Source organism: Clostridium sp. DJ247 (assembly GCF_014231265.1).
The window spans coordinates 1-57,671 of the sequence record NZ_JABAIW010000016.1 but is presented as its reverse complement, the minus strand read 5'-3'; the positions used below and the strand labels follow the sequence as shown (position 1 = coordinate 57,671).

Below are 57,671 nucleotides of genomic sequence, written 5' to 3'. Positions count from 1 at the left end.
AATCATAGGTTGACTTTTAGCTATGGTTTCTTCATAAAATTTCAGACCACAGGGCATCCTTCCTGAACATACTACAAATTTAATTCCAGATTTTACAGCCTTATGTATCATACTTAAATTATAATCTGATATATATTTGTCATCATTTAGCAGCGTTCCATCCATATCAACTGCCATAATTTTATATTTCAAATCTACTTACCTCCAAATTTATTTTATCCGATGACTACCCGCTCTAACACTCCCATCTTTATAGGAAACTCCTCTTCAGAGGAGTACTCACAGAGTAAGCGACCATATCAAAATCACAGATTTTGTATGTCTGCTTAACCGATTCGCACAAAATCACAGATTTTGGCTGTATGCTGGATTAGTTCATCAATGCGCTTCTTAACTTTATTCTAATAAAACTTATATGCGTTCAAATACTTTGAATTATACACTAAAATCTATATGTTATATGTATAAGTATCATACTTAATTGTACTAAAAATCTAATTATTTTCATAATTTAATTTAGAACAATTTATGTTAGGGTGGTGACATTGAAAAAAGTAGTACTTTTTTCCTGTACATTATTTATTATAACTATCTTATTAGTAGGTTGCAATTATAACCTTAATAATATTAGTTTCAAAAAAACTAAACCTAATAATTTTTATTACACAAATATTTTAGCTAAAAACTTTACTTTAGAAACTTCTTATAAGGGAACTATCCTAGATAGTAACTTTTATAAAGAAAAGGAATTAACTAAAGAAAATATGGATATTATAAAAGCTATGTTAAAAGCTCTAAATAAAAGTAATTTTATATTAAAACCTAAAGACCTACCTAGTAAACCTTCCTATAAAATGGTTTTAACCTTCAAAAAGGATAAGTTAGTAATCAATGTTTATAACGAAAAATACTTAACTATTTACCCTTGGGATGGAGATTATCCTATGGACTACATAGATATGACTAATATACCAGCTTCGTTAAATTTATATAGTTTAAGTAAATATATTTTTAATTAGCTAAATTTCAAGTTTAGAAACTTATTAAAAAGGACCTTAAAGGTCCTTTTTAATATCCCAATTCCTTACCAACAATTATTACTTTTATTCTGTCTTTGTTGCCTTGTTTTCTTATAAGCACATAGTCGTTACATATTCTATCTTCGCTGCTGCATTCCATGCAATGTCCCGCTTTTGTACATGGAGTATTCTTATTCAAACGTTTTGCATTAGCTGGAGCTGCATATTCCCTATTACGTTTTATAGCTTCATCTAAATCTCTTACAATTTTATTTACGCCAACTATTACTATTACCTTATCTGGACCATAGATCATTGCTGCTACTCTATTTCCGTTTCCATCTACATTATACAACTCACCATTCTCAGTTACTGCATTACTGCTAACCACATAAGCATCTGCAAAAAAAGTTTTTCTATAAATATTTTTCATGTCTTCTGGAGTCAAGTTTTCTTCATATCTATCTAGAAAATTGTATTTTCCATTTCTCAAAAAATCTATTACACCAGTTTCGAAAAGTGTCATAGATCCTCCTACAGATACTGTATCTCCTTCTTTTATAAATTGTGCTGCTTTTTCAAGTACAGCATTTTCATCTTCTACATAGCAAGCTTCCATATTGTTTTTCTTTAGATTTTCAATGACTTTTTTAACCTTCTGTTCTACTACCCATTTAATATTGCTATCCATTATTATTCCCCCTGTTTTTTATTCTATAATTTAGTATAAAAAAAACAGGAACATTTTTCAACTTGTCTATTTTAGATATTTGTTAAAATTATAAAAAACCTTACATTTATTTTACAACTATAGGTACGGAACTTTTAAATTTAACTTATACGTAGGAATATGCTGCCAAAACTGTAGGCACATTTAAAAACTTTTAATCAGTCTTAGTGAAGTGTTTTTGAAAATCTTAGAAGCTTTGATATGGTTGAAAGCCTGAATAGCTTTCAACCATATCAAAGCTTCTTTTAAATCTATTATGAAACTACTCTTCCTATGGTCAGAGTAGTGCTCACAGAGTAAGCGACCATATCAGAATCACAGATTTTGTATGTCTGCTTAACCGATTCGCACAAAATCACAAATTTTGGCTCTCTGCTTAAACACGAACTTTAGACTGATTAAGAGTTTTTAACGTGCCGAAGTTTGGCAGCATATTCGGTCGTATAAGTTAAATTTCAGGCGTGGTTATCTATATATACTAATTAGAATATAAACAAAAGGATGCCTTGTTAGCATCCCTTAACTACATTTTTTGGACATTTATTGCTTGTAATCCTTTTGGAGTTTCAACTGTATCATACATAACTTGCTGTCCTTCACTTAAGTCTTTTCTTTTTCCTTCCTCTTTTATAGCAGAGTAATGCACAAATACATCATTACCGTTATCTCCAGATATAAAACCAAATCCTTTTTCATCATTAAACCATTTCACTACACCGGTTAGCATAAGTATACTACCTCCTAATATGTTGTTTAAGTCATTTATAAAAGTCAACTATTCAAATATTTCATTATATGAAAATTAATCTTTAATTCAACATGACTTACTATTATTATGTGTATTTTTATATTTATAATGCATGAATCTTACATAAGGAAAGAAACAGCTATTATTATGTATATACTCATCTAGAATACTTATAGGTATAAAAACTAAAAAATATTTTCAAAACCTCATTACTGCACCTCTATTAGTAAATAATAGGACTATTAAATCTAAAGACTATTTTATAATATATGACTAAGTTATATTTTATAAAAATTACTAAACTAATATAAGTAATTTATATTTATTCTTACATTGTAAATGTGTTAGTGTTATAGTAAAATTTTATATATTAATTTATATATAGAAAACTAGGCTCGAAGTGTAAGTTAAATTTAGGGCACGATGATCTTTAACATACAAATCAGGAGGATTTCAAATGCAAGAGGAACATACTAGAGTGAATGAGTTAGCCTGGAATCAAATGGCATATGAGGCATGGGTTTACCGTTTTGGCTCTCCTAGCGAAGCTTCTCAAAAAATAATGTCAGATCCTACTTCTAAACTTGGATTACTAAGTCAGTATTTAACTGATGTGAAAAACAAAAAGATAGCTAATCTGCTTGGATCTCATGGTACAAAAGCAGTATCTTTAGCTTTAATGGGAGCAGATGTTACTGTAATAGATTTTTCTTATGAAAATTCTAGATATGCATTAGATTTAGCTAGAGAATGTGGTGTTGAAATTAATTACATAGTCTCTGATGTACTTAAGATTCCAGCGGAAAATATAACTGGAGACTATGATATAGTTTTTTGTGAATTAGGTATACTTCATTATTTTATAGATTTAAATCCATTTTTTAATATAGCTTCTAGGTTACTTCGTAAGGGTGGAATTTTTATTGTAGAAGATTTTCATCCTATTTCAACAAAACTTATAACGAGTAAAGGTAAAAAACATAAAGTTACTGGGGATTATTTTAGTAAAGATATTGAAGAAACTGAGGTTGCATATATGAAATTTGTACCTGGTTTTGAAAATCTTACGGATGAAGAAAAATCATCCTTTCAGAAAGCTTATTTAAGGAAATGGACTATGGGTGAAATTATAACTTCTATTGCTAATAATAGTTTATACATAAAAACATTAGAGGAAACTGAAGGCCCTAAACCTGAAGATAAAGGAATACCTAAACTTTTTACAATAGTGTCAGAAAAACTATAGATACTAAACCTAGAAACTTGACTTAACCACCGGGGTATATTACCAGTTCTTAGGCACCATAAATACTTTTTTATGAGTCTAAAGCTTGGATTGTGGAAAAACCTAAGAACTTTGATAAACTCGTTTCACTCAAACATATCTAAAGTTCTAAGGTTTTTCCACAATCCGTCGCTAAGACTCATTAAAAAAGTATTTAAATATGCCGTCAGAACTGGCAATATACCCCTATACATAAGTAAGTCTTAGAAGTTGGGTATCTATAGAGGAAATTGCATAATTCAAAATTTATATTTTACACGACTGCACATTGGTGGTTAAACTCAATATAAACTACCACATAAAGTATTAGCACTTTTTAAAATAATAAATATGAAATTTCCTCTATAGGTAACCACAGTAAAAATTTAACTTATGCGTAGGAATATGCTGACAAAACTGAAGCACATTTAAAAACTTTTTTGTCAGTCTTAGTGAAGTGTTTTTAGAAAATCTTAGAGCCTTATATATGTTTGAGCATAGCGAGTTTATATAAGGTTCTTAGATTTTCAAAAACACGAACTTTAGACTGATTAAAAGTTTTTAACGTGCTGAAGTTTGTCAGCATATTCTGGAGCATAAGTTAAATTTCGGGCATGGTTATCTATATTGCTATACACTAGTTATGTTATCAGTACTCTCTTCCTGAGCCTTTGCTGATACTGGTATTCCCGTTGACACTATAGCTCCAGTTGGACATTTAGCTATACATGTAGGATCACTACATTTTTCACTACATATATGAGTATCAACTATTGCCAAGTTATTCTCAACTTTGATAGCCTCAAAGGAACAATTTTTACTGCAGATACCACAGCCAATACATGCAGCCTTACATAACTTTCGTGCTATAGCTCCTTTATCCTTAGAGTTGCAGTTAACCTCTACCATTGTGTTAACTGGAATAATTTTGATTACCTTTTTAGGACAAACCGTTTCACACTTACCACAACCTGTACATTTTTCTTTGTCTACTATAGGTATGCCATCCTTTCCTATAGACATTGCTTCAAAGGGACAATTATTAACACAGGTTCCTAATCCTAGACAACCATATTTACATGATTTAGGTCCTGATTGTAATAAATTAGCAGCAACACAATCTTGTACACCCACATAATTATAATCCTTTGATGCATTTGCTACTGTTCCTTTACATGCTATATAAGCAAATCTAGTTTCTATCTCTGGTGCAATTTTTCCTGTTAACTCTGCTACTGTATTAGCTACGGGTTTCTTCCCAGGAATACAAAGATTTGGAGGAACATCGGCATTCATAACTACTGCCTCAGCGTAAGCCTGACAGCCAGCATATCCACAAGCACCACACTGTCCCTTTGGAAGCACATCCTCCACCATGTGTATTAAAGGGTTAACTTCAACAGCAAACTTTTTATTTGCATAGGCCAATATAAGTCCAAATATAAGACCTACAGCTGTCATAACCACCAAAACCATTATTGCAATATTTAAAACTCCACTATTCATAATTATTCCCCAGCTCCTTTCTATAAAGCAATCATGCCTGAAAAACCAAGGAATGATAAAGCCAGCATACCTGCTAAAATAAACGCAATACCAAGGCCCTCAAGTGGTTTAGGCACATCGGCTAGTCTTAATTTCTCTCTTAAGCTTGCCATTAAAATTATTGCTAAAGCAAATCCCATACCTGATCCTACTGCATGAACTACACTTTTTGTAAATGAAAAATTTGATTCAACATTTAAAAGTGGAACACCAAGCACAACGCAGTTTGTTGCAATTAGCAATAGATATATTCCCCACATATTATATAAAGCAGGAGCCTGCTTTTTTATAACCATTTCTAAAAGTTGTACAAAACTAGCTATTAATAGCACGAATACTACAGTTGTCAGGAATGTCAAGTGGAAAGGTGCAAGTACAAAATGATAAACGAGCCATGCTAGCATTGTACTTAGCGTCATAACAGAGCTTACCGCCATTCCCATACCAATTGAAGCATTTAAGTTTTTGGAAACTCCAAAAAAAATACATAATCCAAGAAATCTAGTTAAAACAAAGTTATTTACTACAACAGCACTTATAAAAAGAGTTAAATATTCTTTCATTATAATTCACCTCTTTGGACTTTAATTTTTTCTCTGTGCTGATTATATATTTTAAAAGCACCAACCAGATATCCAATTAATATAAAAGCACCAGGAGGTAAAATCATAATTAATGCTGGATTATACCATACTCCAAGCAATTTAATACCAAATATAGATCCTGCTCCAAATAGCTCACGTATTACACCAATTAATAATAAAGCTAGTGAAAAACCTGTTCCCATTCCTAATCCATCCAAAAATGATGGTACTACAGAATTTTTTGATGCAAATACTTCAGCACGAGCTAATATAATAGCAAAAACCACTATTAGTGCCAAATAAATACCTAATGCCTTATATAGTATAGGTGCAAAAGCCTGTAATATTAATTGAACTAATGTAACAATAGTAGCTATAGAAGTTATATAAACCGGCACACGAACCTTAGGGTTAACAAATTTTCTTGTTAACGACACTACTGTATTATTAGCAGTTATAACAAACATCACAGAAAGCCCCATAGTTAGAGCATTTACGGCTGTGCTGGTTACCGCCAACGCAGGACAGAGGCTTAAAGCAAGTACGAATATAGGATTTTCTTCAATTATGCCTTTTTTGTATATATTCCATAATTCCTTCATACTATTTACCTCCTGTAAATTTAGAAACTTCTTCTACAGCTTCTTTAATACCTTTAGTAACTGCTCTTGAAGAAATAGTAGCTCCAGTCATAGCTTGAATATTTTTAGTATTAGATGGGTCTTTAGTAACTATGAGCTCATCAAAGTTCTTCCCTTTAAACTGTCCTTTAAAGGGTTCATCTTGTGCATTACTTCCAAGCCCCGGGGTCTCATTATGAGATACTATATCAAAATTAATAACTTTCCCGTGGGTTGAAACTGCTACAAGGATTTTAATAGCCCCTCCATAGCCCTTACTTTCTGCAGGTACTACATAAGCAATGGTTTTTCCACCCTTTTCAGCAGCATACCAATCTTTTTTATCTTCTATAGGCCTAAAATTTTCAGCATCTTTAACTAATGCTTTCATGGAATTATTTTTAAGAATAGCTGCTTTCTGCAGGGCAATGGGTTCAGTTATAAAGTATGTTACAGCAATAATTACACCTGATATAAAACATGCAGCTGTCAAATTCATTGCAATCTGAAAAATACTATACTCTTTATTAACATGATTTATAGACATTTCATTACCTCCTTGAACCAAATTTAATTGGAGGACATAAACGATCAATAAGAGGTGTAACACTGTTCATTAGCAGAATAGCGTAACAAACACCTTCTGGATAGCCACCTTTAAGTCTAATTAAACTTGTAAGCACTCCTGCACCAATAGCAAAAATAATTTGCCCTTTACGGGTAATTGGTATTGTAACCATATCTGTAGCCATAAAGAAAGCCCCAATTATTAGACCACCAGCCATCATATGAAAAATCGGGTCTCCCGTAAATAAACCTAATGGACCAAATATCCATGTTAAGATTCCTACGGTTCCAATCATTAAAACTGGTACTTGCCAATTCACATAACCTTTATAAATTAAAAATATCCCACCAAGAACAAGTAAAATAGTAGAAGTCTCACCAATACTTCCATTACGAGTTCCAATAAATAATGCCTTGTACAGGTTAACATTACCACCAAAGATTTCGATTAATTTAGAATATCCTTGCTGCTTCAATATATTTAACGGTGTAGCGGAAGTTACAGTATCAACAACAGTGGTCATATTACTCCAGGTAGTCATAGCCACTGGCCAGGAAACCATTAGAGCAGCTCTTCCTATATGCGCTGGATTAAATATGTTGTATCCTAGCCCACCCATAGAATGCTTAGCAATTACGATTGCTATAAATGATCCAACAGCCGCCATATAAGGTGGTATTGTTGGTGGTAAACACATAGATAATATTAAACCTGTTAAAAATGCACTTCCATCACTGATAGTTATTGGCTTCCCTCTAAATCTTTGTATTAAATATTCAAAACCAACAGCAGATATTACTCCTACAGCAATTACTATTAATGCTTTTATACCAAAATTATATACACCAAAAATGGCTGCTGGCGCCAAAGCTATGTTAACACTCCACATAATTTTTGCAATAGATTCTTCTGATCGAATATGTGGTGATGCAGAGACAGTTAAAAGATTTTCAGTTATTTTTGTTTCAGCCATATATAAATCATCTCCTATTTTTTTAATGTAAGTGCTGCATTTTGAGCCTTGCAATATCTTACATATTGAACAATATTACGTTTTGCTGGACACCCGTAAACACAACTTCCACATTCCACACAATCTAAAAGATTATAATCTTCTTTTGCCTCTTCAAATAAATTGCGCTGACCAAGAATACTCAGCATACTTGGATTTAATCCCATAGGACACGCATCTATACAACGTCCACACCTAATACAGGGTTCTTCCTTCCCATAGTTAATATCTTCTTTACTCAAAGCTAAAATTCCTGATACGCCTTTGATTACAGGAACATCTAAACTACACTGAGCAAATCCCATCATAGGACCACCCATTATAATTTTTTCTGGAGTCTTTGAGAAACCACCACAAAAATTAATTGCATCACTAAATGTAGTCCCAATTCTAAGTAAAAGATTTTTAGGCTCTTTAATAGCTCCTCCACTAATTGTAGTTACTCTTTCTATAAGAGGAATTCCTTTTGTCACTGCATCATTTATAGCTATAACTGTACCTACATTTTGAACAACCACGCCTACATCCATAGGTAATCCACCAGAAGGTACTTCACGATTAAGTAACATCTTTATAAGCATTTTTTCAGCACCTTGTGGATACTTAGTTGGAAGTTCAACAACCTCTACTCCTGTTTCTTTAAAAACTTTCTTCATTAAAGCTGCGGCTTCTGGTTTGTTATCTTCTATACCTACAAATCCTTTGTTAACTCCAAGTATTTTCATGGCCATGTTAACTCCAGTAACAATACGCTCAGAGTATTCAAGCATCATTCTATAATCAGCAGTTAAGTATGGTTCACATTCTGCTGCATTTAATATAAATGCATCTATATTTTTTTCTGTTGATGGAGAAAGTTTTACATGAGTAGGAAAGGTAGCTCCACCCATACCAACTATACCTGCATTCCTAACAATTGTTTTTAACTCATCACTACTTAATTTGTTCCACTGACGGTCCGTTATAAATTCACTTTCCCATTGGTCTAATCCATCATTTTCAATTACTATTGATAAGCATTTACCAAATACAGGATGTGGATAATCACATACATCAACTACTTTGCCTGACAAAGAAGCATGGACATTACTAGAGACAAAAGCATCACTTTTGGCAATCACTTGTCCTTTTTTTACTGTATCTCCTTTTTTTACTGTTGGTTTACAGGGTACCCCAATATGTTGTCTTACTGGAATAATTACTCTGCTAGGGAGATCTGGTACTTCAATGGATTTATTACAAGTATAGGTCTTATAATCCATTGGGTGCACTCCCCCACGAAAGCTCTTGGACATTTTTAACACCTCTCTTTTTATAATTTTATATATCTATAAAGTAATAAAACTTAAGTAAACAAGTTATTGTAATCGTTTAGGATATTATACGTATTATGATTGGCTTTATTTTTTCATTCTTACCAGTATTCTTATCAAAGACTTTTATATAAATAACAGATATTATGAAAGCTACTATTCCACCACCAATTTGATATGTTATTTTTGATTGATGGATTTTTTCTGATAACAAAGTTCCAATAACACACCCTACTAGTATGGAGATAAGCGGCAATATATAAACGATAAATGCGGCTTTTAGCATATTAGTTTCTCGGATTTCTAATACAACTCTTTGTCCTGGTTTAGCTCTAATTTTATTCTGAACTTCTAAAACTGCTGCGTTATCACCTGGACAGGCACCACAATTTTTGCATTCTCCGTGCCTGTTTACTTTTACTTTTGCAATGTTACCAGATACTTCTATTACTACACCCTCCGCTTCTTTTTTCATATCCATCCTCCTACATACTTAATTATTACGTGTATACAAATAAAGAGTATTCATTCTGTTACAAACTTTATGATATAAATCGATAATATATGCTATAGCTTATTAGAATTTTTTATGTATATGTGTTGTAGTTTTGTATTCTATTACTTGCATAGAAGCTTAATTTATTTGAACATGCAAAAAAAGAAAATTTATTTTTCTATAAATAAATTTTCTTTTTTCCTGTAATTTTTTCTATTTATATTTAATTCATTTCATAAAAAACCATTTGTTTAATTTTTTTACTTTAAAATCATTTGCTGCCTGTAAGCTACTGCTGTAAATTAATTGTTCATCAGCATATATATTTAATGTCCCCACTTTATCGCCTTTGTTAACTGGATATTTTACCTGTTCTGGTTTTACAATCTTCACTGTATATTCCGATCCTTTTCTCACCGGAAGAATTACATCTTCTCCATGTACTAACTTTATGCTTCCTTTTTCTAAATTTATGTTACCTGCTTCTTCATTTTTTGAAAACATTTTTTTAAATTCATAATTTTCATTTACAAAATCATATATTTTTTTAGTTTCTTTCCATCGAGGAGTACAATTTAAAACTACCACTATAACATCGTTACCTTGTACATTTGCTGATGTAACTAAGCATTTTCCAGCCTTACCTGTATATCCAGTCTTTACCCCATTTGCTTCTGGAACTTGCCAAAGTATCTTATTTATATTATGATAGCTTCTAGTAAAGTCGAAATCCTTACCATCTACATCCTTAGTACTTACAATTTCATTAAATACTACATTTTCTTTAGCTTTAGCAGTAACTAAAGCTAAATCGTAGGCTGTAGAATAATGTTCATCGCTATCAAGACCATGGGGAGACTGAAAATGTGTATTAACGACTCCAATCTCACTGGCAAATTCATTCATAAGCTTTGCAAACTCCTCTACATTTCCACTAATTCCTTCTGCAATTGCTATTGCTGCATCATTTCCTGACCTAAGCATTAAACCATATAATAACTCTTTTAGTGTTATCTGTTCTCCCTTCTTATAACCTACAGTTGATCCTCTTATATTTGCTGCTTTCTCAGATATTTCTATTTTTTTATCCAGATTACCATATTTAAGAACAACTAATGTAGTCATAATTTTTGTAGTACTAGCCATAGGTACTAAGTCATATGCACTTTTTTCATACATAACTACTTTAGACTTGCTATCCATAGCAATTGCACATCTAGCATCCACATATATATTTCTATTAGTGCTGCTAGGGTTGTTTAATCTTAAAGCATTTGTTTTATAAGGAATAAATAAAGTTATAATAAAAATAGTTAACACCATCAAGGTTATTTTTTTGATTCTTTTCTTCATTCATATTCCTCCTATATTTAGCTATAGAATATAAGCAAATATATTAAATTTTCTACATCTACTTAATCACTGTGTATGGCACCCTATATATATTATTTCTTTAAATAACTAAATTAATCTTTAAATTTTTTCCATAAAGTTATATAAATCCATTATATGGTTATAATTAATAATGTATATAACGCCGGAGGATTAAAAATGTTTTTTACTTTAGTTTTTTTAATCTTATTATTTATAGTGTTATTCTTTCCAATCCCTATAAAAATAAGTATTAAGTATTTAGATAGAAAATTAGACATACGTGTTTATAAAATAAATATAGATAAAATTTTATTAAAGACAAGATTAAAAGTTAAACGTAGAGTTGAATATAAAGAAGATCAAAGGCCTATACTTCTAAACACCTTAAAAATTTTATTAAAATCTTTAAGAGATATTAAGTATAAGTTAAATTTAAGGGTTACATTAAATTTAATTTATGGATTAGAAGATGCAGCGTATACTGCCCTTATATATGGGATTCTTTGTTCTTTTTGTCCTATATTTTTACAGCTTCTTAGCTTGGTATTTAACCTTAAAGATCCTCATTTAAATATACATCCAGAATATAATAAGAATACTTTACGGCTCGAAATTAATAGTATAATTTATACCAGTTTAGCTAAAATTATTTATATATCTGTTATAGTATATAAAAATTTGCATAAAAACAGAAAGATAAATCTTGCTAATACATAAGTTAAAGGAGGAATTTTAAATGGATAGTCATCCTATAGAAAATTTATTAAAAGGTACTATGGAAAATCTAAAGGATATGATAGATGTTAACACCATAGTTGGAGATGCGGTGGAATCCAAAGATGGCTCCCTGATTATTCCTATATCAAGAGTATCCTTCGGATTTGTATCTGGTGGAAGTGAATTTGACTGTAAAACAGCTTCTTCATCTGATAGTTATCCTTTTGGAGGCGGCTCTGGTGCAGGAATTGCTGTAAAACCGGTAGCATTTCTTATAATAAAAAATGACTCTATAAGGCTTCTGTCTCTAGATCAACAGAATACTTATGATAAACTAGTAGATTCTATTCCTCAGGTTATGGATTTTATCAAAAACATGGTTTCATCAAAACATACGGATTGTCCAAATCAAACTGAACCCATTGAACCTACTAACGGTTGTTAACAAAGAGTGGAGACTGTGCTCCATTCTTTGTTATATTAATCTCCAAAATTTTCTTTATTTATATCTAAATCACTAGCAAAGATGCTTAAACTCGGTATCTGGTCAATATTTTGTAACCCAAAATACTTTAAAAATTCTTCAGTAGTTCCATATAATATCGGTCTTCCAGGCACATCTAATCTTCCTGATTCTTTAATTAATCCTTTTTCTACAAGACTGGATATAGCTCTATCACTTTTTACTCCCCTTATTTCATCAATATCTATTCTAGTTATAGGTTGTTTATATGCTATTATTGCTAAAGTTTCCAATGCAGCTTGAGAAAGAGACTGCCTTGAATTAATTCCTAGTAGCTTTTCTATATATGTACTATTTTCTGATTTAGTTACCAAACTATAAGTATTATTAATATCTATAATTTTTATGCCTCTGTTATCTTCATTATATAACTTTGCCATGTCTTTCATTAAATCTTTTGTGAAATTTATACTACATTCAATTATAGATGCAATTTGTTTAAGTTCCAGTGGTTCTCCAGACACAAATAATAATGATTCTATTATAGAAAAATATATATTTTTGCTAGATACTTGCTCTATTTCTACCTGATTGATATTCTCTTCCTTCATATTCACCTATCCTCTCCACAAAAATTTCTCTAAAGTTTTCTTCTTGAACTACAGTTATAACTTTTAATTTCATAAGCTCTAGCATAGCTAAAAATGTTACAACCACTTCTATTTTACTTGAACATTTATTTACTATACTTGAAAAAAGGACCTTATTTCCAATATAAATATTATTTTTTAAATATTCCATTTTATCTTCTATCTTAAACTTATCTACTGGTATTTCCCTATTTATTACACTTGAAGTATTTATTTTATTTCTATATATATCTATTATTTTATTGTATAATTCATATAAATGAAGCATAGTAACATTTTTAAGAAAATCTTTTACTTCCAGACTCTTTCTTTTATCTTCTATAATTTCTGGTTTTTTACTAAACATTCTGCCAAGCCCCTGTTCTCTCTCCTTAAAAAACTGTGCAGCAAGCTTAAATTGTTTATATTGCAATAACTTACCAATTAACTCTTTTGTTGGGTCATTTTCTCCTAAATTTTCAGCATTTTCATCTAATTTTGGCTTAGGAAGCAATAGTTTTGACTTTATTTCAATTAATGTAGCAGCAATAACTATAAATTCTGAAGTTATTTCTAAATCCATCTCTTCCATGGCACGTATATATTCCATGTATTGAGTTGTAACTTCATATATCCTTATATTGCATATATCCATCTTATTTTTCTTAATTAAATGTAGTAACAAGTCAAAAGGCCCCTCAAAATTCTCTATTTTTATATTTAAAGACATATGATACTCTCTCCTAAACTTCCTTGTAAATAGCTTTATTATTTATTGCTAATTATTTCCTTATTTTGTTAACGAATATATGTTTTATTAGCTTGTACATTTCTTAATTATCCATAGTACATATCCATAAGTCAATAACTTTATATTATTCTTGATCATAAATATAGGGTTCCTAGTTGGAAACTTAACTTACACGACCAAATATGCTGCCAAACTTCAGCACGTTAAAAACTTTTAATCAGTCTAAAGTTCGTGTTTAAGCAGAGATCCAAAATCTGTATTTTGATATGGTCCCTTACTCTGTGAGTACTACTCTGACCATAGGAAGAGTAGTTTCATAATAGATTTAAAAGAACCTTATATAAACTCGCTGTGCTCAAACATATATAAGGTTCTTAGTTTTTCTTAAACACTTCACTAGACTGATAAAAAAGTTTTTAAATGTGTCTTCAGTTTTAGCAACATATTCCTACGTATAAGTTAAATTTCTGGCAAGGTTATCTATATATCCCAAGCCTAAAACTTTAGATTCCTCTATCAAGAACTTTTATAAAGTTATTTTTTAAGTTATCAATAATTCCTGCTTTTTTTACGTCTCTATCACTGTAAAGTCCTACTTTTCCAGCTAATTCTCCATTTACGTAAACTTCGCAGTATCCTATTTCTTCATTTGCTTTGTATTCGCTCTTATTTTTATTTATAGAACATTTTTTTTCTATCTTACTATCTTTTCCTTTTTCCATTATAACATTTAAATCAGCCTTAGATTTTGCTATAAAAAATCTATCTCCTTTTTTATTTAAAAGAACCTTTTCTACTTCTGTATCTTTAGTTAAAACTTTTTTACTATCGTACTTTGAAAATCCGTAATTCATAAGCATGCTTGCATCTTTATTTCTAACTTTATAGGATGGTGACCCCATTATTACAGTTAACATTCTAACTCCATCTCTGGTTGCCGTAGCGGATATGCAATACTTTGCCTCATCTGTAAATCCTGTTTTTAATCCATCGCAACCTTTAAAAAATCTAACTAGTTTATTATGATTTACCAATCCAATAGGGCTTTTTCTACCTTCGGATATTGTCTCCATATATGTTCCCGTATACTTAAGTATTGTAGGATGTTTAAGTAATTCCCTTGACATTATAGCTATATCATAAGCTGTAGTTACATGCCCCTCTGCGTTTAGCCCTGTGCAATTTTTAAAAGTTGTATCTTTCATGCCTAGCTGCTGTGCTTTTTCATTCATAAGCTTTACGAAAGCTTCTTCGCTGCCTGCTAAGTACTCTGACATTGCCACAGCAGCGTCGTTTCCGGACGCTATACCTATACCCTTAATTAATTCTTCTACAGTTCTAACTTCTCCAGTATCTAAAAGCATAGAACTGCCACCCATTTTTTTTGAATTTTCACTTATAGTGACTTTATCAGCCATCTTTATTCTACCAGAATCTACTGCCTCCATAGTTAATAACATTGTCATTATTTTAGTAACTGATGCTGGTGCCAATTTTTCATGTGAACCTTTTTCAAATATTATTTTACCACTATTAGGTTCCATTAATAATGCAGATCTAGCGTCTACTGTTAACCCAGATTCACCAGTATTAGCCTCTACTTTAACAGGTGATAGAAAAATACTAATAGCAAAAAATACACTTAATACTAAGCTTGTTAGAGCTTTATTTTTTATTTTCATGTTACTTTCCTCCTTCCTTCTAATGTATTTTCTCCCGAATTTAATAATATTATCACAAAAATATTTAATTACACACAACATAAAAATACAGCATGCATGAGCTTAATGTTAACAAATGCATACTGTATTTTACATCTTATTATTTAATAATTACATTTTCCTTAAAACTTTCACCATATAGCTGATTATTTATATCTAGCAAATCTAATATAGTTTTACCTATATCACAGTAAGATGATCTAACTCCTATATTAGTTCCTTTTTTAATTTTACTCCCATACAAAAGAACTGGTATGTATTCTCTAGAATGGTCTGTGCTTTCGGTGGTTGGATCACAGCCATGATCCGCTGTAATAATTAACACATCATCATCTTCCATACTTGAAAGAAGTTCAGGAACTCTGTTATCAAAATCTACTAAGGCCTTTGCATAACCCTGTATATCGTTTCTATGACCATAATGCATATCAAAGTCTACTAGGTTAGTAAATATAAGTCCTGGTTTATTTTTCTTTATATATTCAAGAGTTTTATTTATTCCATCCATGTTGTCTTTTATATGAACTGCTTCAGTTATACCTTTTTTATTATATATATCTTCTATTTTACCAACAGCCATTACATTAAGATCATTTTCTTTTATATAATCAAGCATAGTTTTTTCAAATGGATCTAATGCAAAATCACGTCTATTAGCTGTTCTAGTAAACTGTCCATTTTCTCCAATAAAAGGTCTTGCAATAATCCTTCCAATTACTTTATCTCCTACAAACATTTCTCTTGCAATTTTACACATTTTATATAATTCATCTAGTGAAACTATATCTTCATGTGCTGCTATTTGAAAAACACTGTCAGCAGACGTATATACTATAGGATATCCGGTTTTTATATGTTCCGCACCTAATTCTTTTATTATCTCGGTTCCAGAAGCAACCTTATTTCCTATAATTCTTCTACCTATTTTTTCTTCAAACTCTTTTATAATATCAGTTGGGAATCCATTAGGATATGTATTTAGAGGTTCTTTCAGCACAATTCCTGCAATTTCCCAATGCCCTGTTACAGTATCTTTTCCTTTGGATAACTCCGCACATTTTCCAAAGGCTGCTGTTGGATTTTCTAACTTGTTAATATTTTTTATGTTTGGTATATATCCAAGTCCCATCTTCTCCATATTAGGCAATCTTATTCCACCTATTGCTTTAGATATGTTTCCTAAAGTATCACTTCCCACATCTCCAAAGTCTGCTGCATCTGGTAATTCTCCTACACCTACACTATCTAATACAATTAATATAACTCTTCTTACCATGTTTATCTCTCCTCTTTCACTTGGAAATTGTGCTTCATCTGTTATAGGGTTTCAAGCTGGAAACTTAATTTTAAGCTCTTGGATGTGAGTTTTTATAAACCTCAGCAATTTTATTTTTTCTAGAAATACTGGAATATATTTGTGTAGCAGATAAGTCCTTATGCCCTAAAAGCTCCTGAACTGATTTAATATCTGCTCCATTTTGCAGCAAGTGCACTGCAAAGGAATGTCTTAAAGTAAATGAGTTTATTGCTTTATCTATGCCAGCGTTATCTGCATAAAACTTAACTATCTTCCAAAAGCCTTGCCTTGACATTTGAACACCCTTTAAATTTAAAAAAAGTAAATCCAAATTATATAAGTTTATTTTAGGTCTTATTTTTATATAATCTTCAATACATTTTACCGCAAAGGATCCCATAGGTATTATTCTCTCTTGTTCTTTAGAGCCTTTACATTTTATATAAGCTAACTTCAAATTGACATTATATATAGTTAAAGATAACAGTTCCGATACTTTCATACCTGTAGCATACATAACCTCAAGCATAGCTTTATCTCTTATTCCCTTGTTCGTATCTATATCAGGTGCTTGCAGTAATTTATCAACTTCTTCTATGGTCAGTATTTTAGGAATATTGTGCTTAAGCTTTGGTATTTGATAACTAGTTATAGGATTTTCACTTACAATACCCTTTTCATAAAGATATTTATAAAAGTTTCTTAATGAAACTATGTTTCTTACAATGGAAGAAAGAGCTCTTCCATTTTTTTGTAAATACTGAACATAAGCCATAACAGAAACCATATCTATATCATTTAAACTCTCTTTTCTAGATTTAATAAAATCATAAAATCTAGTTATATCTCTAGTATAGGCATCTAATGTATTTTTACTTACACTTCTTTTTTCCAAATTCTCAATATATTTCAATAAAAAATCCTTCATAATTTTCTCCTAAATTTTCAAGGTTTATTGCTTTAAAAACTCATCAAAAACATCTATATAATAGTTTAGAAAGTTTAAGTTTTTATGAAATATATTATATACTAATATACTATTATCATAAATGTTAGGCTTATTAATAAAATTATATATAAAATAGTCTAAAAGCTTAGGCAGAATCATGCCCCAAAACATCATTACTGCAAAACACTTAAGGACAACAATAATAAACTCTGTAACTTCACTATTCATAGTCATATAATACCACTTCCTAAGCCAGCTATTATAAATTTTGCTATATTTGGTGTTACATAAGCTTCCACAAAAAAACCTATAAACATAATTACAGTTACTAATACAAAAGAAAGAGAGTAGGATGTGATTCTAACCCATATGTTAGACGTCCATTGTCTGTTTGTCCTATCTCTTAATATAGTTAAAGAAAATTCCATAGCTAAAACAGAAGCAAATATTATACAGGGAATATATATAATATTTTGCGGCAATACACCAAGCATAGAAAACCACATTCCTTTAATACCTAATGCATTTATTATAAAGCTTGTAGCAAATCCCATGGTAAAACCTTTGATTACATCAATTATAAGTATAACAGGAATTCCCACCATTGTAAGACCAAGAAACCAAACTATTAACAAAATAGGTATATTTACTTTAATAGTTTCTAACAGTATCAATTTATAGTTTACTCCTTCAGAATTAACTGTAGAACTAAAGTTTTTAAAGTAACTTAAGAGATCACTTTTTTCAAAGCTCCCCATATATCTAACACTATAAATTCCTAGTACTATACCAGTACAAACACATAAGAGACTTACAACATAGAGCCAAAAATTATTCTGTACATGCTTATTAATAATATTTAACATTTTGTTTTCTGACATATTTTATCCCCCTTTTGTTTAATCACCTTGTAATATTTATGATTAACAAAAGAGTTATATGACTAATCTTATATCATCATAAAAGCAGAAATTGTTTTAGCATCTATTATATCTCCATTTTTTATCAATTCTTTAACTTTATCCACTTTATATTCTTTAACATTTATAAATTCATCTTCATCGCCTAAGTTATCGTTACCCTTATACAATTCTTCTGCCTTATAAATATAAATGTATTCATCACAGAAACCTGGAGTTGTGACTATTTTCCCTAAATATTGAAAACTTGCTGCCTTATAACCTGTTTCTTCTTCCAGTTCTCTAATTCCACAAACTTCTATATCTTCACCTTTTTCAATTTTACCAGCTGGGAGCTCCAGTAAAATCCTTTCTACTGGTTTTCTGTATTGCTCTACTAGAAGCACAGTGTCTTTATCTTTAAAAGCTAAAACAGCAACACCACCTGAATGGTTAACAATTTCTCTACTTGATTCTTTTCCATTAGGTAATTGAACAGTATGCAGATTTACATCTATTATTTTACCTTTATATATACTTTGGCTTTTAATGGTTCTTTCAGTAAAATCCAACTTATTACACCTCCAATTGATATCCCAAATTAAATTTACATATATTATGCTGCCTTTATTTACAATAATTTTATCCTTTTACTAAACCGTTGTCAATTAAAGACATATTATAATTATATATAATTAAGCTTTATGATTTGTTGCCTCTATCTGATCATTAATTTTCTTTAAAAGTCTTTTATAATATCTTATTATCTCTTTTAATTCTTCTTCTTTATCTGTATCTTCTGCAACTCTTTCTCTAAGTTCATTAATTCTGCTGCGTATCAAATTTTGTATATTCATAATTTCTTCACTTTCAAATTCTATTTTCATTTTATCACCTTCCTTGTTAAAATATTATGTTATTTAGTAACTTTTTAGAATTTTAGATTACTTGTAACTTTAATTTATATCGGTATTAACTATTAAAATTTATATTCTAAGCACTTTATGATTTTTTAAGTATTCTATATATAAAGATATTCTTTTATTATGATTACTTATCCTTTATTTTTTATGTATTTTTTACTTTTTGATATTATAGTTTCAGAATAATTCTTCATTATAAGTTTTATCCATGATTACCCGCTCTAACATCCTCACCTTTATATAAAACCAATTAAATAAAAAATAATACACCTCCTTATTGTGATTTATAAATAAGAAGGTGTTATTAGATTAACTACTAAATATTAATTTGTTTATACTCTAAAATTTATTTAACAAGTTTTTATCCTGTGACTACCTACTCTGATACTCCCATATCTTTCAGAGTAATAGCAAAGAGTACCATCCCTAGATAACGATTTTTAAGTTTTAGGTAGACTAAAAACTCACTCTGAAGCTAAGCACTCTATTTATTATGATACTTTATTCTTTAATCTCAACTTATCAGCAACCATTGCTATAAATTCACTATTTGTAGGCTTGCCTTTATCATTATGTATTGTATATCCAAATATTTTATTTATAGTTTCTACCTGTCCTCTTGACCAAGCAACTTCTATAGCATGCCTTATTGCTCTTTCTACTCTACTTGCTGTAGTATTAAACTTCTTAGCTATTGAAGGATATAGCTCCTTTGTTACAGCTGAAAGAAGTTCCATGTTATTTACAACCATAGTTATTGCTTCTCTCAGATACATATATCCTTTTATATGAGCTGGGACTCCTATTTCATGTATAATATTTGTTATTTCTTGTTCTAAATTTGTTGGTTCACTTTTAGATAACTTTATTTCAGTAGTATCTATTAAGGAAATTGTTTTCTTTGTTTCGTCACCATTACCTATGGTATTATTAAACATTTGTCTTATTCTTTTTGTAAAAACATCCATATCAAATGGTTTAACCACATAATAATCTGCTCCAAGTCTAATAGCACTTTGAGTAATTTTATCTTGACCTACAGCTGAAAGAACTATTATTCTTGGCATTGGACTTATATTCATGCCATTTAATCTTTCTAAAACCCCTAGTCCGTCAAGATGAGGCATAATTATATCTAATACTACTAAGTCCGGTTTCTTTTCTTCAATAAGCTTTAAGGCTTCTAATCCATCTTTAGCAATACCAGTAACCACTATATCTCTCTGATTTAGTAGATAATCATTAAGAATATTACAAAACTCTTTATTATCATCTGCTATAATTACACTTATTTTTGATTCTTCCATATTACTTACTCCCCTTTATTATTATTAAATTCCCATATCTTAACAAATAATACATTCGACAAAAGAATTTTAATTCCTTCTTATAGATAAAACTTTTTATCAAATATAATAGAAGATAGCATCATATAATGCTATCTTCTATTATACAATAATTTACTTTTATTTTGCTATACTTTTATTTACATTTTAGTATACTTTTTATTCTTAATTACTATCTAGATTTATTTAGTTAATATATTAGCATCTTTAAGCATCCACTCTATATATATTCCATATCCAACATCCGGTTTATTTATTAGTACATGTGTTATTGCTCCTATTATTTTGTTATCTTGTATAATAGGACTCCCACTCATACCTTGAACGATACCTCCTGTTTTTTGTAAAAGTGCTGGATCCGTAATTCGCACAATCATACTTTTAGGACCAGGAGAATCTTGGGCTAGTAATCTCTCAATTTGTACGTCATAATATTTAGGCTCTTCACCATCTATTGTAGTTAGTATTTTAGCAGGACCTTGTTTTATTTCATTTCTTAGTGCAACTTTCATTGGCCTATTGTTCTTATTTACTAATTTAGTATTACTTCTTCCAAACACTCCACATTCTGTATTCCTATATATATTTCCTAATATTGAATCTTCATTAATAAATATTCCTTTTAATTCTCCTGGGCTTCCTTTAAGCCCTTTTTTTACGGATACAATTGATGATGATACTATTTCACCTGAGTTTATGCTTAAAATAGTCCCTGTATCAATATCTGTTATTGGGTGTCCTAGGGCTGCAAACATTTTACTCTTATCATCATAAAATGTAAGAGTTCCAACACCAGCAGTAGAATCTCTTATCCATAAACCTACTTTATAATTATTGTCATCTAAACTCCTTACAGGTTTTACAATTTTTTCATATTGCTGTCCTTTTCTTTCAATTAAAATCTTTAATTCTTTGCCTTCAGAATTATTTATTTGACTTTGGGTCTGTTCAGAATTTTTAATAAATATATTGTTAACTTTTACTATGTTATCTCCTATTTGTATACCAGCTAATGCTGCTGGGCTAGGTAACTTTCCCTTATCACTTTTAATATCTGATAAAGCTACTACCAAAACACCTTTTGTACTTAATTTTACTCCTATTGGTTGACCTCCAGGATATAAAACAGTATTATTACTTACAGCTTTTACAGATACAGATTTTACTGGTAAGATCCCCAATAGGTTAACACTTACCTTTCGATCTTTTTTATCTTTTTCATTTGTATTCTTTAAAATTTTATTATTCTTATCTTCTTGTAATTTTATAAAAGTGTTTGATTTTAGTGACTGACCTTCTCTTACAAATATTGTTGTAGGTATATTTTGTACTCTATAATAGGTAACTAAAGTTATCAACAGGATAGGAATTAATATCCAGCATAATTTTTTATTTAATTTTTTATCCATGCTTTTACCTCCTGTCTTCTTCATCTTTTCTATTTTTAAGTTACCCTTTTAAATATTTTATTATGCTATTATATACTTTCAATTAAAGTTAATGATTTGTTTTAAAAACTAAATTTATCTTATTAAATAAATTTTAAATAATAGTTTAATATATTTAATATCTAAATATTCTTTACTTACTTTAATAAAATATGAGTAAAAATTATTAAATTTTAGTTACATTTAAAATATTTTGTAAATTGTTACAATTTAATATTATGTATCTAGATTTTCAAAAACAGTTAAAAACCCTATTTAGTTAAGTAAGATTAATAACTAAATAGGGTTTTCTGTATTAAAATAATTATTTTTAAAAGTTAGATTTAAAATCCTATATCATTTTTGTCTTTTGGATAGCCTCTTAAAGTTATACTTTATTTTTTTGAGTTGGCCATATTAATAAGTTCTTTTGCATGTTCAAGGGTTAACTTAGTAACTTCAGAACCACCGATCATCCTTGCTATTTCGTATTCCTTTTCTTCTTTACTCATCCTACGGATTCTTGTATAGGTCTTTTCATCTATAACATCTTTTGAAACCCAATAGTGAGTATCAGATATGCAAGCAATTTGTGGAAGATGTGTTACACAGAATACTTGATGAGATTTAGATATTACATACATTTTTTCAGCTACACATTGAGCAATCCTTCCACTTATTCCAGTATCTATTTCATCAAAAATAACAGAAGGAATTTTATCTTTATCTACAAATACAGTTTTTAAAGCCAGCATAATTCTGGATAATTCTCCTCCCGACACTACCTTTTCAAGTGGTTTTAAAGGCTCACCAGGGTTAGTAGAAATATAATATTGTACTTTATCCATGCCGTTACTCATAAATTTATCTTCAATATCTACATTTATTTTAAAAACACTTTTTTGCAATCCAACAAAATCTAATTCCGCTTTTATTTTACTTTCTAATATTAATGCAACCTTACATCTTTCTGTATGAAGATTTTCTCCATGAATTTTTAGTTGCTCTTCCAACTTTACTTTCTCATATCTTAAATTCTCTATGATCTCAGCACTATTCTTTATTTCTTCATATTGTTTTTCTATTTTCTTTTTATATTGAAGAATTTCTTTTATTGAATTACCATATTTCTTCTTATACGAGTTTATCTGATATATTCTGCTATTTATATACTCCAATTCTTTTTCGTCATAATAAATACTTTCTTTCATGCTTCTAATTTGTTCTATACTATTTTCAATATTATAAAAAGCATCTTGAAGGCATTGAGAAATTTCTTTGGCTTTAGGTAAATTTTTCTCTAAAGATAAAATCTCTTTTATTACAGTTCCTAAGTTATCATAAATTGATACTGAATCCTCTTTTCCTGTGTATAACTGAATATAAGATGAATTTAATATTTTGTTGATCTTTTCAGCATTAGACAGCAGCTTATATTTTTCTTCTAATTCTTCCTCTTCATTTTCTTTTAAGTTGGCAGAATTTATTTCATCTATTTGGTATTTTAAAAAATCAACAAGTTTTTCTTGTTCTCCATCCTTGCCCACAAGCTCAGAAATTTTATTTTCAATTTCATTTAGCTTATAATAATTTTCTTTATATTCTTCCAAAAAATTTTTTATATTTTTTTCCCCATAATAATCAATATAAAAAATATGATTCTCAGCAGACAACAAATTTTGATTTTCATGTTGTCCATGAATATCTAGTAAAGTATTACTAATAGACTTAAGAGTAGATATTAGTACAGATTTTCCATTAATTTTTGCTATACTTTTTCCCGATTGAAAAGTTTCTCTGCTTATTATTATCAGCTCTTCTATATCAATATCAAATTCCTTCATAAAATCTAAGGTTTTTGGATTTTCTATAGTGAAAATAGCTTCTACAAAGGTTTTATTTTCTCCTGTTCTAATTAAATCCTTATTAAACTTTCCTCCTAATACATAGCTAATAGCATCTATAAGTATTGACTTACCTGCTCCAGTTTCGCCCGAAAGAACATTAAATCCTTTCTCAAAAGTTATTGTAAGACTTTCAATTAATGCAAAGTTTTTTATATTTAATTGAAGAAGCATATATTAAGCCTCCTATTGAGAAATCATCTTTTTCATTTTTTGTGTTATAGTTTGAGCTTTATCGTCATCTCTTGTAAGTACAAATATAGTATTGTCTCCAGCTATAGTTCCTGCTATTCCATCAAAATTTAGTGAATCGATTGCTTCTGCTGCTGCAGAAGCGGATCCAGATATAGTTTTTATAACTACAAAATTATTTACATTCTCTACTCCAATAACAGTTTGAGAAAAAATATTAACTAGCTTGTTTGATAAAAAACTTTCTGTATGCATTATAGTTGCATACTTATACTTTCCGCTGTCAGCTAAAACTTTTATTAACTTCAACTCTTTTATATCTCTTGATACTGTGGCTTGTGTAACATTCATACCACCTTTTCTTAATTCTTCGGCTAATTCCTCTTGTGTTTCTATATCTTTTGAATTTATTATTTCCAGTATTTTAGCGTGTCTGGTTACCTTCATATTCTTCACATTCCTTTGCCCTAAAAATAATTTTCTTCCTTAGAGTATTAAAATAATCGTTCTCTTCCAATTTTATCAATTTACATTTGTATGGAGATTTACATATATTTATAATTTTATTGTTATCTATTTCCATCCATCCTTGGCCATCAATAGATAAAAATACATTTTCACTACAGTTTTTCGTAGAAACATATATACTACTTTTGTTATCTAAAACAATAGTTCTAGCGGTAAGTGACTGTGAATACATAGGTGTTATACTTAAAGCATCTAACTTTGGATGTATCATAGGACCTCCGGCAGATAAATTATATGCAGTAGATCCTGTTGGAGTACAGACAATAACTCCATCTGCATTAAACATATTATAAAAATTTTTATCAACAAACACTTCATATTTTTGTATTCTTGACCAAATTCCTTTATTCAATACAACATCATTTAACCCATGATATACTTTAGTTTCACCTTTATCATCATAACTACACTGAATCATTGACCTTTCTTCAACAGTATAGTTACCATTAAACAAACTATTAATAGCCTTTTCTGCATTGATACTTTCTACCTGAGCTAAAAATCCTAAGTGTCCTAAATTAATTCCCAAAATTGGTATACTACATTTATATATTCTCTTTAAGGTATTTAATATAGTACCATCTCCACCTAGAACTATAATAGCATCTAGTTTTCCACTTTCTTTTTCATCTAAACCATTACCATCTTTATAAACCTTTATGTTAACACTATTATCTTTACTTTGTATAATTTCCAATATGTAGTTTAACATTTTACCATGGAAATCTTTTGTTGTATTTACATTTACACCTAAATTTTTCATAGCTCCTCCCCATTTAGCTGATGATGCGCTAAGTTAACTACATTTTCAACATTTTCACTACCAAATGTACTCTCAATATTTTCATTCTTAGTAAAGTATATTAAATATTCTATGTTTCCTTCTGGTCCTTTTATAGGTGAATAATCTATGTTTATAATCTTCAGATTATGTTCTTCGATAAAACCTACAATGCTTGTTATAACTTCTAAATGAGTTGATTTTTCTCTTACAACTCCTTTCTTACCTACTTTTTCACGTCCTGCTTCAAATTGTGGTTTTATTAATGCTAGTATTTCACCTTTGTCGTTTAGTAGGTTCAGAACGGAAGGAATAACTTTTTTTAAAGAAATAAAAGAAACATCTATACTGGCAAAATCACAATATTCACCTGTATTTTCTATAGTAACATATCTGATGTTTGTTCTTTCCATACAAACTACCCTAGGATCAACTCTAAGTTTCCACGCAAATTGTCCATATCCCACATCTATAGAAAATACCTTTCTAGCTCCATTCTGTAACATACAATCAGTAAATCCGCCTGTTGAAGCGCCTACATCCATGCACACTTTTTCTTTTAAATCTATGTTAAAGTTTTTAACTGCTTTATCTAATTTCAACCCTCCTCTGCTTACGAAGGGTAATTGTTCTCCTCTGAATTCAATGTTGGAGTTTTCTTTAACTTTTTCTCCACATTTGTCAAATCTTTGTCCGTCTATAAATATTTCACCAGCCATTATACTAGCTCTAGCTCTTTCTCTAGAGGAAAAAATTCCTTTCTTCACTAATAAAATGTCTAATCTTTCCTTTGCATCTGCCATGTAAGTTACCTCTATTCTAAACTAATTTTAATACACTTTTTGTTATTCCACCAACATCTAGTCCATACAACTTATATAATATGTCAGTTTTACCATGAGGAATAAATTCATCTCTAAATGCTAAATTTAAAACTTTTACCTTTTTATCTAGAGTGTTTAAATATTCTAGTATATATGAACCTAGCCCTCCACGCAACATATTATCTTCTATAGTTACAATATCAATGCCTTTTTCCACTAAATCCTTGAGTACTACTTTGTCTATAGGTTTAATAAAACACGCATTTATAACTTTAACATCTATTCCTTCTAGCTGAAGTTTCTCTCTTACTTGCAATGCATGCTGTACCATCTTTCCTTGTGCAATTAAAGCTATTCTCCCTTTATCATGTATTATTTCCCATTTGCCTAGCTCAAAATTCTGTAAGGAATTTAGTTTAATATTTTCATTATCTCCACCTCTTGGATACCTTATAGCAATAGGGTAACTTTGTTTAACGGCCCATCTAAGCATGACTTTAAGTTCATCAGTAGATTTGGGTGACATAACAGTCATGTTAGGAATATGAGTTAAGTATGATAAGTCAAATATCCCCTGATGGGTTTCCCCATCATCTCCAACTATACCTGCCCTATCAATAGCAAATATTACTGGAAGCTTCTGAATACACACATCATGCAAAATTTGGTCATAGGCTCTTTGAAGAAAAGTAGAATATACTGCAAAAATCGGCTTTAACCCTTCCTTCGACATACCTGCCGCTAAAGTTACTGCATGCTGTTCTGCTATTCCTACATCAAAAAACCTTTCTGGAAACTTTTCCGAAAATAATTTTAAACCCGTTCCATCTCTCATAGCCGCTGTTATTGCCACTATATTTTTATTTGTTTCAGCTATACTAATTAATTCATCGCCAAATGCCTTTGAATAAGTTTCACAAGAAGCAAAGCATACTTCTCCACTGTCACAGTGAAAGGGTCCTATACCATGAAATTTCCCAGGATTTTTTTCTGCAAAACCATATCCTTTTCCCTTTTTGGTTATAACATGAATAATAACTGGACCTTTAATATTTTTAGCTTTTGATAAAACTTCTGTTAACTCTTTTATATTATGTCCATCTATAGGTCCTAAATATTTTATACCCATGTCTTCAAAAAACATTCCTGGAACTATCATCTGTTTTATTCCATTTTTTATTTTTTCAAGGTATTTTGCAACACCGTTTCCTATATTAGGTATCTTTTTTAACGCCCATTCAACCTCTTCTTTAATCCTATTGTACTTAGGATCTACTCTTAACTTACTAAGGTAACTAGACAACCCTCCAACATTCTTACCTATTGACATTTGATTATCATTCAATATTATTATAACCTTAGTTTTTCTATATCCAGCATCATTAAGAGCTTCAAGAGCCATTCCTCCTGTTAACGCTCCATCACCAATTATAGATACCACTTCATGATTTTCTTCTTTCAAATCTCTAGCTTTAGCCATGCCTAAAGCTGCAGATATAGATGTGCTGCTATGTCCAGTTTCAAAAAAGTCATACGTACTTTCAGAACTTTTAGGAAATCCACTCATTCCACCAAACTGTCTCAAAGTATCAAATCTATCTTTTCTACCTGTAAGTATTTTATACACATATGCTTGATGTCCGACATCCCATATAATTTTATCTTTATCTAAATTAAATACATTAAATAAACCTAATGTGAGTTCTACTACTCCAAGATTTGAGGCAAGATGACCTCCTGTTTTAGAGACTTTATCTATTAAAAATTGTCTTATTTCCCATGCAAATTGTTCTTGCTCAGCAAAAGACATTTTATTTATATCACTAATTTCCTTATAATTTTCAAGTATATTAGACATTTTTATCTATCCTCTTTAAAAATAAATTATTTTAAAAAACCTTAGTCAATATATTATTCGTTTCAATTATTACTAAAATTCTCATTATAATGCTTTTATGTATTATAAATATAAAATATAACATATTATCTTTGGTAGTTGCACTTATAATAGTAACATTTATATATGAAAAAATCAAAGCAGCTTTACATTTACTCTCTTAACTTATAACATATAAAAAATACCATATTGGAGGAATCATAGATTTAATAATTGTGCTTACTGTAATTATGCTAAAAAGTTTTATTATATAAGCATAAAATAATCAATATAATAAAAGCTACTAATACTTTCATTCTTAGTAGCAAATTATAAAAATATAAACTTACAACCAAAACTTACTTTTGTCTATTTAAAAGATATAAAGTCATCTCTTTTAAATTAGCTGTATCTCCACTTACTTTTTCCAAAACTTCTACACATTCTCCAGTGAGAGAATTGCACATTTCCATACATTTATTTAACCCATAAACAGTTATAAAGGTAGTTTTATTGTTATCTAAATCACTCTTAGCTTTCTTTCCTAAAACTTCTGTACTCCCAACTATATCTAATATATCGTCTTTTACCTGAAATGCCAGTCCAAGCTTTTGTCCATAATAATCTAAATTCTTTAGATCATTTTCTTCTGCCTCACCTAAAATAGCTGCTGCAAGCACTGATGCTTTTATTAATGCTCCTGTTTTTTTGCTATGCATATAATAGAGCTGATCTATTGGAATCTTGGTATTTTCACTTAATATATCAACAACCTGCCCTCCAATCATTCCTTCTACTCCTGCACTTTCAAAAATTATACTGCAAGCCTTTAATGTACTGCTGTCATTATTGGATATGCAGTATTTTAAAACAATATTCATTGCTTCATTAAGAAGTCCATCTCCTGCTAGCACAGCTATAGCCTCTCCAAACACTTTATGATTCGTGGGCTTTCCTCTTCTTAAATCATCGTTGTCCATGCATGGCAAATCATCATGTATTAAAGAGTATGTGTGTATTATTTCTAGTGAAGCGGCTATAGGTAATACTTTTCTATAATCCTCTTTATATAGCATATATGTAAGCAAGAATAATAATGGTCTTATTCTTTTTCCACCTGCATTTAAACTATAACTCATAGCTTCATATACTTTTTTGTTATGAGATCCCTTATCCTTAAAATACTCTTCTAACCAGTTGTCAATTTCAGCTTTTAAACTTTCTATAGTAGTTTCTTTCTCAATATTCATTCCTATATATCTCCATTCATTTTAATACTAGTAATAAACATATATTAATTTTATGGATGCTTTATTCTACGTTAAAATTCTTTTCTCCTTCTGATGTAAGTATTTTTATCTTTCCCTCTGCATCATTAAGAATAGCATATAGTTTGTTACATAGCTTTATACCTTCTTCATATTTCTTCATGCTTTCTTCTAATGTAAGCTCTTTGCCGTCCATCAAACTTACTATTTCTTCAAGTTTATTCATCATACTTTCATATGATTCACTTTTTCTTGCCATAACCTCACTCCTTTAAAAAGTTAGTAATTAAAAATTACTAACTCTACTCTACTCAATAACTTCTACATTAACCTTAGCATCACCATCTGCTAATACTATTGTAGCATTTTTTAAATTTTTAAGTTTAGATATACTACTTATTACTTTTCTGTTATCATCTTTAATTATTGCATATCCTTTGTTTAATATATTTAAAGGATTATGGGCTAAGAGTAGTGCATTAACTTTACTAAGTTTATCTCTTTTTTTATCTATTTTGGCTACAATTTTAAATGTCAATATTTCTCTAAATCTATCAATATTTCTATATTCATTTACAATCTTTACAGCTGGATTGTTAGCTTCTAAGTTATTGTTTATTAGATCTAGCATATTTTTTTTATTTCTAATTATACTTTCTACATAAAAATTTATAGAATCTTTATAATTCAGTATTTTTCCTTTTAACTCTTCTAGGTTAAATACAGCAATTTCAGCTGCAGCTGATGGTGTAGGTGCTCTTCTGTCACTAACAAAATCCACTATAGTATAGTCAATTTCATGCCCAACTCCTGTAATAATTGGTTTTTTTGAATTATAAACAGCATAGGCTAATTTTTCATCATTAAAACACCAAAGTTCTTCTATGGAACCGCCACCTCTAGCTAATATTATAGTATCTATATCATCTATTGCATTCAAAGTTTCTATACCTTTAATTATATCTTTACTAGCGTTTATTCCTTGTACTAAAGCAGGGTATATAACAAGTTCAATACTTTTGTTTCTTCTTGTAGCTACATTAATTATGTCTCTTATAGCCGCCCCCGTAGGTGACGTTACTATGCCAACTTTTCTTGCATACTTAGGGATAAGTTTTTTGCGGTGATCATCGAACAATCCTTCATCATGAAGTTTGCTCTTAAGCTTTTCAAAAGCAGCATATAATTCACCTTTTCCTTCTGGTTCCATATGACTACAATAAAATTGATATGAACCTTCCTTTTCATAAACGGAAACTCTCCCTTTTAAAACAACCTTCATGCCATTTTCCGGAATAAAGTTTAATACCTTCGCAGCACTTCTAAACATAATACAATTTATTTTACTAAATTCATCTTTTAGCGAAAAGTATATATGTCCACTGCTATGCAGTTTAAAATTTGATATTTCCCCTACAACACTAGAATTTGATAATATAAAATCATTATCTATTATTTTTTTTATGTAGTTAGTTAACGCTGATACCGATAGAGTTTTTATATACATAGCTACCTTTACCTTTAATCAATTTTTAACATATTGCCAAGGACGCCGTTTATAAATGCTGCAGATTTATCTGCTGAATACTTTTTTGCCAATTCAATTGCTTCATTTATAGAAACATTTTTAGGAATATCTTCTTCGTATAGGAATTCATATGTACATATTCTTAATATTGTTATATCAATTTTTGATATTCTATTTATTTTCCAATTTAATAAGTACTTTTCAATTTCTTCATCTATAATTGTTTTATTTTTTTCTATTCCATTTAACACCCTTAAAACATATTCCATATCAATATCATTTAAGCTAATATTTTCAGGATCATTTTCACTATTTAAAGTTACTTCTGTTTCTTGAAGTTTTTGATTTTCAACTTCAATGTTTTCTTTAAGATTAAATATAACATCCTTTATTTCCTCTTTATTTATTGTCATTTGAAACAATAACTTCATAGCTAGTTCTCTTGATTTTCTTCTGTTCATCTTTTCCTCCTATTTGGGTAAGTATCCTTACACAATTAATTATTGTCAGTTTAGATATAATTATACTTAAACAAGTATACTAGTTCAAGTAAGCATCTGTAAATAGATATTCAGCCATACATTGAAGAAATACTAGATTTATTTCCAATAAAAAAACACCCTCTAAATTCAGAGGGTGAACTATGTCTATTCTTCTATTTCCTCAGCTATGCCATCTATTCTAGGAATCATAACATTCTGTACATGTATATTTACAGCTGAAACATTAAGTCCAGTCATTGATTCAACAGCCTTTTTAACATTTTCTTGCACTTCTAGGGCTACATCAGGTATTCTTACTCCATATTCAACTACTACATATAAATCTATAGCTGCGCTATTCTCTCCAACAGTTACTTTAACTCCCTTTGACAGGTTTTTCTTTCCACTAAGTATTTGAGTTATACCACCTACAAGACTAGCACTCATGCCAACTATTCCCTTTATCTCTGTTGTGGCAAGACCAGCAATTACCCCTACTACTTCATCGGATATTTTTACAATACCCATATCAATTTCATTTTCATTTTTTATATTCTCTTCCATTCTCGCACCCCCTAGATTTTGCATTATTTAAGAATAATCTCATGTATATTATACCAAATAGAATTTTTTTTTACAAACAAATAATCAATAAACATTTTATAAGAATTTCATTAACTTTTATTCATAAACTTTTATTCATATTATTACCAACAATTTCATTTTTATTCTATAGTTGTAACCATATTATATGAATTAAATTTTCACTCCGGCACCCTATATAAAAAATTGAGCTCACCAGTTATGTATATTTAATCACTGAGATGAGCTCTATATAATCAAATATGCTATTTTATTACTGTTTAACCGCTATTTCAACTTCTTGTATTTTAGCTATTCCCAGGACAACACTTTTTATCTCTCTTGTATCTTTATCAGTTAACTTGTCCTTTCCTTTTACAATTACTCTAGCTTTGTTATCTTCTATTGAACAAACTACATCTTCATAACCTTTGCTCTTAAGAGTTGTTTCTATTTTAGATTCATAATTAGTATTCATTGCAAGTTCAGTATACTTCTTTGCTGCTTCATCTCTGTTTTCCTTAGCCACATTCTTGTCATCAATTAACGTTTTTAGTGTTTGTAGGGTTTGAGCACTCTTTTGTTCACGAGTTAGCTTTGTTTCATCAAAAAATTGAGATTTGGAGCTTTTCTTTTCACTATTATTAAATGATACTGCACTGTTTCCACTATCTCCACCGTTAACATACAATGGACTATTCAATTTTGTTGCAAGTACCCCCGCACACACAATAAGTGCCAAAAGAGTAACAATGATTACAGCTTGTTTTTTATTCATTTTCTATTCCCCCTATCTACCTTTCTAAAAAATTATATGCTTGAAAAAATATTTATATACTACTTTTTCCTAGGATAAACGTTAACTTTATTTTCTGATATACCAAATAAATCTACTATAGCCTTTGATATTCTAAGTTCAGTTACCTTGTTCTCGGCACCCTCAGCTACTACACATATTCCTGATACCTTAGGCTTGTATGTTTTTACTATAAGAGGTTCTGACTTATCTCCATTATTGGTTATTACAACAGTACTACCATTATTTTTTTGTGTAGTATTTCTAGTTCCACCTTGGTTATCTTTTTCTTCAGCGGTATTAGTAGAATCATTTATGTTTACTGCGGGTACTTGCTCTTCCCCACTTTCAAAACTTATCATAACCTCTACCTTACCTACACCATCTATGTTTTCTAATGTATTTTTTAGTTTTTCTTCAACTGACCTCTCATAATCCTGAGATGATTTATCATTTACCTGTGACTGTTGTTCTGAGGACACATTACTAATATCCTTGTCAGTACTGCCTGTACCCAAGGTGCTGGAAGTTTTAAATAGACTCATTGTAACAACTACTAGTATTCCTACCAAAAGAAGTATAAGTAGGTTTGCAATATTTTTTTTATCCTTAGCATTTTTGTTGTTATTGTCTTTGATGAGTTTTTCCAATAACTTCTTAAAATCCATATTTTCCTCCTTTTTTTATCTTATTAGGTATCTGAAAAAAAATAACAAGTCAATTTTAACGAGGGAATTTTGCGTAAGACAAGGCGGCAGGTCCCGTCAATAGTTGAACTATTAACGGGTTCTGCCAACGCAGTATTACACAAAATTACCCGTTAAATTGGCTAGTTATTTTTTTGAAGATGCCTCAACCTAAATTTAAATTAATTTACTAATTTAATTCAGGTAAAGTTTTGCAAACAAATTCATTTATAATGTGTAACTTAAAATATAATAATTTTAAAGCTTATATACTTGGATTATATCTTTTGAAACTCTTAGCTCATCACTTAGATATTTTTTTATTGATATACTTTTTTCATCTTCCACATTGTTTTCAGTATTTACATATTCACTATTGAAACTAATTTGAACTTTTTGGATTTTTTCTATACTTCCATCTTTAACTCCAACTTTAATGTCATTTATAAGTAGTTTGTCATTTTTATTATCATAAGAAGCCTCAACTTGTACCTTATAATTACTTTCAGGATATTTTTCTTTAAGCTTCTTTTCACAACTTGTTTGTAAATTCAACTTAAATACCTCTAGAGTACTACTTATATTTTTTTCTTTATACTTTTGAAAATCATCTTGCAATTTCTTCTTATCTGAACTTGCTACCGCTGAATTTACGTAGGTACTTATATCGAAGTTTCTATCAAATATTTTAATTATTGGATTAATAAACACCGTAATTAATATTAGCCCTAACACAAATTTAGCATATTTTTTCATGCTGTTATCTGGGAGAATTATTTCTACAGCTGTTATGAAAAATATAGCTGTACAAATGCTTATTAGCCAATCCTTAAGTATTTGCAGCAATGTTTATCACCTTCTTTCCTATGTTTGTTCTCACGCCACTGGTGGCAAGCTTTACACTCCCATCATAACCTTTCCCGCTGAAGCTATTATTGCTATCATAATGAAAAACATAACTGAAACACATATAAGACATGCCATAACTAATATAAGAGAATCTCCTGCAGAGCTTATACAGTTAACCATTCTCCTATCGCTTATAGGTTCTATTAGAGCCGCAGTAAGTTTGTATAAGAAAGACATAACTAGCAATTTTATTATTGGAAAAAGTATTATAGCAATGAGTACTACAAGTCCTAAACTGCTCAATGCATTTTTCAATAAAATCGAATACCCTGCTACTGTAGATATGGCATCTGAAAGACTTTTTCCTACAATTGGTACAAAGTTATCAACTGCAAATTTTGCTGTTTTTGCTGTAACTTCATCTATAGTTTTAGCTGTAATACCCCTTATAGTTATAATACCTATAAATACAGTCATTATAACGCCTTGTCCCCACATTGCAACTTGACTTAAAAGCTTCGTAAGCTTATCTATCTTATATTCTTCAGATAGATTATTTACAAATTGAAGCACAAAAGTCATACATATTATAGGAATTATTACATCTATAAAAAGCTTTGCACTTATAGTTATAGCTCCTATAATAATGGGATCCATCACTGCAGCTTCAACAAAGCCTCCAACGCTAGCTATAAGCATTATAAGAATTGGCATTAGAGCAGTCATAAAATCAGTCATATCTTTAATAGTAGATCTAGCTAGGTCTACACCTATATAGAAACTCTTAGCCATTATTACTATTAATATAGAATAACAAGCAAAATATGCTATGTTAGATAAATTCTCACTACTAAATGCTTTTTGTAAGTTTGTTAGCAACGCACATATAAGTGAAATTACTACTAAAAGAGCTAGTAACTTTAATGAAGCAGCAACTTCTTTCATCATATATACAACCAACGCATTAGTCAGTTTTTTAGCAGATATTTTTCCATCTCCAGTTTTCATAAAGTCTTTTATGTAAGTTTTTACATCTATATCTTTCATTACTTCATATTTGGTTTTCATATTTGATATATAATCATAAAGCTGTTCTATCTGCTGACTTTCTGGCTTTTCTTTTGCATCAATAGAGGCACTATAACTTCCTGCAGCTTGTACCTTAAAAGATGTTAAGAATATCATAAGTAAAATAATTATAATTCTTTTCATATTAACACCTACATAATCTTTAGAATTGACTGAAGCACAGCCATTAATATTGGTATTGCTAATGCAAGAATAAGTATTTTGCCTGCAAACTCTACTTTTGCTCCAAGACTTCCTTGCCCAGCATCCCTACATATTTCACTACAAAATGATGCCAAGTAGGCGATTGCAAGTATTTTAAATACAGTTGTTAAATATACAAAGTCAATATTAGATTTTATAGCTAATTCTTGGATAAATTGCAGCACAGCTGTAATTTTACTTACCATAAATAAAAATATAATTGCACCTACAGCTATACTTATAGGGACAGTCAAATCATCTCTTCGTCCCTCAAAAATTAAAACAATAAATAAAGCTATGAATGCAAAGGCTACTATTTTTACTATTTCATCCATGAGATCCTCCTAAAGTTGAAACATAGTTCTCACTGTAGAAAATAGTTTTCCTACTAAGTTTATTACAAGCATCAATATCATAACTATTCCAGCCAAATTAGTTACAACAGCATATTCATCTTTTCCCATGCTTTTAAGTACCTTATCAAGAACAATAATAAGAATTGAAAGACCTGCAATTTTAAATATTAAGCTTATATCTAACATTTAAGTTCCCCCTTTTATAAACATTAGATTGTATGATTTATATTAAAACTATGACTAACATAGCCCCTAATGAAAATCCTAAGTATCTATACATTTTTACATTATTCTTCATTGAAAGCTCTGAATCCTTAATTTGTTTTTTTAGATTTTCCAAGGATAATGTAAATATTTTTTTTTGTCCCTCCAGATCAGATTCACCAAGATTTTTTGCAAGATCTAATATAACGTTAATATCTTCACCCTTAAGATTTAAAATACTCTGCTTATTACTAAATACTTTATAAAAAGCCTCATAAACAGTATCTACAACATTTGAACATAGTAAGGATGAAATTTCATCAAATACTAACTTTACAGGATGTACACTTTTTTCAGCTATGTTTGATATAGCCTTTGGCAATGGTGTGTGTGTGTATATAATTTCATTTTGAAGTTGATAAATGCATCTTTGAAATTCATTTAATTGTGCTGTTCTTTTTTTAAAGCTTTCACTATAGATAAAACCTATTCCAGTGGAGGCAAATAAAATTATAATACAGCCTAATACCCTTATCATGTTATCCCCTCCATACTATACTTTTGTTATTAAAATCATATATATACTCTACGGTGCCTACTCCCCTTCTATTACTCAAAATCACAGCTCTTTGAAATACTTTGTTATCTATAATATCTTTAAAAACTGGTCTATTAAATAAGTCTTCTACATCATATCCATGAATTGTAGTAATTAAGCCAACCCCTGAATTTAAGGCAGTTAAAATACTTTCAATGTCTTTGTTAGTTCCTATTTCATCACATACAATAACATCAGGAGACATACTTCTTATTGCCATGATTATACCTTCACTTTTAGGACAGCTATCTAAAATATCTGTTCTAAGACCTACATTAAGTTGTGGTATTCCATTAAAGCAAGCACCTATTTCACTTCTTTCATCAATTATACAAACTTTTCGGCCCTTAAAATCTGTATTTTCTATACCGTTAGAAATGTTTCTTGCTATGTCTCTAATTAAAGTTGTTTTTCCACATTTGGGGGGAGATATTATTATAGTATTCATTACCTCATTGTCTTTTAAAATATGTGTCATTATATCATCTGAACAGTTTAAAATTTCTTTACATATCCTAATATTAAGAGATGCAATATTTTTTATGGTCTTTATTTGATTTTTTTCTATAATACATCTTCCACATATTCCAACTCTATGCCCACCTTTAGTAGTTATATACCCTTGTCTTATTTCTTCTTCAAAAGCATAAATAGAATAATTACTTATTCTTTGAATTATAAATTTAAAATCATCAAATTCAGGTATATATTTATGAATAATTTCTTTGTTACCTATTTGAAACATTAGAGGCTTGTCTGCTCTTATCCTTATCTCTTGAAGCTTCTCTATGTTAGATACATGTTCAATTGCATCTTTAATGGTTTGTGGTAATATATTAAATATTTCTTTTGTATCTATCTTTCTCATCTCCTTTCTTTATATTAATCTGTATTTTTGTTTTACTAAAATTATTCCTAAAAAATAAATATTTATTATAAAAATCTTTGCAAAACAAAAAACCGTGTAAATGTATATTACATTTACACGGTTTTTTACCTTATGATTATTCTAAGGATATTTTGTTATGGCAATTAGGACATGTTATTTCTTCTCCCTGGCTCATAATATCTTTATCAACATACACAGTATCGCCACAATCTTTACATTCTAATTGCACAAAATTGTTTCCTTCGTCTTCACATAAGTTATAATCACTGTCATAAAACTCATCTTGTAGATCGGTCAAATCTTCATCTATTGCATCAATATAATGCTGCATATCCTTTTGAGATTCTGCAATTTCTGTAATTTCTTGTGCTATACTCTTTAATACATTGACAACTTCAACCAAGATTTTTCCTTCCTTGGTATCCCTATCAATATCTAATCCATCTATTAATCCGCTAAGATAGGAGACCTTTGAATTTATTGAATTCATCTAATCACATCCTTAAATCTATTTTGCCATTAGTATTCCTTAAACTCTTTCCATATATTCTCCAGTTCTTGTATCTATTCTTATAGTTTCACCTTCATTTACAAATATAGGTACTGGAACTATTGCTCCCGTTTCAACTGTTGCAGGTTTTAAAACATTTGTAGCTGTGTTTCCTTTTACACCTGGATCTGTTTGAGTTACAACTAGTTCAACAAAGTTTGGAGCTTCTACTGAGAATGCATCCCCTTTATAAAACTTTATTACAGCAAACATATTTTCCTTTAAGAATTTTATAGCATCTTCAACTTTTTCGTGATTTAAAGGAATTTGCTCATATGTTTCTTGATCCATAAAGTAATATAGTTCGCCATCTGAATATAAGTATTGCATTTCTTTTCTTTCTATAACTGCTTCTTGAAGCTTTGCAGTTGGATTGAAAGTTGTATCTGTAACTGAACCTGTTTTAACATTTCTAAGTTTCGTTCTAACAAAAGCAGCACCTTTACCTGGTTTTACATGAAGGAAATCTACTACAGTAAACACTTGTCCATCTAATTCAAAAGTAGTTCCTTTTCTTAAATCTCCTGCTGATATCATTTATGTATCCCTCCAAAAATATATTAAATTCATTTATACTTAACCTTTTCAGGCAATCATATAGCTACCCTATGCACATAAGTTCTTTTGGTGATTTAGATAAAGTTTCACATCCATTTTCAGTAATTACTAGTAAATCCTCTATTCTTACCCCACCAAAGTTTGGTATATATATACCTGGTTCGTCTGTAACCACCATGCCAACTTTCAACTTTTTGTGATTTCTATATCCAATCACTGGTGATTCATGAATTTCTCTCCCAACTCCATGACCAAGACTATGACCAAAATAATCTCCATAGCCCTTTTGTTTAATGTAATCCCTTGCAACTTTATCAACATCTACAGCAGGGATTTCTGGCTTAAAAGCTTTTAGAGCCAATTGTTGTGCCTCTAATACGGTATTATAAACATCTATCATTTTCGTAGTTGGTTCTCCTATTACTATGGTTCTAGTCATATCTGAACAATACCCATTATAAATACAGCCATAATCAAGAGTTAAAAATTCACCTTTATTAACAGTTTTGTTAGTAGCTTCTCCATGAGGTAAACTTGATCTAGCTCCTGATGCCACAATGGACGGAAAAGACAAATCACTAGCACCTAACTTTTTCATATAGAATTCTATCTCTAGCCCTATTTCTTTTTCTGTCATACCAGGCTTTATATATTTAATTATATACTCAAAAGCTTTATCTGCAATTTCTGCAGCACCTTTTATAAGTTTTAACTCACTGTCATCCTTAATTATTCTTATTTCCTCAACCATACCTTCCATAGGAATAAGAGTACAATTTAGTTTTTGTTTATAAGTACTATATGCGCTGAAGGAAAGTATGTTTTCTTCAAAACCCAATGTATTTATATTATTTTTATTAAGTAGTTCAGATAGAGAATCTATAAAAGTACTATTTTTACTATATTCAATTACTTCATATGCTTCTACCTGTTGCTTAGCCTGTTCTATAAACCTCGAGTCTGTGATAAAAAATGCTTTATCAGATGTTATCAATGAATAACTTTCGTTCCCTGTAAATCCACTTAGATAGTTTCTATTATGGTCTCCAACTAAAAGCACAGCGTCTAACTTTTTATTATTCATTGCTTCTCTTAACTTTTTAATTCTTTCATTAAACATTTTACTTTACCCCCATAAACACTTTATTTTACCACCATATTTATGTCAGGTACAATACACATTATTACTTTCTCCAATTTTTGTAATTATTATTCTTAAAACAGTAAAAACTTATGTAATTGTCATATAATATTGCCGTAGCCCCAATGGAACAATGTTATTTTATCAAAACTTGTGATTATTTGCAAATATTATTAATTCATCGCCATAACTTTTTTAAGGCACCAAAATCCTGTTATTTGTTTTTTATAAAATTTACATCTGCTTTTACACTTACCGTGTTATTATTATCTTTTTTTATTTCAATTTTATTTAAACTATCAAAATTCTCTTTTTGCTGAATATTCTGCAATAATTCTCTAATTTTAAGTATATCCTCAGAAATTTCAACATTAGCAGTAACTATATCAGTATCTTTTTGCTGACTTATTTGTTTAATTTTTATGTTGTTATCAATATCAAGTGCTTTAATTATATCTTCATATCCAAAAACCTTTGAACTATTTTTTTTATTCTTTTCTGCTATTAACTTATCTTCATTATTGTTGATTTTTTTTATAACACTTAAATTCTGAAGGATTAATGTTATAAAAATAATCAACAGTAATATTATAAAAGAAATATATTTTTTTCTAATAAACATAAATACTCCCACTATTTTAATTTTAATAAAATTTTCACCATTTTCTTCCCATGATTTTCATCAGTATACAATAAATTCTTTATAGAGAATTTATCCTCTTTCTCCATACTTATAATCATATGCATAAAATTTTCAATTCCATCATAGTACATGGTTACGTCACTATTTTCTATGTTGATCTGCTGAAAATCTTTATCTAGCAAAATATAATTTAATAAAAACATAAGATTTTCTAAAGTTTTATTTTTATTATCCATTTTTTTAAAATTTAATCTAGAATTATTTTTTATTGAAGCAGCATTTTGCTTAACTTGGTTATCTAATTTCTTATTTTTATCAATATTAAATATAAGAGATTCTATAAGAGCCATGTTTATAATAAAAAGTGTAATAATTATCACATTTATAATCTTTTTATTCTTATTATTCTGTTTTTCTAAATACCATTGTGGTAAAAAGTTTAATCTATTCATCTATTTTTACCTTAATACATCCATTTCGTTATATTCTAAATAGTTACAATTATAAGACTCAGATAAACTATTAACCAACTCTTTATACGGAAAATTTAAGAAGAATAAATTTGTCAATTCATTTTCAAAACCAAAAACACTACATTTAATCTTAAATTTCTCTAATTCATCTATAAATATATTGTCTTGTAAATTGTCGTAAATACTGATCACTTTGTTAGTAATCATCTTATTTTCAACACATCCTACAAAATACAAACTTTTTTCTCGTAAAAAAATAATACCGTACTCTTTTTCCTTAATTCTTTTACTGTAGTTATCTATTATGTGAAATTGCACAGGAACCAGTTTTTCTATTCTTATGCCTTCTTCAGCAAATCTATTGATTAAATTTGATTTATTCCAATTTAGGCAAAATACCATAACTTCCAATTTATCTTTTTTATGATGCACAATCTGGTATGAAAATATTATGTTACTAACATTTTTAAATCTATATGCAAGCTCATTTTTTATAATAAAATAAATCCTTTCTTTAGGTACTCTTGGTATAGTAATTAACTTTATATATACTTCTTCGTCATTAACGACTATAGATAAGTTTTTATCTTTCAAGTTAACTATAAGCTTACCAAAGTTATTTTTAGCAATTTCAGTTTCACCATGGAAACTGATAACTTTTCCCTTGGATAAAATATTTTTTTTAGATATTTCTCTGTAAGTTAACTTTTCCTCACTAATTTCTAACACAGCCCTTCTTCTAATCACTTTATTTCTCCTTCTTTAAATGAATAATCTATACATCCATATACTAAACCTTTATTAGTAATCTTATATTCATATAATTCTTCCTTACAAAATTTATTGTTTAGATAATGTTTTAATAAAAAACAATTTTTATCTTTAATGTAGATAATGTATGAGCCTTCATAAATCACTTTAAAATCATTTGATGCATTAAAGTAATTTTGTATTTCTTCACTGCTTAAATTATTTATATTGTTATGTATATATTTATCTAATTCATTCAATAGATATTCTCTACTTTTCTGAAGTTTATCAACTTTGGTAGCATTATTTCGCAGTTTTATAGTGTTATCTCGTTTTGCAAACTCCATCTTATAACCCACTGAAACTATAGAAATGCAAATACATCCAATAAATAAAACGTATATTAATATAAATCCTCTTCTACTTTTTTTCTTTCTAATGGTAAGCATCTTTTATAAATATCTCCTCCTCTTGTCTCAATAGTGATATATACTACTTGACCAACACCTTCAGCTTTAAAATTTTTAGCATTTTTTAATATGTTATTTGTTGTAGAAGAGTATAATGAACCATAAGAAATTATAACATCGGAATCTTTGTCAACTCTTATATAGTCAAAATTACTATTATCGTATCTTCTTAAAATAATTATGTTATCTTTTATTTTTACATATTTGGCACTGCTAATTTCATGCTCAATTATCATAAACCCTTCATTTATATAAAAAGATTCTCTACTATTATTTATTTGTGTTCTATGAATTTTTGTATATTTATAAACTATGCTTATGGGAGTAACAGTTACAATTCCTATTAAACTTGATGCCAATAAAATTTCTATCAATGTAAAACCTTTTTTTACATTGCACTTATCTCTTATATGTACCTTTATAGAACTCACACTCCATGACTTTTTCTTTTTTTAAAGGTTTCGTATGTAATTCTAACTTTACTTTCAATACTTCATCTCCTTCTATATTTATTACTAAATATGGTTCCTGTTTTTCAATATTACTTACAAATATATTAGTAATTCCTATTTCTTTAATTTTTTCTATTCTAATATTTTCTTTTGAAATAAAATACTTATTTTCTAAACTGATATTCTTTAACTCTTCATAAGAGGTATTATTTATAATTACATTTTTAAGTTCTTCCATAAATATAGAATAATTGTAAATATCGTTGCTGTATTTTTTTATTTTTATACTACTTAATTGTATGGATATTATTAATAGAATTATTATTGAAAAGATTGTAATACTACACAGCACTTCTATAAGGGTAAGCCCCTTTTTAATTTTTAATTTCAACATATGCAGTTCCTACACTCATTGTAATATAATGGGGTTTTCCTTTTCTATCTTTATATCTAATTGTGCATGCATCTGAGGTTATGCCTCTGTTATCAATTTTTATTTTGTTTCCAGGGCGTACTATATTCAAAGTAAATTTATCTGGTAAATTTAAAGTATATATTTTTTTTAATCCACAAATAAAACTTACGGAATTTTTATTAGTATCGAAATATATATACCCACCAATATTATTGTCTCTACAATATGACTTTGAATTATTTATAAAGTTAACTACATCATTACTAAACACATCAACATCAATACTGTTTTGCAGCTTACTATACCCACCTATGTTTACTAAACTCATACTAAATATAGTACAAAGTATGCTTAGCACTATTATAAGTTCTATAAAAGTGAATCCTTTATGTTTATTCATCACTAGATAACTTAGGATATATCTGCACATCTCCTAATAACACTATATATGTATTTTCATCTGCATCTACTTGTACAGTGTAAGTTTTCTTATCACTTTCATAGTTAACAGATATGTTTTGATCCTCACTTGAAGATTCAATGTCTATACTTTCTGCAGAAGTGAGAGCATTAATATTCTCCACTACATCATCTGAAACAAATTTACCCTGGTTATCACCATAACTAGCCATAGCAGCTGTTTGTATTTGCTTTGCTGTATTAATAGCCTTTATATTCTTAACTTTTTCCTGATAAGAAGAAACCTTCGGGACTAAAAATCCCATTAGAACAAAAATGATTGTGACTACTAACATAAGTTCAATTAAAGTAAAACCTGATTTTTTATAAATTCTTTTCGACTTTAACATATTATCCTCCGTATTAATAACGTATTAATACTAATTTTATTCATTTGACTACCACCCCTAAAACTTTCTCCACTACAAGCAGTGATTGAAATCTGCTCACCTTTGATTGGCTCAATTTATAGAATCCATTATGTTAACTATTGGTAAAAATCCTGCTATAACAAATATACCTACAAATGCTGCTAATAAAACAATAGTTATAGGCTCTACTAAAGTTACAAGTTTTTTTAAATTTTCCTCTAGTTCATCTTCTAATATTTCCTGTACTTTTGATAACATATAATCCAAATTTCCCGCTTCTTCCCCAATTTTAACCATTGATAGAAACAAATTATTTCCCAAGCAATACTTATGGAAGGATGAATATATGGACTCTCCATTCTTTATATTTTCAGTACATTCATAAAGCTTTTTTTTCACAATACTGTTGTCCAAAACACTATTAGTTACTTCTAAAGTTTTTATGATTGTAAAGCCAGAATATAATAGTATAGACATAATATTAGAAATCCTTATTAGTAATAACCTATTATAAAAAGTTCGAATAATGGGTATTTTAATTTTAAATTTATCTAAATAAGTCTTAAACTTGTTCTTCTTGTACATGAAATATACTAAGGTTAAAAATATGAATAAAGATATAGCCATAGAAAAGAAATTTGTTTTGATTAAAATGCATAACTGCAGCATCATTTCAGTAATAATTGGAACCTCTCCACCAGAAGATTCTAAAACCTTCATAAATTCAGGTACAATTTCTATCATAAGAAAAAAAGTTATATTTATAGAAAGGAAAAGTATTATAGTTGGATAACATAAAGCTGATCTTATCTTCATACGTGTTCTGTATTCTTTTTCATAATATTGCGATAACTTTTCCAATACCTGATCTAATCTTCCACTAATTTCTCCTATATTTATCATTTCTACCATAAATAGCGGATATATATCTTCCTTCCTCTTAAAACTATTGTATAAGCTTTCTCCTTTTGATAGATTTCTTTCAATATTATTAAGGCTTTCTCTTAAACTTTTTTTATTACATTGAAAAGCTACTATATTTATAGCTTTTGTTATAGTAATTCCAGCACTTAACATTGAACTTAATCCCCTACAAATTATGCTAATTTCTTTATATCCAGCTTTACCATTGTGTATGTTTTCTAAAATATTTTTTTCTTTGTTAATTTTTAGTAAAAAATATCCGCTTTTTCTCAATATGTTATTAAGTTCTTCTATGTTATTTGATTCATACTTGCCTTTTATCTTATTACCATTAAGATCTATTGCTCTATATTTAATAATGTTAACTGCTCCTTTCAATGCTATCTATATGTATTCTCATAAATTCTTCATATGATGTTATGCCATTTTTCACAAGGTTTATACAATTATTTTTCATAGAACTGGTTTCATCCTCTACATCACGTCTTCTTAACGCTTCAATTCTTTCATAATTTTCAGTTTTATTTCTAAATTTTTTCATATCTACTATTTCATATATTGCAGTTCTACCGTTATAGCCAGTATCACTGCATCTCCAACATCCATTTCCTTTATAAAGCTTATTCCCTAAAGTTAAGTTAAGCTGTTGTCTTTCATGTTCTGATGGCTCGTAAGCATTTTTACAATATGGACAAATTTTTCTAACTAATCTTTGAGCTACAATTCCAACTAATGCATCTTTAAGAAAATAAGATGGTATCCCCATGTCTTCTAGTCTTAATATAGATTCAGCAGCATCACTGGTATGAAGAGTAGTAATAACTAGATGACCAGTAATAGCAGCTCTTACAGCAATCTGTGCGGTTTCTTCATCTCTTATTTCTCCAACCATTATTACATCTGGATCTTGTCTTAATATACTTCTTAAACCTTCCGCAAAAGTAAAACCAATCTTAGTATTTACGTTAACTTGGTTTATATTTGATAAAGTATATTCTACTGGATCTTCTATGCTAACAATGTTTTTCTTTTTCTTGTCTAAAGAATTTAACATGGAATATAGAGTTGTAGTTTTTCCGCTTCCAGTGGGACCTGTTACAAGAATTAATCCATTGGGTTTGTATATCATCGATCTAACCATTTTTACATCTTTTTCACTAAACCCCAAAGAATCTAGATGTTGCATTTTTTTAGACTTATATAAGATCCTTATGACTATTTTTTCACCATAAATTGTTGGTAGGGTTGATACTCTTAAGTCATAATTTTTATCATCCAGCATATACTTTATTTTGCCATCTTGGGGCATTCTCCTCTCTGCAATATCCATGGAAGCCATTACTTTGATTCTAGTACAAACAGTAATATATATTTTCATAGGTAGTGGCATGTATTTCGTTATAATACCGTCTATTCTAAATCTTATTAAAGAACTATCTTGACCTGGTTCTATATGAATATCACTGGCATTTTTGTATATAGCTGCACTTATTAGTGAATTTGTAATTTTAATAGTAGGTGCTTCTTCATAGTCTTCTTTCACATTTACCAAGTTTTCCTCATAATTTTCAGTGGGATAATTTTTGTGGTTTGTTGTAATAATTTCCACATCATCTTGCAGGCTATATTTACGATAGTAGTTATTTATTACTTTAACAATTTGACTTTGCTCTACAAAGAATAACTTAATATTTTTCCCCGAAATAAATCTTAATTCTTCAATTAATGAGATACTGGGTTCTTCACTAATTGCAACATATAAATTGTTATCTACTTCATTAAAGGCTATAAGTTTGTTTTCAATAACAATCTTTTCTGGCAACAGCATTAAGCTTTTATTATTAATTATTGTATTTTCTAAATCTACTCTATCTATTTTCATACTCTCAATCATATAAAGTCTATTTCCCTCATTTCGCTACGATTATCATATTTTGATTTTGTCCACTCTTGATATTTTTAAACAATTTTATTTAAGTTTTCAAAAAAAACAGGAGAACTATTATGATTCATCGATAATGCAATATATATTTCTTATTGAACTTAGAGATCTAAGGGAGAAAGAAAAAATTTCAGATACATTGCATTCATCATTTCGATATTTAAATACAGGAAATGATTACTTAGATGGATTGTTATCTATAAAAAACAACTATGCAATAAAAAATATGATAGATTTCAAGGTGATAATTAATGAATCCTTTAGTTCAATAAAAATTAGAGAATTAAAAAGGCTTTTTCTATTTTGGCGGATTACAAACACTAAAAAAATCATATCCTTCTGCCTTAGCATCATCCAGACTTATTGTGATCCTGACGTATGGACACTTAATATATAGATATTAACACAAAACAAAAAAAGATCAAAAATCATAGAAAAATCCTTAAAATCGGGGTATAATTAGTTCGCTAAAACAAATCTAGGTAGAGAAAGGGTTTAAACAATGATTAATGATCAATTTTATATTACTTTTTTATTTTAGAAATAATTTCACCTATCTATATCACATATCTTTTTATTTGTCTTATGGTCATATATAAAACAATTTTTTGTTGAATTACCGGTTTTGTTGTCAGTACACCATGATTGAGATTGGAATGCTAAGAAAATTGCCTCCCAATGATCACCAGGATATTCTAATAAAATGCAACCATCTTGGTACACTCCATTTGAATCTTCAAATTTACCAATACTGCCTTGATTCATATGAACTTCATGCAGACCTAATCCATTATCAAAATGACCTCCATATACATATATATTTGCATATTTTTTACACTCCTCAGTATCTAAATGTTTTTTAAAGAAATCAGCTAAATCATTGTCAGGTCCTGATTTATCTGAAGGTACTATAATCATATCACAGGGATTAAATAGGTTACTACGTATAAAATCTATGGCTATTTCCTGAGGTTTATAATCAGAGTCAGTGGTAACAAATTTATTATGATGTTTTATAGGGAAAAACCCTTGTTCCAACTTTTGCAAGTTAGTGATTTGTTCAGCATTAAAATTAGAATCAGCAATATATAAAAGGTCATTTGGAACTTTATTATTATTGATTGTAATTTTGGCTGAAGATTTTGTATTAACTGCAATTTTATACTTTTTATTCTTGCATTCTACATACAAATATACATGTGGGCTATAAAAATCAGTTCTAGAATCACCTTCATCATATTCACAAACCTTTCCTTTTAAAACGCCGTATAAATCTTTTATACCACTCATTTAACCACACTCCTATTAAAATTTTTTTTACTAGTATGTCCTTGGTCAATATATTTTATTAGGTAACTAACTTATACATATGCATTTGTAAATCTCCCTTCTTTAATCAAATATACTTTCTTAGTAAATAATTCTATAAACTAACATAAATTCCTTTAAATATAAACTAAATTTTACTTTTTAACCTAATAATATTTACTTTTATGGCTATAAATAATACTTTATAATATCATATATAGTAGAAAGGACGTGATACCAATAAAAGCAGCTATATATTCCAGGAAGTCTAAATTTACTAGTAAAGGTGAAAGTATTGAAAATCAAGTACAGATGTGTAAAGATTACGCTAATACTATAGGAATAAATGAATTTATAATATATGAGGATTAAGGCTTCAGTGGCGGTAATATAGCCAGGCCTCAATTTCAAAAAAATAAGAATAGGCTTTATAATAACTAAAGCCTATCCTTATTTTACAAATTAGTATCGCATAATTTACATATTATTTAGTTTCACATCATTATAAAGATTGTATTTCCCTTCATGTGTTGAAATCAAGTTTATTGATCTTTCATTTATATCATATAGGAATACATCTTTTTTATCATTTCCATCTAAGTTGTCAGTACCGCAAAAATATATGTTTCCCTTAGTATCCATAGCTATTCCTGAATTTTCATCTATTATATTAGGAAAATCATAAGTAAGTCTTTCTATTTGAAACTTATTATGGGAAAATCTATATAGAGATACTTTTCCTTCATCCCCACTGCCTAATAAGTAAACATCTCCATTACTTTTATTAACTACAGAGCTGTATATATCCTCAATGTTACTATCTATATATTGAATACTATTTTTTGCACTATCATAGTAACTTAAAGCTGTATTTTCACCTTGTTTTGTTAATATTAAAACATTATTATCAATTAGGGCAAAATACATGCAGTATCCTTTTATATTTTCAATATATATATCTTCCTTATCCCGTGTAAAATCATATACATATATTTTACTAGAGCTTTTTTCTCCCTCAATATTTCCATAGTATATTATTTTATTTTCATCAATCCACTGGTATAAGTCTCCAGAAACTAAAACTTTAGATTTCAGCTGTAAATACCTTCTATCATTTATATCATAAATTTTCATGCCTTCAGCACTTGTTATTGATTGACTTTTAAAAGTTCTGAATGCCAACTTGTCACCATATATGTTTAACCTTAAATCTTTAGCACTGTAAAAGTCCTCTAGTTCCACTTTTTGTTTATTTTTGATTATTTCGATCTTATTCTCATTAAAGGTTTCTTTATTTTGTGTACTAACAGAATATACAAAGGTAGAGTTGTTAACATTATAAACCATATCCAAGATATTTTCCACATTACCTATTTTGTATAAACTCTTATTTTCTACTCTAAAAGCATCATCTTCCTGGTTTTTATTTTCTATAGCAGTAACATAAGAGTATTGAGGTAAATCCTTTACTTCTTCAACTTTTTGCTTCTTATTGTTACAAGAAGTAGAGCTTAAAGTCATGATAACAACAACTATTAATAATGCAGTTTTTATTGGCATTTTCATTTAAACTTCTAATTCCCCTTTAAAAGAAACTACTGCTGGACCAGTCATAAATACACCACTGTCTTTTATTTCTATAAAAAGTTTTCCACCTGGTACTTGAACTTCCACTTCTCTTCCAGTTAAACCCAACTTATTGGCCGCTATAACACAGGCGCAACTTCCAGTTCCACAAGCTAAAGTAGGACCGGCCCCCCTCTCCCAAGTCTTTACATCAACTTTTTTATGATCTATAACCTCACAAAAGTTAACATTAGTTCCTATAGGAAACTTTTCATACTTTTCTATAGCTTTACCTTCTTCTACATCATAATCGTCAAGCTTCCCGAATATAACAGTATGTGGCACCCCCATAAGCATTGATGTTATATTATATTCTTTTGAATTTATTTTTATTTGCGTATTTATAATTTCCTCAGAAAATTCTGCAGGTACGAGCTTTGGCTCAAAGGAAGGTAATCCCATATCTATCTTTACTTCTTGTACAACGTTATTTTCCATAATTAGAAAGGCTTCTTTTATGCCATCTCCAGTTTCTATCTTTATAGGATTTTTCTTCACTATACCTTCATCCCACACATATTTTGCAAAACATCTTATACCATTACCACACATGGTGGCGTAAGACCCATCCACGTTCATTATTATCATTTGTGTTTCAGCAATTTCGCTGTTTCTTACAATTAATATTCCGTCACCACCAATACTAAAATGCCTATCACAAAGCTTTCTTGCAAGATCTTTTTCTTTATGTAAAAAGATGTTTTCTCTATCATCTATAACTATAAAATCATTTCCAGTACCATTCATTTTTGTAAATTTCATAACAGCAATCCACCTTTTCTTAAAGTAATATGATAAAACTAATAATAAGTTTACTACTACATAAAGTTTTTATCAATAAAATTATTAACTTTATTTTAAAAATTTTAAATGATATAATTTAAAATTGAACTGTTCATTCAAAACCAATTTTACATACCTCTTTAATTCATTGATGAAAGGATGATATCCATGGCTTTAGATGGTATTTTTATACACAGCATAATACAAGAATTTAAAGATTCTATATTAGATGGAAGAGTAGAAAAAATAAATCAACCTGAAAAGGATGAAATAGTAATATCAATAAAAAATCAAAGAAAAACTTATAAATTACTAATTAGTTCCAGTTCAGTTTATCCAAAAATTCACCTTACAAAAATTAGTAAGGTGAATCCATTACAACCACCTATGTTTTGTATGGTATTAAGAAAATATCTTAATACAGGTAAATTAGTAGATATACGACAGCTAGATACTGATAGAGTAGTGTTCTTAGATTTTGAAAGTACTGATGAGTTAGGTTTTAACAGTATTTATACTCTAGTAGTGGAAATTATGGGACGTCACAGTAATATCACTTTAGTTCGCCAGAGAGATAACATTATTATGGATAGCATAAAACATATAACACCAGAAATAAATACTGTAAGATGTATTTACCCTGGTATAAATTATGTTTTTCCTCCAGTTTCAAATAAATTATCACCTTTTAATTTTAATTTGGAAAGTTTTAAAAATTACATTATTGATGACAATATAAAACTGGATAAAAACTTATTTTCGAAAATTTTTACTGGTGTAAGCTCTCAGTTTTCTAAAGAATTATATTATAGATTTAATAATTGTAATACAGCTTTATCTGTTGATAACTTAAATAGCTTATATAGCTTCTCAACAGAAATTTTCAATACAATACTTCATAAGGATTTTAATTTTGTATCATATATAGAAGATGGAATGCCAAAAGATTTTTATTGTATACGCCTTACAAGTTTAAATCACTGTGATGAAAAAATATTTAACTCTCCATCTGAACAACTTGAAGAATTTTACCACGAAAAAGATAAGTCTGATAGACTTAGTAATAAGAGTTCCGACTTACAAAAACTAATAAATTCAAATATTGAAAGATGCTATAAAAAGATTGAAATATTGAAGAATAGTTTAGAAGAATGTAATAGCAAGGATATATATAAAATGTATGGCGAGTTGTTAACGGCAAATATATATAGTATTAAAAAAGGTGATACTGAAGTAAGCTTACAAAATTACTATAGTGAAGATATGGAATATATAAATATAAAGCTTGATGTTAACAAAACTCCATCTGAAAATATTCAAAGCTATTTTAAAAAATATAATAAATTTAAAAAAACCGAAGAGGCATCTAAGATACAACTTAATATAGCAGAACAAGAATTAGAATATTTACTCTCAGTTTTAACTAATATAAAGAATGTTGAAGATTATGAGAGTATTGATGAAATCAAGCGTGAATTAATGGAGACAGGATATATAAAATTTAAAAAATCAAACAATAAAAAGATAAAACCAACAAAACCTATGAAATTTTTATCTAGTGATGGAATAGAAATATATGTTGGCAAAAATAACATCCAAAATGATTATTTAACTTTAAAATTTGCTGATAAAAGAGATATATGGCTACATACAAAAAATATACCCGGATCTCATGTTATAATAAAAAACTTTGGAAACCTTCCTGACCAGACTTTAGAAGAAGCAGCCATGCTAGCCGCTTTTTATAGTAAGGCCAAAGAATCCTCAAAGGTACCAGTGGACTACACCGAAATTAGGAATGTGCATAAACCTAGTGGTTCTAAACCAGGCATGGTAATATACTATACAAATAAGACTGTATATGTTGACCCTGAAAAACCTAAAATAGAGCAAATTAATTAAAAATAAAGATACATGTTTCTAGTCCTTTAGAATCATGTATCTTTAATATTTTTAGTTGTCTAATTTACTTTTCATAATATTTTTTCTCAGGTTTTGCTCCTATATATTGATAATAATAGCACTTCAATCTACCATTATATAGCTTTCTATTTTTATCAGCATTCTTTCCAAAATACTTTTGGAATTCTGGATGAGCAGTAATAACAAAATAGGACCAATCCTTAAGTTTTTCAAAAATCTCACCCATATCCTTATAAAGTTTTTCTACCTCTTTAACTTCTCCTAATCGCTCACCGTAAGGTGGATTAGTAATTATAAATCCATATCTTTTTTTGGAACTAAAATCCTGCATAGGCATTTTTTGAAATTCTATACATTCCTCTACTCCTGCTTTTTTTGCATTTTCTCTAGCTGTTTTAATTACTCTACCGTCCATATCTGAAGCCAATATTTTAACATCTTTATCATTTACAGCATTTACTGCATATTTTCTACTTTCATCCCAGATATTTTTTGATATTAGTGGCCAGTTTTCTGAAGCAAAACTTCTATTTAGACCTGGTGCTATGTTTTTACCAATAAGTGTCGCCTCAATAGCAATAGTACCAGAGCCACACATTGGATCTGCCAATACTCTTGAAGGTTCCCACTTGCTTAATAATACCAATGCTGCAGCAAGGGTTTCCTTAATAGGTGCTCCTCCAGCATTCTCTCTATATCCTCTTTTATGTAATCCTGTCCCTGACGTATCCAACGTTAAAGTAACTATGTCTTTTAAAATCCCGACCTCTACTCTGTATCTTGGCCCATCCTCACTAAACCAATCCTTTTTATATTTCCTCTTCATAGCCTCAATGATAGCTTTTTTTACTATAGATTGGCAATCAGGTACGCTAAACAAAGTTGATTTTACAGACTTACCTTCCACATGCATAAAAGCATCCTCAGTCATTATGCTTCCCCAGTCTACAGCTAAAGTACCTTGAAATAAATCCTCAAAAGTTTTGGCCTCAAATTCCGCCATTTTTATCAAAACTCTATCTGCAGTTCTAAGCCACATATTACATGTTACAATATCTCTCTCATCACCTTCAAAGGTTACTCTACCATTCTCTACTTTTAAATCCTCATATCCTAATTCCTTCAATTCATTTGCCACAACAGATTCCAACCCAAAAGTTGCCGTTGCAATTAGTGTATAATACATACTTTATCTCCTTCTACATAAAATACTTACTTTTCAATAATAATTATTCATATAGGGTTATAAACTGGAAACTTAAATTATACGTAGGAATATGTTGACAAAACTGAAGGCACATTTAAAAACTTTTTTATCAGTCTTAGCGAAGTGCTTTAGAAAATCTTAGAACCTTATATATGTTTGAGCATAGCGAGTTTATATAAGGTTCTTAGTTTTTCTTAAACACGAGCTTTAGACTGATTAAAAGTTTTTAACGTGCTGAAGTTTGTCAACATATTCCGGAGTATAATTTAAGTTTCCACTGCGTACCCATATATGTAATTTTTACTCTATAACCAATTCAATAGGACAATGATCTGATCCAAATACTTCTGTATGAATATCTGCACTAACAAGTCTTTCCTTTAGCTTTTCTGATACACAAAAATAATCTATACGCCATCCTGCATTATTAGCTCTTGCATTAAATCTATAAGACCACCAAGAATACATACCTTCTTTATCTGGATAAAAATAACGATATGTATCTATAAATCCTGCAGTCAAAAATTCTGTAAATTTATTTCTTTCTTCATCAGAAAACCCTGCATTTTTTCTATTATTCTTAGGATTTTTAAGGTCTATTTCCTTATGAGCTACGTTTAAGTCTCCACATAAGACTACAGGTTTAGTTTCATCTAATCTTTTTATATAAGCCCTAAAATCATCCTCCCACTGCATTCTATAATCAAGTCTTGCTAGTTTTTCCTGTGAATTAGGAGTATATACTGTTACAAGATAAAAATCACTAAACTCTAGAGTAATAACTCGTCCTTCTTTATCGTGTTCATCTTTATCTATACCATAGCTGCAATTAATAGGCTTTATTTTACTAAATACAGCAGTACCTGAATATCCTTTTTTCTCTGCATAGTTCCAGTACTGATAATATCCTTCTAATTCTAAATTTATTTGATTTTCTTGCAATTTACTTTCCTGAATACAAAAAATATCTGCATTTACTTCTTTAAAATACTCTAAAAACCCTTTCTGAACACAAGCCCTAATCCCATTAACATTCCACGATACTAACTTCATATATTTTTTCCTCTCCTTTTTATTCTTTAGGAATACCTATAATGAGATTCTAAGTTAAACTATAATACCATTCCTTATTATTATTCCTAAAACCTCATAAAAATATCATTGCTTCATAATATTTAAAATTTATAGATAAGCACAGTTTAAATTTAACTTATACGTAGGAATATGATGCCAAAACTGAAGGCACTTTTAAAAACTTTTTTATCAGTCTTAGTGAAGTGTTTTTAGAAAATCTTAGAAGGTTTGATATGTTTGAGGTACGAGTTTATCAAAGCTTCTTAGATTTATTATGAAACTACTCTTCCTTTCGTCAGAGTAGTAAGCGATTCGCACAAAATCACAGATTTTGGCTCTCTGCTTAAAACACGAACTTTAGACTGATTAAAAGCTTTTAACGTGCCGAAGTTTGGCAGCATATTCCGGAGCATAAGTTAAATTTCGGGCATGAATATCTATCTTTTGCATAATAAATAAAAAATCCCCAAAACTATTATATCAAGTTTTGAGGATTTTTCTAATAATAAGTTTATCCCATAGCTACACTACTTTTTTAATGTTATTTTTTCCTGAATTATTTCCTTCTGAAACACTGTTGTCTGGTAATATTAAGTTTAATACTATTCCTACTACAGTAGCTAAAGCAACTCCTGCAATTTCTACATCCGCACCATTAAACTTAAATCTAACAGCTGCTCCTCCAATTCCAATAACAATTATAACTGAAGATAGTATCAAGTTTTTCTTCTTTCCAAAATCAATCTTATCTTCTACAAATATTCTAAAACCTGATGAAGCTATTATACCAAATAACAATATGCTAACTCCACCCATTACAGGTATAGGCATGTGTTCAATTACAGCTGCTACTGGACCTATAAAGGATAACAGGATTGCTATTACACCGGCTCCTCCAATAACCCAAACACTATATACTTTTGTTATAGCCATTACACCTATATTTTCACCATAAGTAGTATTCGGTGGACCACCAACTAAACTAGCAAACATAGTTGCGACACCATCGCCTAATATTGATCTATGAAGCCCAGGTTCCTTAGTAAAATCTCTACCTACTACATTATTTGTAACATATACATGACCTATATGCTCAGCCAATGTTACAAATGAAACTGGGGCCATAAGCATCATAGCATTCAAATTAAACTTAGGAGTCATAAATGGAGGCAATCTAAACAACTTTGCATTAAGTATTGCATTTATTGCTTCCTGAGGAATTACACCAAGGCATAAAGCTGTAATATAACCACAAATCATAGCTATAAGGATTGGAATTACTGCAAAAAATCCCCTAAAATACATACTACCTAATACTCCAATACCTAATGTAACTATTGAAACTGTTATCCACGCCCATCTAGGCACATTAGCCATAGATGCATCTACATAATTAGGATTTAAACCAGCCCAATTTATAGCAGTAGTAGAAAGTCCTAAACCTATAACTATAACTATAGCTCCAACAACTACCGGTGGTAATGCTTTATTTAACCAACTAATTCCACAAAATTTTATTATAACAGCTACTATTATATATACTATACCTGCTGCCATAACCCCTGATAACATAGCCTCTGGGCCATAATTTTTTGAAGCAACAAGCATTGGTCCTATAAACGCAAAAGATGAACCTATATATGCAGGTAATTTTGCTTTCGTACATATTATATACAACAGTGTTCCTATACCACTGCAGAACAAAGCAATAGAAGGACTCATACCCGTAATTATTGGTACCAATATTGTTGCACCAACCATAGCAAATAAATGCTGGAAACTTAATGGAATGGTTGCCCCAATCGATAATCTTTCTTCTACATCAACAAAATTTTTCACTCATAAATCCTCCTTTTTAGCCTCTCAGGACTTGTTAAAAGTTTACTGCTCATATATTTTTACTGAATCATTGTCATCAATTTCTTTTAATTCTACTGATACAATTTCGTTTCTAGAGGTTGGAATATTCTTGCCAACATAATCAGCTCTTATTGGAAGCTCTCTATGTCCTCGATCTACTAATACTGCTAACTGAATAATTTTAGGTCTTCCAGCATGAATGATTGCATCTATAGCAGCTCTTACTGTTCTTCCTGTATAAACTACATCATCTACTAATATAACTTTTTTATCTTCTACATCTAGCATATCCCCATCTTTCATTACAGGCTGCTCATTTAATTTACTTAAATCATCTCTATAAAGAGTTATGTCCACACTTTCTACAGGTAACTTTATTCCCTCAATTTGTTCTATAATCTTTGCAATTCTCTTTGCTAATGGATATCCTCTTCTTTTAATTCCTACTAATATTATGTCCTCAATTCCCTTATTTTTTTCAATTATTTCATGAGATACTCTCGTTAACGTTCTTTTTATTCCTTTTTCATCTAGTATTTCTGCCTTAAGACTCACAAACAACACCCCCAATTCTATATACCCGTACAGTTTACTGCTTATATCTATAGATACCCATGCCCCAAATTCAACTTATACCACCGGATATATTACCATATTTCGTCACGTTAAATATTTTTAATTAGTCTAAAGCTCAAATTTAAGCAGAGAGCCAAAATCTGTGATTTTGTGCGA

65 protein-coding genes and 2 pseudogenes (1 of these 67 running past the window's edge) are annotated in these 57,671 nt (G+C 29.4%); 7 read left to right on the top strand and 60 right to left on the bottom strand.

Annotation, left to right across the window (positions count from 1 at the left end; all coding sequences use genetic code 11):
* Window positions 1-192 carry the 5' portion of a Cof-type HAD-IIB family hydrolase gene (locus HGI79_RS08610; RefSeq protein WP_185650312.1) on the bottom strand. Its footprint begins 636 nt before the window's first position, so 192 of the gene's 828 nt are visible here — the first part of the coding sequence; its start codon is at window positions 190-192; its stop codon lies off the left edge, out of view.
* A 353-nt stretch (window positions 193-545) separates the two neighbouring features.
* On the opposite strand from HGI79_RS08610, the gene HGI79_RS08605 reads away from it, so the two are divergent.
* Window positions 546-1,019 carry a DUF4883 family protein gene (locus HGI79_RS08605; RefSeq protein WP_185650311.1) on the top strand — a complete coding sequence of 158 codons (474 nt, stop codon included), beginning with the start codon at window positions 546-548 and terminating at the stop codon, window positions 1,017-1,019.
* Window positions 1,020-1,068: 49 nt separating this feature from the next.
* On the opposite strand, the gene HGI79_RS08600 is transcribed toward HGI79_RS08605, so the two are convergent.
* Entirely contained in the window at window positions 1,069-1,710 is a 642-nt protein-coding gene (locus HGI79_RS08600; protein WP_185650310.1) for a lactate utilization protein, read from the bottom strand.
* A gap of 562 nt (window positions 1,711-2,272) precedes the next feature.
* On the bottom strand, window positions 2,273-2,476 hold the full coding sequence (locus tag HGI79_RS08595) for a cold-shock protein (RefSeq protein ID WP_185650309.1): 204 nt from the start codon (window positions 2,474-2,476) through the stop codon (window positions 2,273-2,275).
* A 478-nt stretch (window positions 2,477-2,954) separates the two neighbouring features.
* Here HGI79_RS08595 and HGI79_RS08590 point away from each other — a divergent pair, with 478 nt between their 5' ends.
* Window positions 2,955-3,743, top strand: a complete 789-nt coding sequence (locus HGI79_RS08590; RefSeq protein WP_185650308.1) for a bifunctional 2-polyprenyl-6-hydroxyphenol methylase/3-demethylubiquinol 3-O-methyltransferase UbiG — start codon at window positions 2,955-2,957, stop codon at window positions 3,741-3,743.
* A gap of 648 nt (window positions 3,744-4,391) precedes the next feature.
* Here HGI79_RS08590 and rnfB read toward each other — a convergent pair.
* The 8 genes from rnfB to HGI79_RS08550 form a co-directional block, all read right to left on the bottom strand.
* A complete protein-coding gene (rnfB, locus tag HGI79_RS08585) occupies window positions 4,392-5,267 on the bottom strand; it encodes an RnfABCDGE type electron transport complex subunit B (protein ID WP_185650307.1) in 876 nt (291 codons plus the stop codon).
* 20 nt (window positions 5,268-5,287) lie between these two features.
* The gene (locus HGI79_RS08580) at window positions 5,288-5,869 is read right to left on the bottom strand and encodes an electron transport complex protein RnfA (protein WP_185650306.1); all 582 of its coding nucleotides are present in this window, start codon (window positions 5,867-5,869) and stop codon (window positions 5,288-5,290) included.
* Window positions 5,869-6,492 (bottom strand): electron transport complex subunit RsxE, encoded by a 624-nt coding sequence (gene rsxE, locus HGI79_RS08575; RefSeq protein WP_185650305.1) that lies wholly within the window; start codon window positions 6,490-6,492, stop codon window positions 5,869-5,871. The genes HGI79_RS08580 and rsxE overlap by 1 nt, the downstream gene beginning before the upstream one ends.
* Before the next feature lies 1 nt (window position 6,493).
* A complete protein-coding gene (locus HGI79_RS08570; RefSeq protein WP_185650304.1) occupies window positions 6,494-7,057 on the bottom strand; it encodes an RnfABCDGE type electron transport complex subunit G in 564 nt (187 codons plus the stop codon).
* 4 nt (window positions 7,058-7,061) lie between these two features.
* On the bottom strand, window positions 7,062-8,051 hold the full coding sequence (locus HGI79_RS08565) for an RnfABCDGE type electron transport complex subunit D (protein WP_185650303.1): 990 nt from the start codon (window positions 8,049-8,051) through the stop codon (window positions 7,062-7,064).
* A 14-nt stretch (window positions 8,052-8,065) separates the two neighbouring features.
* A complete protein-coding gene (gene rsxC / locus HGI79_RS08560; protein WP_185650302.1) occupies window positions 8,066-9,385 on the bottom strand; it encodes an electron transport complex subunit RsxC in 1,320 nt (439 codons plus the stop codon).
* A gap of 76 nt (window positions 9,386-9,461) precedes the next feature.
* Complete coding sequence (locus tag HGI79_RS08555; protein WP_185650301.1) at window positions 9,462-9,878, bottom strand: SoxR reducing system RseC family protein; 417 nt, start codon at window positions 9,876-9,878, stop codon at window positions 9,462-9,464.
* A gap of 249 nt (window positions 9,879-10,127) precedes the next feature.
* Window positions 10,128-11,252, bottom strand: coding sequence for a D-alanyl-D-alanine carboxypeptidase family protein (locus HGI79_RS08550; RefSeq protein ID WP_185650300.1), 1,125 nt, complete (start codon window positions 11,250-11,252; stop codon window positions 10,128-10,130).
* 198 nt (window positions 11,253-11,450) lie between these two features.
* Between HGI79_RS08550 and HGI79_RS08545 the strand changes: the two genes are divergently transcribed.
* Both HGI79_RS08545 and ytfJ read left to right on the top strand, forming a co-directional pair.
* Window positions 11,451-11,990 carry a DUF2953 domain-containing protein gene (locus HGI79_RS08545; protein ID WP_185650299.1) on the top strand — a complete coding sequence of 180 codons (540 nt, stop codon included), beginning with the start codon at window positions 11,451-11,453 and terminating at the stop codon, window positions 11,988-11,990.
* 19 nt (window positions 11,991-12,009) lie between these two features.
* On the top strand, window positions 12,010-12,435 hold the full coding sequence (gene ytfJ, locus HGI79_RS08540) for a GerW family sporulation protein (protein WP_185650298.1): 426 nt from the start codon (window positions 12,010-12,012) through the stop codon (window positions 12,433-12,435).
* A 35-nt stretch (window positions 12,436-12,470) separates the two neighbouring features.
* Here the strand turns inward: ytfJ and scpB are convergent, their stop codons facing one another.
* The 42 genes from scpB to HGI79_RS08330 all read right to left on the bottom strand — a co-directional run bounded on the left by scpB (window position 12,471) and on the right by HGI79_RS08330 (window position 47,098).
* A complete protein-coding gene (gene scpB / locus HGI79_RS08535) occupies window positions 12,471-13,064 on the bottom strand; it encodes an SMC-Scp complex subunit ScpB (RefSeq protein ID WP_185650297.1) in 594 nt (197 codons plus the stop codon).
* On the bottom strand, window positions 13,018-13,812 hold the full coding sequence (locus tag HGI79_RS08530) for a segregation/condensation protein A (protein WP_185650296.1): 795 nt from the start codon (window positions 13,810-13,812) through the stop codon (window positions 13,018-13,020). Before HGI79_RS08530 ends, scpB begins: the two co-directional genes overlap by 47 nt.
* A 524-nt stretch (window positions 13,813-14,336) precedes the next feature.
* Window positions 14,337-15,515, bottom strand: a complete 1,179-nt coding sequence (locus HGI79_RS08525) for a D-alanyl-D-alanine carboxypeptidase family protein (protein WP_185650295.1) — start codon at window positions 15,513-15,515, stop codon at window positions 14,337-14,339.
* Window positions 15,516-15,654: 139 nt separating this feature from the next.
* Complete coding sequence (locus HGI79_RS08520; protein WP_185650294.1) at window positions 15,655-16,830, bottom strand: phosphopentomutase; 1,176 nt, start codon at window positions 16,828-16,830, stop codon at window positions 15,655-15,657.
* A gap of 70 nt (window positions 16,831-16,900) precedes the next feature.
* The gene (gene xerD / locus HGI79_RS08515; RefSeq protein ID WP_185650293.1) at window positions 16,901-17,779 is read right to left on the bottom strand and encodes a site-specific tyrosine recombinase XerD; all 879 of its coding nucleotides are present in this window, start codon (window positions 17,777-17,779) and stop codon (window positions 16,901-16,903) included.
* Window positions 17,780-17,803: 24 nt separating this feature from the next.
* Entirely contained in the window at window positions 17,804-18,034 is a 231-nt protein-coding gene (locus HGI79_RS08510) for an endonuclease III (RefSeq protein ID WP_185650292.1), read from the bottom strand.
* On the bottom strand, window positions 18,031-18,681 hold the full coding sequence (gene spoIIM, locus HGI79_RS08505) for a stage II sporulation protein M (RefSeq protein ID WP_185650291.1): 651 nt from the start codon (window positions 18,679-18,681) through the stop codon (window positions 18,031-18,033). The genes HGI79_RS08510 and spoIIM overlap by 4 nt, the downstream gene beginning before the upstream one ends.
* A gap of 68 nt (window positions 18,682-18,749) precedes the next feature.
* Entirely contained in the window at window positions 18,750-19,271 is a 522-nt protein-coding gene (locus tag HGI79_RS08500; RefSeq protein WP_185650290.1) for an NUDIX hydrolase, read from the bottom strand.
* Window positions 19,272-19,394: 123 nt separating this feature from the next.
* Window positions 19,395-19,586, bottom strand: a complete 192-nt coding sequence (locus HGI79_RS08495; protein WP_185650289.1) for a hypothetical protein — start codon at window positions 19,584-19,586, stop codon at window positions 19,395-19,397.
* Between the two features lie 527 nt (window positions 19,587-20,113).
* Complete coding sequence (spo0A, locus tag HGI79_RS08490; protein ID WP_185650288.1) at window positions 20,114-20,929, bottom strand: sporulation transcription factor Spo0A; 816 nt, start codon at window positions 20,927-20,929, stop codon at window positions 20,114-20,116.
* Between the two features lie 221 nt (window positions 20,930-21,150).
* Window positions 21,151-22,377, bottom strand: coding sequence for a SpoIVB peptidase (spoIVB, locus tag HGI79_RS08485; RefSeq protein ID WP_185650287.1), 1,227 nt, complete (start codon window positions 22,375-22,377; stop codon window positions 21,151-21,153).
* Window positions 22,378-22,790: 413 nt separating this feature from the next.
* Window positions 22,791-24,473 (bottom strand): DNA repair protein RecN, encoded by a 1,683-nt coding sequence (gene recN / locus HGI79_RS08480; protein WP_185650286.1) that lies wholly within the window; start codon window positions 24,471-24,473, stop codon window positions 22,791-22,793.
* Window positions 24,474-24,485: 12 nt separating this feature from the next.
* A complete protein-coding gene (locus HGI79_RS08475) occupies window positions 24,486-24,938 on the bottom strand; it encodes an arginine repressor (protein WP_185650285.1) in 453 nt (150 codons plus the stop codon).
* The gene (locus HGI79_RS08470; RefSeq protein WP_185650284.1) at window positions 24,916-25,782 is read right to left on the bottom strand and encodes an NAD(+)/NADH kinase; all 867 of its coding nucleotides are present in this window, start codon (window positions 25,780-25,782) and stop codon (window positions 24,916-24,918) included. The genes HGI79_RS08475 and HGI79_RS08470 overlap by 23 nt, the downstream gene beginning before the upstream one ends.
* The gene (locus tag HGI79_RS08465) at window positions 25,779-26,603 is read right to left on the bottom strand and encodes a TlyA family RNA methyltransferase (RefSeq protein WP_185650283.1); all 825 of its coding nucleotides are present in this window, start codon (window positions 26,601-26,603) and stop codon (window positions 25,779-25,781) included. Before HGI79_RS08465 ends, HGI79_RS08470 begins: the two co-directional genes overlap by 4 nt.
* Before the next feature lie 16 nt (window positions 26,604-26,619).
* The gene (gene dxs / locus HGI79_RS08460; RefSeq protein WP_185650282.1) at window positions 26,620-28,482 is read right to left on the bottom strand and encodes a 1-deoxy-D-xylulose-5-phosphate synthase; all 1,863 of its coding nucleotides are present in this window, start codon (window positions 28,480-28,482) and stop codon (window positions 26,620-26,622) included.
* 377 nt (window positions 28,483-28,859) lie between these two features.
* A complete protein-coding gene (locus HGI79_RS08455; RefSeq protein ID WP_185650281.1) occupies window positions 28,860-29,750 on the bottom strand; it encodes a polyprenyl synthetase family protein in 891 nt (296 codons plus the stop codon).
* Window positions 29,751-29,811: 61 nt separating this feature from the next.
* Entirely contained in the window at window positions 29,812-30,027 is a 216-nt protein-coding gene (locus tag HGI79_RS08450; protein ID WP_185650280.1) for an exodeoxyribonuclease VII small subunit, read from the bottom strand.
* Between the two features lie 48 nt (window positions 30,028-30,075).
* The gene (gene xseA / locus HGI79_RS08445) at window positions 30,076-31,275 is read right to left on the bottom strand and encodes an exodeoxyribonuclease VII large subunit (RefSeq protein WP_185650279.1); all 1,200 of its coding nucleotides are present in this window, start codon (window positions 31,273-31,275) and stop codon (window positions 30,076-30,078) included.
* 14 nt (window positions 31,276-31,289) lie between these two features.
* The gene (gene nusB / locus HGI79_RS08440) at window positions 31,290-31,757 is read right to left on the bottom strand and encodes a transcription antitermination factor NusB (protein WP_185650278.1); all 468 of its coding nucleotides are present in this window, start codon (window positions 31,755-31,757) and stop codon (window positions 31,290-31,292) included.
* Window positions 31,758-31,943: 186 nt separating this feature from the next.
* The gene (locus HGI79_RS08435) at window positions 31,944-32,342 is read right to left on the bottom strand and encodes an Asp23/Gls24 family envelope stress response protein (protein WP_185650277.1); all 399 of its coding nucleotides are present in this window, start codon (window positions 32,340-32,342) and stop codon (window positions 31,944-31,946) included.
* A 292-nt stretch (window positions 32,343-32,634) separates the two neighbouring features.
* On the bottom strand, window positions 32,635-33,138 hold the full coding sequence (locus tag HGI79_RS08430; RefSeq protein WP_185650276.1) for a SpoIIIAH-like family protein: 504 nt from the start codon (window positions 33,136-33,138) through the stop codon (window positions 32,635-32,637).
* Window positions 33,139-33,197: 59 nt separating this feature from the next.
* Entirely contained in the window at window positions 33,198-33,824 is a 627-nt protein-coding gene (gene spoIIIAG, locus HGI79_RS08425) for a stage III sporulation protein AG (protein WP_185650275.1), read from the bottom strand.
* A gap of 276 nt (window positions 33,825-34,100) precedes the next feature.
* Entirely contained in the window at window positions 34,101-34,688 is a 588-nt protein-coding gene (spoIIIAF, locus tag HGI79_RS08420) for a stage III sporulation protein AF (protein WP_185650274.1), read from the bottom strand.
* Between the two features lie 51 nt (window positions 34,689-34,739).
* The gene (gene spoIIIAE, locus HGI79_RS08415; RefSeq protein ID WP_185650273.1) at window positions 34,740-35,903 is read right to left on the bottom strand and encodes a stage III sporulation protein AE; all 1,164 of its coding nucleotides are present in this window, start codon (window positions 35,901-35,903) and stop codon (window positions 34,740-34,742) included.
* An 8-nt stretch (window positions 35,904-35,911) separates the two neighbouring features.
* Window positions 35,912-36,298, bottom strand: coding sequence for a stage III sporulation protein AD (spoIIIAD, locus tag HGI79_RS08410; RefSeq protein ID WP_185650272.1), 387 nt, complete (start codon window positions 36,296-36,298; stop codon window positions 35,912-35,914).
* 9 nt (window positions 36,299-36,307) lie between these two features.
* Window positions 36,308-36,505: a stage III sporulation protein AC gene (gene spoIIIAC, locus HGI79_RS08405; protein ID WP_185650271.1), complete on the bottom strand. Its 198-nt coding sequence runs from the start codon at window positions 36,503-36,505 to the stop codon at window positions 36,308-36,310.
* Window positions 36,506-36,542: 37 nt separating this feature from the next.
* Window positions 36,543-37,061 carry a stage III sporulation protein SpoIIIAB gene (gene spoIIIAB / locus HGI79_RS08400; RefSeq protein WP_185650270.1) on the bottom strand — a complete coding sequence of 173 codons (519 nt, stop codon included), beginning with the start codon at window positions 37,059-37,061 and terminating at the stop codon, window positions 36,543-36,545.
* 1 nt (window position 37,062) lies between these two features.
* Window positions 37,063-37,989, bottom strand: a complete 927-nt coding sequence (gene spoIIIAA / locus HGI79_RS08395; RefSeq protein WP_185650269.1) for a stage III sporulation protein AA — start codon at window positions 37,987-37,989, stop codon at window positions 37,063-37,065.
* A 136-nt stretch (window positions 37,990-38,125) separates the two neighbouring features.
* Window positions 38,126-38,500, bottom strand: coding sequence for a CD1247 N-terminal domain-containing protein (locus tag HGI79_RS08390; RefSeq protein ID WP_185650268.1), 375 nt, complete (start codon window positions 38,498-38,500; stop codon window positions 38,126-38,128).
* Window positions 38,501-38,539: 39 nt separating this feature from the next.
* Window positions 38,540-39,097 (bottom strand): elongation factor P, encoded by a 558-nt coding sequence (efp, locus tag HGI79_RS08385; protein WP_185650267.1) that lies wholly within the window; start codon window positions 39,095-39,097, stop codon window positions 38,540-38,542.
* Between the two features lie 64 nt (window positions 39,098-39,161).
* Window positions 39,162-40,238, bottom strand: a complete 1,077-nt coding sequence (locus HGI79_RS08380; RefSeq protein ID WP_185650266.1) for a Xaa-Pro peptidase family protein — start codon at window positions 40,236-40,238, stop codon at window positions 39,162-39,164.
* Between the two features lie 235 nt (window positions 40,239-40,473).
* Window positions 40,474-40,881 (bottom strand): hypothetical protein, encoded by a 408-nt coding sequence (locus HGI79_RS08375; protein WP_185650265.1) that lies wholly within the window; start codon window positions 40,879-40,881, stop codon window positions 40,474-40,476.
* Window positions 40,882-40,892: 11 nt separating this feature from the next.
* Window positions 40,893-41,354 (bottom strand): hypothetical protein, encoded by a 462-nt coding sequence (locus tag HGI79_RS08370; RefSeq protein WP_185650264.1) that lies wholly within the window; start codon window positions 41,352-41,354, stop codon window positions 40,893-40,895.
* Between the two features lie 6 nt (window positions 41,355-41,360).
* Window positions 41,361-42,122 carry a hypothetical protein gene (locus tag HGI79_RS08365; protein WP_185650263.1) on the bottom strand — a complete coding sequence of 254 codons (762 nt, stop codon included), beginning with the start codon at window positions 42,120-42,122 and terminating at the stop codon, window positions 41,361-41,363.
* Entirely contained in the window at window positions 42,119-42,472 is a 354-nt protein-coding gene (locus HGI79_RS08360) for a hypothetical protein (protein WP_185650262.1), read from the bottom strand. The genes HGI79_RS08365 and HGI79_RS08360 overlap by 4 nt, the downstream gene beginning before the upstream one ends.
* Window positions 42,473-42,528: 56 nt before the next feature.
* The gene (locus HGI79_RS08355) at window positions 42,529-43,026 is read right to left on the bottom strand and encodes a prepilin-type N-terminal cleavage/methylation domain-containing protein (RefSeq protein WP_185650261.1); all 498 of its coding nucleotides are present in this window, start codon (window positions 43,024-43,026) and stop codon (window positions 42,529-42,531) included.
* Complete coding sequence (locus HGI79_RS08350) at window positions 42,995-43,441, bottom strand: prepilin-type N-terminal cleavage/methylation domain-containing protein (protein WP_185650260.1); 447 nt, start codon at window positions 43,439-43,441, stop codon at window positions 42,995-42,997. Before HGI79_RS08350 ends, HGI79_RS08355 begins: the two co-directional genes overlap by 32 nt.
* Window positions 43,422-43,862, bottom strand: a complete 441-nt coding sequence (locus tag HGI79_RS08345) for a type II secretion system protein (RefSeq protein WP_241428169.1) — start codon at window positions 43,860-43,862, stop codon at window positions 43,422-43,424. Before HGI79_RS08345 ends, HGI79_RS08350 begins: the two co-directional genes overlap by 20 nt.
* Window positions 43,855-44,271 (bottom strand): type II secretion system protein, encoded by a 417-nt coding sequence (locus HGI79_RS08340; protein ID WP_185650258.1) that lies wholly within the window; start codon window positions 44,269-44,271, stop codon window positions 43,855-43,857. The genes HGI79_RS08345 and HGI79_RS08340 overlap by 8 nt, the downstream gene beginning before the upstream one ends.
* 111 nt (window positions 44,272-44,382) lie before the next feature.
* A complete protein-coding gene (locus tag HGI79_RS08335; RefSeq protein WP_185650257.1) occupies window positions 44,383-45,594 on the bottom strand; it encodes a type II secretion system F family protein in 1,212 nt (403 codons plus the stop codon).
* Entirely contained in the window at window positions 45,578-47,098 is a 1,521-nt protein-coding gene (locus HGI79_RS08330) for a GspE/PulE family protein (protein ID WP_241428168.1), read from the bottom strand. Before HGI79_RS08330 ends, HGI79_RS08335 begins: the two co-directional genes overlap by 17 nt.
* Before the next feature lie 184 nt (window positions 47,099-47,282).
* Between HGI79_RS08330 and HGI79_RS22755 the strand changes: the two are divergent.
* Window positions 47,283-47,441, top strand: a pseudogene (locus HGI79_RS22755) (histidine kinase); the annotation flags it as partial.
* Between the two features lie 266 nt (window positions 47,442-47,707).
* Here the strand turns inward: HGI79_RS22755 and HGI79_RS08325 are convergent.
* Window positions 47,708-48,448: a YukJ family protein gene (locus HGI79_RS08325; RefSeq protein WP_185650256.1), complete on the bottom strand. Its 741-nt coding sequence runs from the start codon at window positions 48,446-48,448 to the stop codon at window positions 47,708-47,710.
* 258 nt (window positions 48,449-48,706) lie between these two features.
* On the opposite strand from HGI79_RS08325, the pseudogene HGI79_RS08320 reads away from it, so the two are divergent.
* Window positions 48,707-48,835: pseudogene (locus HGI79_RS08320) on the top strand (recombinase family protein); the annotation flags it as partial.
* 108 nt (window positions 48,836-48,943) lie between these two features.
* Here the strand turns inward: HGI79_RS08320 and HGI79_RS08315 are convergent.
* Complete coding sequence (locus HGI79_RS08315; RefSeq protein WP_185650255.1) at window positions 48,944-50,032, bottom strand: hypothetical protein; 1,089 nt, start codon at window positions 50,030-50,032, stop codon at window positions 48,944-48,946.
* Window positions 50,033-50,854, bottom strand: coding sequence for a diaminopimelate epimerase (dapF, locus tag HGI79_RS08310; protein ID WP_185650254.1), 822 nt, complete (start codon window positions 50,852-50,854; stop codon window positions 50,033-50,035).
* A gap of 189 nt (window positions 50,855-51,043) precedes the next feature.
* On the opposite strand from dapF, the gene HGI79_RS08305 reads away from it, so the two are divergent.
* A complete protein-coding gene (locus HGI79_RS08305) occupies window positions 51,044-52,777 on the top strand; it encodes an NFACT family protein (RefSeq protein ID WP_185650253.1) in 1,734 nt (577 codons plus the stop codon).
* A gap of 64 nt (window positions 52,778-52,841) precedes the next feature.
* Here the strand turns inward: HGI79_RS08305 and HGI79_RS08300 are convergent, their stop codons facing one another.
* The 4 genes from HGI79_RS08300 to pyrR form a co-directional block, all read right to left on the bottom strand.
* A complete protein-coding gene (locus HGI79_RS08300) occupies window positions 52,842-53,984 on the bottom strand; it encodes a class I SAM-dependent RNA methyltransferase (protein WP_185650252.1) in 1,143 nt (380 codons plus the stop codon).
* Window positions 53,985-54,305: 321 nt separating this feature from the next.
* Window positions 54,306-55,058: an exodeoxyribonuclease III gene (locus HGI79_RS08295; RefSeq protein WP_185650251.1), complete on the bottom strand. Its 753-nt coding sequence runs from the start codon at window positions 55,056-55,058 to the stop codon at window positions 54,306-54,308.
* 543 nt (window positions 55,059-55,601) lie between these two features.
* Window positions 55,602-56,918 (bottom strand): uracil permease, encoded by a 1,317-nt coding sequence (uraA, locus tag HGI79_RS08290; RefSeq protein WP_185650250.1) that lies wholly within the window; start codon window positions 56,916-56,918, stop codon window positions 55,602-55,604.
* Between the two features lie 42 nt (window positions 56,919-56,960).
* The gene (gene pyrR, locus HGI79_RS08285) at window positions 56,961-57,494 is read right to left on the bottom strand and encodes a bifunctional pyr operon transcriptional regulator/uracil phosphoribosyltransferase PyrR (protein ID WP_185650249.1); all 534 of its coding nucleotides are present in this window, start codon (window positions 57,492-57,494) and stop codon (window positions 56,961-56,963) included.
* Window positions 57,495-57,671: the final 177 nt, after the last annotated feature.

Coding starts and splice junctions, on each gene's coding strand:
- HGI79_RS08435 (WP_185650277.1), bottom strand. CDS start 32,342: ATGGAAGAGAATATAAAAAATGAAAATGAAATTGATATGGGTATTGTA.
- HGI79_RS08510 (WP_185650292.1), bottom strand. CDS start 18,034: ATGACTATGAATAGTGAAGTTACAGAGTTTATTATTGTTGTCCTTAAG.
- HGI79_RS08330 (WP_241428168.1), bottom strand. CDS start 47,098: ATGAAAATAGATAGAGTAGATTTAGAAAATACAATAATTAATAATAAA.
- HGI79_RS08545 (WP_185650299.1), top strand. CDS start 11,451: ATGTTTTTTACTTTAGTTTTTTTAATCTTATTATTTATAGTGTTATTC.
- HGI79_RS08530 (WP_185650296.1), bottom strand. CDS start 13,812: ATGTCTTTAAATATAAAAATAGAGAATTTTGAGGGGCCTTTTGACTTG.
- HGI79_RS08375 (WP_185650265.1), bottom strand. CDS start 40,881: ATGTTTATTAGAAAAAAATATATTTCTTTTATAATATTACTGTTGATT.
- spoIIIAD (WP_185650272.1), bottom strand. CDS start 36,298: ATGGATGAAATAGTAAAAATAGTAGCCTTTGCATTCATAGCTTTATTT.
- scpB (WP_185650297.1), bottom strand. CDS start 13,064: ATGAAGGAAGAGAATATCAATCAGGTAGAAATAGAGCAAGTATCTAGC.
- recN (WP_185650286.1), bottom strand. CDS start 24,473: ATGCTTCTTCAATTAAATATAAAAAACTTTGCATTAATTGAAAGTCTT.
- spoIIIAC (WP_185650271.1), bottom strand. CDS start 36,505: ATGTTAGATATAAGCTTAATATTTAAAATTGCAGGTCTTTCAATTCTT.
- HGI79_RS08455 (WP_185650281.1), bottom strand. CDS start 29,750: ATGAATATTGAGAAAGAAACTACTATAGAAAGTTTAAAAGCTGAAATT.
- HGI79_RS08495 (WP_185650289.1), bottom strand. CDS start 19,586: ATGAAAATAGAATTTGAAAGTGAAGAAATTATGAATATACAAAATTTG.
- HGI79_RS08475 (WP_185650285.1), bottom strand. CDS start 24,938: ATGAAGGTAACCAGACACGCTAAAATACTGGAAATAATAAATTCAAAA.
- HGI79_RS08525 (WP_185650295.1), bottom strand. CDS start 15,515: ATGAAAATAAAAAATAAAGCTCTAACAAGCTTAGTATTAAGTGTATTT.
- spoIIIAG (WP_185650275.1), bottom strand. CDS start 33,824: ATGGATTTTAAGAAGTTATTGGAAAAACTCATCAAAGACAATAACAAC.
- xerD (WP_185650293.1), bottom strand. CDS start 17,779: ATGAAGGATTTTTTATTGAAATATATTGAGAATTTGGAAAAAAGAAGT.
- HGI79_RS08465 (WP_185650283.1), bottom strand. CDS start 26,603: ATGGCAGATGCAAAGGAAAGATTAGACATTTTATTAGTGAAGAAAGGA.
- HGI79_RS08520 (WP_185650294.1), bottom strand. CDS start 16,830: ATGGTAAGAAGAGTTATATTAATTGTATTAGATAGTGTAGGTGTAGGA.
- HGI79_RS08380 (WP_185650266.1), bottom strand. CDS start 40,238: ATGTTTAATGAAAGAATTAAAAAGTTAAGAGAAGCAATGAATAATAAA.
- HGI79_RS08340 (WP_185650258.1), bottom strand. CDS start 44,271: ATGTTAAAGTCGAAAAGAATTTATAAAAAATCAGGTTTTACTTTAATT.
- rsxE (WP_185650305.1), bottom strand. CDS start 6,492: ATGAAGGAATTATGGAATATATACAAAAAAGGCATAATTGAAGAAAAT.
- spo0A (WP_185650288.1), bottom strand. CDS start 20,929: ATGGAAGAATCAAAAATAAGTGTAATTATAGCAGATGATAATAAAGAG.
- HGI79_RS08305 (WP_185650253.1), top strand. CDS start 51,044: ATGGCTTTAGATGGTATTTTTATACACAGCATAATACAAGAATTTAAA.
- HGI79_RS08370 (WP_185650264.1), bottom strand. CDS start 41,354: ATGAATAGATTAAACTTTTTACCACAATGGTATTTAGAAAAACAGAAT.
- xseA (WP_185650279.1), bottom strand. CDS start 31,275: ATGTATATAAAAACTCTATCGGTATCAGCGTTAACTAACTACATAAAA.
- spoIVB (WP_185650287.1), bottom strand. CDS start 22,377: ATGGATAAAAAATTAAATAAAAAATTATGCTGGATATTAATTCCTATC.
- HGI79_RS08595 (WP_185650309.1), bottom strand. CDS start 2,476: ATGCTAACCGGTGTAGTGAAATGGTTTAATGATGAAAAAGGATTTGGT.
- HGI79_RS08590 (WP_185650308.1), top strand. CDS start 2,955: ATGCAAGAGGAACATACTAGAGTGAATGAGTTAGCCTGGAATCAAATG.
- HGI79_RS08325 (WP_185650256.1), bottom strand. CDS start 48,448: ATGAGTGGTATAAAAGATTTATACGGCGTTTTAAAAGGAAAGGTTTGT.
- HGI79_RS08470 (WP_185650284.1), bottom strand. CDS start 25,782: ATGAAAAATTTAGGTGTAAATGTAAATACAACAAAAGATTTCCATGGT.
- HGI79_RS08550 (WP_185650300.1), bottom strand. CDS start 11,252: ATGAAGAAAAGAATCAAAAAAATAACCTTGATGGTGTTAACTATTTTT.
- spoIIIAE (WP_185650273.1), bottom strand. CDS start 35,903: ATGAAAAGAATTATAATTATTTTACTTATGATATTCTTAACATCTTTT.
- HGI79_RS08565 (WP_185650303.1), bottom strand. CDS start 8,051: ATGGCTGAAACAAAAATAACTGAAAATCTTTTAACTGTCTCTGCATCA.
- ytfJ (WP_185650298.1), top strand. CDS start 12,010: ATGGATAGTCATCCTATAGAAAATTTATTAAAAGGTACTATGGAAAAT.
- HGI79_RS08295 (WP_185650251.1), bottom strand. CDS start 55,058: ATGAAGTTAGTATCGTGGAATGTTAATGGGATTAGGGCTTGTGTTCAG.
- HGI79_RS08450 (WP_185650280.1), bottom strand. CDS start 30,027: ATGGCAAGAAAAAGTGAATCATATGAAAGTATGATGAATAAACTTGAA.
- dapF (WP_185650254.1), bottom strand. CDS start 50,854: ATGAAATTTACAAAAATGAATGGTACTGGAAATGATTTTATAGTTATA.
- HGI79_RS08430 (WP_185650276.1), bottom strand. CDS start 33,138: ATGAATAAAAAACAAGCTGTAATCATTGTTACTCTTTTGGCACTTATT.
- HGI79_RS08570 (WP_185650304.1), bottom strand. CDS start 7,057: ATGTCTATAAATCATGTTAATAAAGAGTATAGTATTTTTCAGATTGCA.
- HGI79_RS08360 (WP_185650262.1), bottom strand. CDS start 42,472: ATGGAGTTTGCAAAACGAGATAACACTATAAAACTGCGAAATAATGCT.
- HGI79_RS08345 (WP_241428169.1), bottom strand. CDS start 43,862: ATGAATAAACATAAAGGATTCACTTTTATAGAACTTATAATAGTGCTA.
- HGI79_RS08300 (WP_185650252.1), bottom strand. CDS start 53,984: ATGTATTATACACTAATTGCAACGGCAACTTTTGGGTTGGAATCTGTT.
- HGI79_RS08315 (WP_185650255.1), bottom strand. CDS start 50,032: ATGAAAATGCCAATAAAAACTGCATTATTAATAGTTGTTGTTATCATG.
- rnfB (WP_185650307.1), bottom strand. CDS start 5,267: ATGAATAGTGGAGTTTTAAATATTGCAATAATGGTTTTGGTGGTTATG.
- HGI79_RS08600 (WP_185650310.1), bottom strand. CDS start 1,710: ATGGATAGCAATATTAAATGGGTAGTAGAACAGAAGGTTAAAAAAGTC.
- efp (WP_185650267.1), bottom strand. CDS start 39,097: ATGATATCAGCAGGAGATTTAAGAAAAGGAACTACTTTTGAATTAGAT.
- spoIIM (WP_185650291.1), bottom strand. CDS start 18,681: ATGTCAGAAAACAAAATGTTAAATATTATTAATAAGCATGTACAGAAT.
- spoIIIAB (WP_185650270.1), bottom strand. CDS start 37,061: ATGATAAGGGTATTAGGCTGTATTATAATTTTATTTGCCTCCACTGGA.
- HGI79_RS08350 (WP_185650260.1), bottom strand. CDS start 43,441: ATGTTGAAATTAAAAATTAAAAAGGGGCTTACCCTTATAGAAGTGCTG.
- dxs (WP_185650282.1), bottom strand. CDS start 28,482: ATGTCTAATATACTTGAAAATTATAAGGAAATTAGTGATATAAATAAA.
- rsxC (WP_185650302.1), bottom strand. CDS start 9,385: ATGTCCAAGAGCTTTCGTGGGGGAGTGCACCCAATGGATTATAAGACC.
- HGI79_RS08555 (WP_185650301.1), bottom strand. CDS start 9,878: ATGAAAAAAGAAGCGGAGGGTGTAGTAATAGAAGTATCTGGTAACATT.
- spoIIIAA (WP_185650269.1), bottom strand. CDS start 37,989: ATGAGAAAGATAGATACAAAAGAAATATTTAATATATTACCACAAACC.
- HGI79_RS08580 (WP_185650306.1), bottom strand. CDS start 5,869: ATGAAAGAATATTTAACTCTTTTTATAAGTGCTGTTGTAGTAAATAAC.
- nusB (WP_185650278.1), bottom strand. CDS start 31,757: ATGAACAGAAGAAAATCAAGAGAACTAGCTATGAAGTTATTGTTTCAA.
- HGI79_RS08390 (WP_185650268.1), bottom strand. CDS start 38,500: ATGAATTCAATAAATTCAAAGGTCTCCTATCTTAGCGGATTAATAGAT.